A 43,472-nucleotide genomic window follows, 5' to 3' on the forward strand; every position below is an offset into this window, starting at 1 on the left:
CCAGACGCGGAACAGTGCTCCGACGGGGCGGGGCCGCAGCCGCCACGAGGCGTTCGACCGCCGCCATAGCTGTTGGCGCGCGCAGAGCCATAATGCGGGTGATCTCGGGCAACGCGGCGAGACTAGCATCATCGGGCAGGGCGTCCCAAAGGGCGGCCAGATCAAGGTCCCCGGGATAGGTCAGATGCAGCTGAACCAGCGTGAGGTGGCGATCCAGTGCGACCAATTCCAGCGGTGCGGGCAGGTTGGCTGTGAGCGTATCGGGCAGCCGCGTGCCGACTGGCATATACACCAAGACGGCGTCGTCTGAAGACGCTAGCGCATCGGACAGCTTGGCCAGCGGGTCGCCCTTTTTATCGTTCTCCAAAGTCAGGATCGTCAATACCGGTTGCTCTGATCGACGGTGTCCCGGTTTTTCGAGCCGAATGCTGCCGTCGGGCAGAAAGCCCCGGCTCAGGATGCGTGTCAGATCGGGTGTTTCGTCCAGCATGCAGCCGCGCAGCACCGTCAGCGCGCGGGGTTTGGTCACATCTGCGACACGGTCCAGCGTTCCAAAAGTTGCCGCCAGCCGCAGTGTCAGCGCAAGATCCCGCGCACCAAGGAATTTTGCTGGCATGTTACTGTCGGCGAGCCCATCGAGCGGGGGCGTTGACGTCTCTTCTTTGATGCTTTCCGTGTCAGATGCGTCTCCCTGCGCCGTTGTTTCAGGCGGCTCGGCTTCAAGATCGAAGGGGGTGTCATCGATAAGCATGTCGAAGTCGTCATACGCATCTGTTTGCGCGGCTTTGGCGGGCTGCTTGGCCTCTTTCTCGGCTTGCATGCGACGGATGGCAAGGAGCGCGAGCGGACCCCAGCTAGGGGAGAAATCGAGTTGGGTCATAGCGGGCCTCATAAGGCATGGGGGGAGAGGCAGCCCCGGAAAGCGGGGCCGCGTGTTTGATCGCAAAGGCAGGGGTTTGCGCCTTTAGCGCCGGGATTTGCGGATCCGGACCTGCCGGGCGCGCCGCTTCATCTGGCTGCGTCCAGCGGGGCCGGTTTCCTTGCGCTCGAGCCGTTCGAGCTCGCGCAAGATCACCGTTTCAAGGGTGGGGCGATAAATTTCGGATTTCACCTTGAGCAGGTTGATGAACTCGTGACGCGGAACAAGCTCTGCGGGATAGCGCCGCTCAAGCCGCTTGTGCAGGCGTTTTTCCATGAGTTGAGCGTAACGGCCCGAGCGCATCGGAATCTTGCGCAACAGCACGCGCGGAAGGTCGCGCGAGCGCGCCAGTTGATGCTGGAGGCGGCTTTCGGGGTTGCGCGAATAACCGAGTTTGATGACAAACTTGCCGGGCTTCAACTCAAAGCGCATTGCATAAAGATAGCTCGGCTCGGTCGACCAGCTTTCGCCGCAGCCGGGGCAGGTGAAGCGGCCGGTCTGCATGTTCACGCGCGCGACGCGGGTCGTGGCACCGCAGCCATCTGCGTGGCGATAGAGGCGATAGTTGTCATTGCCCTTGGGATCGGCACTGATGAGAGTCCAACCTTGGGCCTTGGCTTCTGCCTGCTCGCGGGCTTTCTGACAGATCTCGCACCGATGCGCGACCTCACCACGCGCCACGCGTTCGACGAACGTAAACTGGCGGCGCAGCTCATGGCCACAGGGCGCGCGATAAAACGCATAATGGCGATGCTTAGGATCGCGGCGCAGCATTTTAAGCCCAGCGGCATTGGATTGCGCGCGCCGGCGGGCCTTGATGCAGTGCGGGCATTCAGGGTTGGCATTCAGCACAACGGAGTGCCGACTGATGTGAACGCCGCCACAGGTCGCACATTCGAGTGCGAGGTGGTCCTTGTTCTTGACGCGTGCCACGATGCGGTAGCCTTTGGCTGTCGCGGCATCCGCCCAGTGGGCGTGGATGGTTCCGTTATAGATGGGATACTCGACATCGCCGATGATGAGCGATTTGGGAGCGGGGGCGTGCGGATTATGCTGGGTCATAGCCAGATCTCCTGATGACTAGGGGGATACGGCGCGCCACAGGGCGCGACCGAAGGGTCGGCGGCGAGAGCCGCAGGACATGCCACCGCTGACGCGTCCGGTGAGGACGCGATACGAAGTGGCTGTCTCGTCTCTCAGGAGATCAGGGGCAGGGCGCCCATGCGTCGAGATCATCGCCCGGCGCATAGCCAACGAGATCAAGCGCGACAAAGCTCTCAAACAGCGTCAACGCGGTCCGGATCATCGCGTTCACGCGGCGGTGGGTTGCGCTGTCATCGGTCATCAGAAAGTGGCCCGCCTTGCGCCGCGCGATCTCCGCAAACCGCGCAACCTCGCTCGGGCACTCGGAGCACATGGTGAGATGCACCAGATAGGCTGCCAGCTTGAGAGGTTTGTCGGACGGGCGGGTCGGAGCCTCTTTGATGAGGGCGCTCAACGCACCGGTCACGCGCTCTTGCGCCAGTTCCGCATCCCGCAGCCAGCCGGAAAACGCGGGGTCCCAGACGTTCACATCTGCGATGTCGCGCTCCTTCTCGATCCAGTCGGCAAACTGCCCAAGGAACTTCGAGAATTGCGTCGAGATCGGCGTCGGGGTGTAGCGGGAAGTGTCTTCATTCGCGTCAAAACGCGTGATAGTCGTGTCGTTAGCCATGGTTGGTCTCCTTACTCGAGATCGGCTGCGGTTAGAGCGAGGGTGAGAGTGTGGAGCTCTTGCCTTCGCTCGCTTAATGTGCCATCGTTGCGTTATGATGTCAACATTAAAATGCGAAAAATCACATGGCTCCTCCTAAAAAAGATACCCAAGCGCTAACCTTGCGGCTTGAAACGCAAGTCATCGAAAAAATCGATGAGCTACGGCGGGCAGAGACAGACATACCCACACGCCCTGAAATGATACGCCGGATGCTGGAACGGTATATGTCACAGATTGGCTGATGCGGATTTGCGCCCCGTTCAGAGATGATCCGGCGGGCTATGGCGCAATGGCTTAAAGGGACAGATCGCTAGGCGGTGGCGGCGCGAAAGCACCTGCGCTGAGACTGCTTTCAATTGTAATCTCAAGCGCAGATGATGCTTTCGAAATGCGAGACGGCGCTTTTCGGAAGACTGGGGTTTCAGATCGGCGATAGGCCCGATTGCACCCAAGCAGCAAGGCCTGTCTCGTTGGCCCGCGGGCGTGGTCTTTCATCATAGTGATGCCTTTCACAGGACCGAGACGGAAGGCATAACCGTTGAGCCGCAAAAAGGTGAGGGCGGTCACAAGCGCCAGGCGCTTGTAGCCAGCCACAAAGGCGAGTGCCTTGGCGATGCCAAATGCATAGGTGCTTGCGATCCGGGTCGGCCCTGCATTGCTACAGGCGAAAGCTTCATCGCCCGCGCGCAACCCATCTCAAGCAGCGCTCTGTTGCGCAAGCTCGCCGCGCCACCATGTCTTGAAATCTGTTGGTCGTGGATGATGATGACGGCGGCGAAGGGAGCTCAGACGGGTTCGCTCATGCAAGGCCGCCAGCAGATAGCGGTCTTCAGCCATCACGATTTCCGCCGCCTCCAACGCTGCTGCAACCGATGGATCATTGGCCATGATCTTGAGGCTGCCATCGTCGCCACGCACCACAACAAGCGAGCCGACCGCCACGGCTGAGAGCCATCGAATTTGCGAAATTTTTATCATTCTGCGCGGTCAAGGAAACCCGTAGAGAGTTAGCCTCCTCGACGAGCAGCGTGCCGCAAAAATCGCGCGCGACCAGCTCATCGATGCGTAGTCAAGAACCCGATGAACGGTAAGGGGCGTGGCGCAAACTTTTTGGATTTTATATGATTGGTCTTTACACTTCGAGACCGGGACGATTCTGGTATCGCAGATAAGGTCGTATTTGGATCGGTCTGAACAATCCTCCCCTTCGCCAAAAGATCAACATGCACTTCAAATCCCGCTCCCGATCTGGGGCGGGTGGGCAAAATTAGGTGGCTTCCGATTTGCTGGGTAATGGCGGTGACAATGGTGAGGCCTAGCCCACGGCCATTTGTATGCTCTACCGATGTTGGCCGCTTTTGAAGCTTGAGCGTGGCGCGCAAACTAAGTCTAGCTAACACAAAAGATATCCGGCGGCTTTTTCGTGTCGGCACTTCATAATTGTGACAGCAAGTCTACCCGGCCCCCCGGGGACGCGTCTCAAATCAGGAGCTGCCCATGCCGCAAGTCGAACACCCCGAACGTCGCCGCCGCCGTGAAATCCAAGCCACCGACGCAGAGTGGCAACAGATCAGTGATAACGCCAAAGACGCCGAGATGTCACTCTCTGAGTTCATCCGTCACTGCGCGATCTCGCGCAAGATGCCGGCGTCAAAAAAGCCCTCAGGTAAGCATGGCGCAAATATCGAGGTTGCGCTGGCGCGATGCGCATTGGAGCTAGAGAGACTAGCAGAGCATGCAATGTCTGGCTCGGTTCTCGACATGCCCGTGCTGTTGATGTTGTCGGGAATCGAAGAGCTGTTGACGCAAGTTCACCGTGCGTTGCTTCGGGAAAGGGACGCAAAATGATTCTTGTCTGGACAACATTTACTGGAGCCACGATGCGCGATTATCGTGCAATGATTAATTATTTCATCGATCCCGAAGTGCCAAAGCGCTTGAATGGCAGGGTGATCCAACTTCACAGAGATCCGGCCCCTGAGGCGTTGCGCGGGAAGCCTGAGTTCACGATCGGGGCGCTCGATGCGCTTTCGCAGAAACATCGCCTCTCTGCGCTAACCATGACCTTCACGGAGGAAGATATCTGTGTTGCGGAGTTCAACGCTGGCGATGCTGAGTTGCGGGAAACCGTTCAGCGGATCTGCGATCTGTGCATCGCGGTAGCCTATCCCGGCGTGCCGGCAAAATCATTGCCGCCAGTGTTCATTACGACCCACACGCATACCGGAAGGCTCGAGCTGAACTTTGCGCTGCCGCGCTTCGTCTTGACGCCAGAGGGAGCCGTGCGTGCGCATAATCCGCGGCCTCCCGTGGCAGGGATTCAGGACTACTGGCGAAGTTTCGTGGATGTGGTGAATAGGCGTTTCGGGTTTAGTGATCCCGGCGCGCACTCGCGAGTTCAGTTTGTTAGGTTGCCTGATCGCGTGGTGAAAGAAGCGGCAGAAGCTGCGCGCACGGGGCGTGAGACGCGCTATCAGCCGTTGTTGGATTTCGTGGTGTTGGTTCAGGATCGGGCATTCGAACCGATAGCCCAAAAGGGCGGCCTCAATCGACAGAGCCTTCTGGCTCGGTTGCTACCCGACCTGCCTAAATTCGATCTTCAGCTTGCAAAGACGACACCCGGTGGAACAACCTTTTTATTCGGAGAGGGCAAAACAGTCCAATCCATCGTAATACGCGGACCGTTAATGTCTGACGCGTTCATCGATATTGGTGGGCGTCTCTTAACTCGGGAAGCGGATCGGGCAGTTGTTTTGCAAGCTGCGCCTGACATGCTTGCAAGGCATTGGCGTAGGAAGGTTGACTATGCGCACGCGCGATACGATTTTCCCAAACCCGAGAGTTTCGGAGCGCTTGATAGGATCTTGGCGCCAGTCCCGCGCCCGCGACGCAAACGCATTTTGCCTCGCGGGCGCGGATTGCAGGCTATGGCGGACGCTGTCAGGACTCTCTTAGAAGATGTCATTTTACCCGCGCTGTCCGCGCATTTTGCGGCTGCTCGAATTTCTACTCTGCCGATTTCTCTGTTTTCCGAAACCCGTAAAAAACTGGAAGCCTTGAATGCCCGATATGCCAAGCCAAGCCCAAGACCCCAGCGCGAGCGAAATCAGCGAGCTGATCGAGGCCAATCGTCAATTGATAGCCCTGATCGAGCCGCTACGCGCGTTGCTGGCAATCGAGAAAGAGAAGGGGGTGAGCGATCAGCTCGACCAGATGATTGTCGAGTTCAAGTCGATCGCAACGCAAATGAGCCAAGCAGCGGAACTTCTGTCGAGCTCAATAACCGAACTCAAGTCAGGGAGCGCGCAGGCGCAAGCCCAGCATCATCAGATCGCGAGCCTGATGGGGCAAGTCTACGAACGTTTGAAACGCTTAGCCTGAGCAAGCTCGACGCCATGATCGAAGCAGGCTTAGCCCGGTTTGGCGTGGCGTGCATGTCGGCATCGCCAGAGGTGGTAGATGACGAAGAACCTGAGCCAGACGCGCCGTATCCGGATTGAACTTAGGGGGCGGCCTCTCCATACGCATTTCAATTTTACCGAAATCGTTTGCGCTTGCCTCGAAGTGAACTGTTTCGAGCCTGATCTGGAAGAAAGTGCGCAATATTGGCCGGCTTTGCGGCCGCCAAACCAAAAAACCTATGGATTACGAACAGCTTAAACATGAAAATTTCTGCTTCGTGACGTATTTTACCCCCATCAGGCCGTGCGATCTTCGCAGATCCATCGACATTATCATCCGGCGCCGAGAGACCCTCGTGCGTCAACAGGAGTGCTATTTCTTGGGCCAACGAAAGGCTCAGCAAGCGGAGACATGCAGGCGCATCGCGTTTGACGCGTGGCGTGTCGCTGCGCATTTGGCTCGGCTTGAATTGACCCGCGACAAGGTCGCGCGATTGGTGATAGAGAACGCTTGAAGACCCTTCATATGAACGCCGCCCTTGCCCATGCCCCCGAAGCCGCCGAACGGGCTCGCATCGCGCAGGAAGTTGCATCGCTTGACGCTAAGCTTGCCAGCGTTGCGGTAATCCCCCATTTCTAACGGGCTTCAGCAATAGAATTCACGCGGCAGGTCGAAGGAACGCGACGCACGGATCAAGGCGCTGCTGGATCGGCTTGGTGGGCACCGGGAAGAAACCGAGGCCGCAGGCTACAGTGCCCCGGAGCCCGAGCAAGATTCTTGGGGCGATCACGACGACGCCTACTCCTTGGATGGCCCTTGATCAAAAGGATTTGCTATAGGATCAGTAGACAATCGGCAGGCGCTCAATCGCGTATTTCAGGTCTTCTATCGGCGATCCCTTTTCATAGACCGTCTCATGAACATCCTTCCCTTCATGTGCAACAATTTCGCGAACGATGACGTCGGGAACCGTTGTGTCGCGGCTGAGCACGTTTTGAACATAGTGCTTCATCGAGTGCAGCGAGAGTTTCGCGCCCTCGGCTCCGAAGACCTCATCATTGATTTGCCGCATCTTTCTGGTGATGTCGCGACCAAAGGCATCGAGCGTTGCGTCGTAGAGGTCGGGAAACAGAAGCTTGCTGCCCGCTTGGCGTTGTGCCTTCACATGATCCATGAAGCCAAGCTCGATAAGCCGGGAATGAATCGGCAATCGACGTTTGGACGCTTTCGTCTTCAGACGCCGTTCTTCGGAGACGTCGATATCGAAATACGCAATGCCGTTCTCCACCTTGATGGCGGTCGTAGGGAGGCCGCAAATTTCGGCGCGGCGTGCTCCTGTATATGCACAAATGATGGGCACCCAGAACATCCCGTTTCGATAGATCTCGCTGCCGGCTGCAAGCTGATAGTATTGCGAGTGCGATCCCGTCCAGACAGGGTGCGTGAACAGCCGCCGCAATTGCTCGGTTGTGTATTGGTCCCGTTTCTCATTCGCGCGCTCTGGCTCCCGGCGACGGAGTTTGTTGGGGCGCAGCTTCTCATGAATTGCGATTCCTTCATTGTCGGCCCATGCCACGACCTGCTGAAGGTGATCCAGATGCCGGTTAAGCGTGCCGATGGAAAGGCCGACTTTCTCGGGTGGCAGCTTGGCTGCCCGGGCCTGCATGTCCTCGAGAGTCGCCGTCGCATCCCGGGAACTCTTGCCCCAGCTTTTGGGTAATTTATAGAGTATTTCCCGAAACTTCGCAGCATCTGACTGGCGCAGTTTTGTCACGTCGCGTTTGCCGGTGATGGTCACGAAAAGCCGCGCGAAGCTGAAATATTGCTTCAGCGTTCTCTCCTCGATGCCCTCCTCGCGTTTGATCGCATTCATGCGTTCGATGACGGCAAAGATGTCAGGATCGTAATCGTTGCCGTCTTCGTCGCAGTAGTTTTCTAGTTCCGTGCGCGCGATTTGCCCTTTTGAGGCTACGTCTCCCGAACTTTTCGCAGTGCCCTGAATTTCGCAGCTATTTGAGCCCTCAGGGGTGGTGACGTCCGCCGAGAACTGCATTGAGCCGAGTTCACGAGCAATCTCTTCGGCCATGTCTTGCGCGGGCCGGGGAGGAGAGGCCTCAAACCGCTCCCAGGCGGCGGCCTTGGCTGCACTGGTCAATTGGCGAAGTTGGAGCATCTCATACGCGCTCACGGAGACCCGGCCTGTGAGTTCGAGAAATTCTCGGCGTTGGCGATTGGTGACGGCCTCGCTCAGCATATGGCGCGAAAGAAGCTTGAGTGTGTATTCGAGGGAATCGACATCGGCCGCGCTCGCGCCTTCCGTTTTCAGATGATCGAGTGTTTCTTGATCGAGACTCGCCTCGATGCCACGATCCGAGAGCAGGCGCCAAGCCTTGCGGTTGGCCCAATCGAGCCGCCGATCTTGCTCGTCATAACCGCCATCCATTTTCTGGATCAGGTGCAGCTTTTCAAGCTTCGCCATCTCGGCCTGCGCAACTTGCGTCATCCAAGCGCGCGCCTCACTCTTCGTCAGGTAGTTTCTATCGATTGCCTCAAACACTTTATCGCTCTCCGCGGTTAATACCCGAGAGATTATAAGCGCTTTTGAGCGGTTTTGGGTGCGTAAAGATATCTGAAGATCGAAGATTTCTGTGGATTGTGAACGAAACTTACGCCGCCATTGATAAATCTGGCCGCGTTTTGAAAGGTGTGGCTGAGCATGAATCATGCGCGTTTCCCCGTTAGGGGCGGATCACGCGGAACCTGAAAGGTTGGTGTGACACCTTGGTGTGACACCAACGATGCCAACTTCTGCTACACCCAATAAAATCAATGGGTTAGGGTGAAGTTGGCTCCGGCGGTAGGGATCGAACCTACGACCAATTGATTAACAGTCAACTGCTCTACCGCTGAGCTACGCCGGAACACGTGGGCTGTATATGAACCTCAAAACGGGTTGTCCAGAGGGTTTTTTGCAAAAAGGGGTCTAATTTTCAGCATCGCGAAAATTCTGCATCCGGATGCAGGGGGGTGGTTGTGCGAACCTTTTTTTGTTGTTCAAGTTCAATGAGATGGGCGAAGACATTGCGTTGGGCGGCGCCGTGCAGCGCGTGAGGGAGGTCGCGATAAATCTGGGCGGTCAGATGGGCGGGGGTGGACGAATCCGAGCTCAGCGCCTGCAGGATTTGCGCGCTGCGGGTTTCGCGGTGGGCGCGGTGCTCGGCGATCAGGGGCAGGGGGGCGCGCACGGGCGCGCCATGGCCGGGATACAGAATGCGCGGGCGCAGGGCTTCGATCTGGGCCAGCGAGCGATAGTAATCGCTCAGATCGCCATCGGGGGGGGAAATCAGGGTCGAGGACCAGCCCATGATCAGATCGCCGCTCAGCACCGCATCGCCGATTGCGAAACACAGATGATTGCAAAAATGTCCCGGCGTATGCAGCGCCGTGACTGCCCAATCGCCATGCGCGAGCGTCTCGCCATTGCCCAGCAACTGATCGGGGGCAAAGCCGTGATCGACGCCCTCGCCACCACCCGCCACACCGCGCGCCGCCAGATCACGCATCACGTCAGAGCGCCCGGCCTCGGGCGGGCCAAAGGCATAGATCGGCGCGCCCGTAGCCTCCGACAGCGCACGCGCCCCGGGGGAATGGTCAAGATGGGCATGCGTGACGAGGATATGCGTGATCCGCTCTCCGGGGGCGAGCCCGTCTAGGATCGCGCGCAAATGGCCTTGATGGATCGGACCGGGGTCAACTACCGCGACATCGCCCGTGCCAATCACATAGGTGCAAGTGCCTTGATAGGTCATCGGTGAGGGGTTGGGCGCCACGAGACACCGTAGCCCTGACTGCAACTGTTCCATCTTTCGCTCCGATCGCGCTTTGGCTAGGGTTGTGGCATGAATTTTAGCTGGCTCAAACAGATGATGCCGCGCGGGCTGTATGGGCGGGCCGCGTTGATTTTGGTTTTGCCGGTGGTGACGATCCAACTGGTGGTCTCGGTGGTGTTTATTCAACGCCATTTCGAACGTGTCACGCGGCAGATGACGCAATCCATGGTGCATGAGATCGATCTGCTGGATCGCGCGGCGCGCACGGCCCCTGATTTCGCGACGGCTCGGGCGCGGCTGGCAGATCTCGATTCGATTCTGGGCTTTACGGTGCGCTATCCGGCCCCTGAGAGCCTTGCCAATGCGCGCGGCGATCAGCGCAGTTTCAGCGATCTGACCGGGATCGTCGTGATCTCGACCCTGCGCACGGCACTTAAGAATGTGCGCTATATTGATCTCAATGATGCCGATGATCAGGTGACAGTGGTTCTGGAGACCGCGCGCGGTGCTCTTGCGCTGAGCTTTCCGCGCGATCGCGTCTCGGCGTCTAATCCGCATCAACTGTTGGTGCTGATGTTGTTCGTCTCGATTCTGATGACACTGGTGGCCTATCTGTTCTTGCGCAATCAACTGCGCCCGATCCGTCGTTTGGCGGCTGCGGCCGAGGCCTTTGGCAAGGGGCGCAATGTCTCCTACCGGGTGAGCGGGGCCAATGAAGTGCGCTCGGCCGGGTCGGCCTTTTTGGATATGCGCAACCGGATCGAGCGCCAGATCGAGCAGCGCACGCTGATGTTGTCCGGCGTCAGCCATGACCTGCGCACGCCTCTGACGCGCTTGCGTTTGGGGCTGTCGATGCTGCCAGAAGGCCCCGAAATCACCGCGATGGAGCGCGATGTCGATGAGATGAACCGGCTGGTTGATGCCTTTCTTGATTTCGCGCGCGAGGGAGCCACGCAGGGCGACCCCGAATTGTGCGAGATTTGCCCCTTTGTGCGGGCCGTGGTCGAGGATGGCGCGCGCGCGGGGCAGAATGTGACAATGCGGCCCTGCGAGGGGCAGGGTGAGGCGACCTTCCGCCCCGATGCGCTGCGCCGTGCGCTGGAGAATCTGATCGGCAACGCTGTGCGCTACGGCGAGCATTGCGTGGTGTCGGTTGTGATTTCGCAGAAAGGCTGGCGGATCGTGGTCGAGGATGACGGGCCCGGTATTGCGCCCGAACGGCGCGACGAAGCGCTGCGCCCCTTCACCCGGCTGGACCCGGCGCGCAATCAAGATCGCGGGCAGGGGGTGGGCTTGGGTCTGTCGATTGCCATCGATATCCTGCGCAGCCATGGCGGCACCCTGAAATTGGGTGAAAGCGCGGACATGGGGGGGCTGCGCATTGAAATGATCTTGCCGCGCTAATCAATCGTAAAGGTTCGAGGGGCCAGTGTAACCAAAGCGGTGCGACCCTCTTGCCCAAAATCGCACACGCGCGCATTGTGTCGATTGAGTGACATGGACTAGTTGAACCGATCCACCGACCCACCTAGATATTGGGTTGAACAGGGAAGGGACGCGGCCGCCGATGAACGGGGCTGGGCCCTTTTGCCACAGAGGAAAACTTATGACCGAAATAACCCCCGTCACCCATCCGGTTCTGCCGCTGCGGGACATCGTGGTGTTTCCGCATATGATCGTGCCGCTTTTCGTGGGGCGCGAAAAATCGGTACGCGCGCTTGAAGAAGTGATGGCCGAGGATCGCCAAATCCTGCTGGCCAGCCAGATCGACCCATCCGAAGATGACCCCGATACTGATGGAATCTATCGCATCGGTGTGCTTGCTAACGTGTTGCAATTGCTAAAACTTCCCGATGGGACCGTCAAGGTTCTTGTTGAGGGCAAGAGCCGCGTGAAGATCACCGATTTCATCGTCAACGAGTCCTATTTTGAGGCAGAGGCCGAGCCGCTGTTTGAGCTGCCCGGCGATCAGCCGTCTGTGCGCGCTCTGCTCAACACAGTGGGCGATGAATTCGCACGCTACGCCAAGATCAAGAAGAATATCCCCGAAGAGGCGCTGGTCGCCGTCGGCGATGCGGGCGATGCAGATAAGCTGGCCGATCTCGTGTCGGGCCATCTCGGTCTGGAGGTCGCGCAAAAGCAAGATTTGCTGGAAACGCTTGATGTCGCGGAGCGGCTGGAAAAAGTTTACGGGTTGATGCAGGGCGAGGTTTCCGTCCTTCAGGTCGAGAAAAAGATCAAATCGCGCGTAAAAACCCAGATGGAGAAAACCCAGCGCGAATATTACCTGAATGAGCAAATGAAGGCCATTCAGAAGGAGCTGGGCGACGGTGAGGAAGGCCAAAACGAGATCGCCGAACTTGAAGAGCGTATCGCCAAGACCAAGTTCTCCAAAGAGGCCAAAGACAAGGCCGAGGCCGAGCTGAAAAAGCTCAAATCCATGTCGCCAATGTCGGCTGAGGCCACGGTGGTGCGCAACTATCTGGACTGGATGCTCGCGATTCCGTGGGGAACCAAAAGCCGTGTGAAGAAAGACCTGATCGCGGCGGAAAAAGTGCTCGATGCCGATCACTACGGTCTGGAAAAGGTCAAGGAACGCATCGTCGAATATCTCGCCGTGCAGGCACGTTCGACCAAGCTGAAGGGGCCGATCATGTGCCTCGTCGGCCCTCCGGGCGTGGGGAAAACCTCGCTTGGGCGTTCTGTCGCGCGTGCGACAGGGCGTGAGTTCATCCGCATCAGCCTCGGTGGCGTGCGCGACGAATCCGAGATTCGTGGCCACCGCCGGACCTATATCGGTTCGATGCCCGGCAAGATCATTCAGGCGCTGAAAAAGGCCAAGACGACGAACCCGCTCATCCTGCTCGACGAGATCGACAAGATGGGGCAGGATTTCCGTGGCGACCCGGCATCTGCTATGCTCGAAGTGCTTGATCCGGAACAGAATTCGACCTTTGTCGATCACTATCTTGAGGTCGAATATGACCTGAGCAACGTGATGTTCCTGACCACGGCGAACAGCTACAACATGCCCGGCCCGCTGCTGGACCGGATGGAGATCATCCCGCTGGCTGGCTACACCGAGGACGAAAAAGCCGAGATCGCGCGCCAGCACCTGATCCCCAAGCAGATTAAGGCGCATGGGCTGAAAAAGGGTGAGGTTTCCATCACCGATGGCGCGCTGTCCGATGTGATCCGCTATTACACCCGCGAGGCCGGGGTGCGCAGCCTTGAGCGCGAGATTGCGAAACTCGCGCGCAAGGCGGTGACCGAATTGATCAAGTCGAAAGGTGCGATCAAATCGATCGAGATCGATTCCGACAAGGTCGCGCAATATCTGGGCGTGAAGCGCCATCGCTACGGTCTGGCCGAAAAGGAAGATCAGGTCGGTGTTGTGACCGGGCTTGCCTGGACCTCGGTGGGGGGCGATCTGCTCCAGATCGAGGCGCTGCGCCTGCCCGGCAAGGGTCGGATGAAGACCACCGGCAAGCTGGGCGATGTGATGAAGGAATCAATCGACGCGGCGTCCAGCTATGTGCGCTCGATCGCCCCGAAAATGGGCATCAAGCCGCCGAAATTCGAAAAATGGGACATCCACGTGCACGTCCCCGATGGTGCCACGCCTAAAGATGGTCCCTCGGCTGGCTTGGCAATGGTGACCTCGATTGTCTCGGTTCTGACGGGCATTCCGGTGCGCTCAGATATCGCGATGACCGGTGAGGTCAGCCTGCGCGGCAATGCGATGCCCATCGGTGGTCTTAAAGAAAAGCTGCTGGCGGCCCTGCGCGGCGGGATCAAGACGGTCTTTATTCCCGAAGAGAATGAAAAAGACCTCGCCGAGATCCCCGACAACGTGAAAGAGGGGCTTGAGATTGTGCCCGTCACCCATGTGACCCAAGTGCTGGAGCGCGCGTTGGTGCGCATGCCAGAGCCCGTCGAATGGGATGAAGAGGCCGAAGAAGCCGCCGCTGCCGCCGCCGCTGCAAAAGGCGGCACAGACAGCGCTGCTTCCGCCACCACGGCGCACTGAACTGATCGCCCGTCGCATCCCTTGCGGCGGGCGCTTTGCTATCCCCCGCTAAGCTCTCCCGATATCAGGGAAAAAGGAGCCATCATGGCCAAAGCCGCAAAACCGAAACGGCCCGCAAGCCCTGCGCGCAAATCCCCCAGCAAGCCGCGCGCCCCCAAAGCCGCCCCTGCTTCGGCGGCGACGTTGTCAGTGGCCTCTGCGCCCGTCGAGGCCGCAGACACCAAGGTCGTTCTGAGCAAGAAGACCTTTGTCGATCGGGTGATGATTGCGGCGGGCGTCAACAAGGGGCAAGCGCGCCAGATGTCGGAAGCGGTGCTCAACGTGCTGGGCGAGGCTCTGTCTGTGGGCGAAGAACTCAACGTGCCGCCGCTGGGCAAACTCAAGATCAACCGCCAGTTCGAAAAGAATGGCGATGAAATTCTGGTGGTGAAACTGCGCCGCCCCTCGGGCATGCTGGCCGATACGGGTGGAGATGAAAAAACAGCCCCGTCCCCTCTTGCAGAGGATGAGGACTGAGGCTAGAAAGCGCGCCACGGGGGCGATTAGCTCAGTGGTAGAGCGCATCGTTCACATCGATGATGTCGGGGGTTCAAATCCCTCATCGCCCACCATTTCCCCTAAGGCGCGCCCCTGACCCGGGCGCGCCTTGGTCGTTTTAGGGCCTGAACGCAGGACAGTGAAAACCGCCCTTGATTGCTGCGCGCGACCCGATTAAAGAGCGGGCAGGGGGCGGTTAGCTCAGTTGGTAGAGCGCTTCGTTTACACCGAAGATGTCGGGGGTTCGAGTCCCTCACCGCCCACCATCCCCCGTTCAAATTGCCCAATTGTGAGCCTGCGCAGAGGGTCTGCGCGCGTTTGGGTCTATCAAGATTTTCAACTGCGCTTAAGTTTGTCTCAACGAGAGGAGACTGACATGAGCTGGAACCCCGCCCTTGATCCCGAAATTCCCATCGGCGATGCCGTGGATGCGATTGAAACCGTCATTGCGCCGCGTGCGCGCGATCTGGGGGGCTTTGAAGTGCGTCGGGCGCTGCCCTCTGCCGCGCGGCAAATGATTGGCCCGTTTATCTTTTTCGACCAGATCGGCCCGGTTGAGTTTCTCTCGGGTCAGCGGGGAATCGACATTCGCCCCCACCCCCATATCGGCTTGGCGACCGTCACCTACTTGCTGCAAGGACGCCTGCATCACCGCGATAGCCTTGGCACGGATCAATGGATCACGCCGGGGGCCGTGAACTGGATGAGCGCGGGTTATGGCATCACCCATTCCGAACGCACCGACGGCGTGGTTCGCGATAGTGGGCAGCTGCTATCGGGCATTCAGACTTGGGTGGCGCTGCCCGAGGCGCAAGAAGACGGCGCAGCAGGTTTTGAGCATGTCGCCGCAGCGGCGCTGCCCACGCTTGAGGGTGAGGGCAAGACCGTGTGCCTCGTGTTGGGCGATGCCTGGGGCGCACGTGCGCCGATGGCGCTGCCTTCCGAGATGTTTTATGCCGATGCGCAACTCGAAGCCGGCGCGCAGCTACCTTTGCCGGATAATCACGAAGATCGCGGCGTTTACGTGCTGAAAGGCGCGGTGCATGTTGCGGGCGAGACCTACGCGGCGGGGCAGATGTTGGTGTTTCGCCCCGGCGATCAGATATCGCTGCGCGCGGGCGATGAGGGCGCGCGACTGATCGTGCTGGGGGGCGCGACAATGGCGGGCCCGCGCTATATATGGTGGAATTTCGTAGCCTCCTCGCGCGACAAGATCGACGCCGCCAAAGAGGCATGGCGCGCGGGCGATTGGGCGCATGGCCGCTTTCGCCTGCCGCCCGAAGACAACGCCGACTTCATACCCGCCCCCGATCACTAAGTGCAGCCCCATCCCGCCACGCCCCCCTTATGTGAGGCGTGGCTGTGCCTTTCATCTAGCGCGAAATACTCCCGCCGGAGGCCCCCGCCTCATCAAGAGTCACCCCTTTGGAAAATAGTCGCAACTTTTTCGCAACCGCCCGCTTGACGGGGGGCGGGGGGGCGCGTAATACGCCCCAACGCTCGGGCGGCGATCCGGGCAGATGGTGTGAGCGGTTGTAGCTCAGTTGGTTAGAGTACCGGCCTGTCACGCCGGGGGTCGCGGGTTCGAGCCCCGTCAACCGCGCCATCATCCGGATCGCCCGAGCGCTATGCGCGGTTGTAGCTCAGTTGGTTAGAGTACCGGCCTGTCACGCCGGGGGTCGCGGGTTCGAGCCCCGTCAACCGCGCCACTTTTCCCTCGAAAAAGTTGGCTTCCATGGATCAGATCCGCGCATTTTTCGACGAGGTTCCGTTGGGGCTGGCGGTAATTGCCTCGCTGACTTTGGGTCTCGCGCCGTTCGTGCCCGAACCCCATATCTGGGAAAAGCTCAAGATGGCGCGCGCGGGAACGTTGCGCAAGCCGATCGACATTTTTGATCTCGCTCTGCATGCTGCGCCCTTTATTCTGCTGATCGGCAAGCTGCTGTTTCTGGCCTTTCCAGCCTAAGCCTGCACCCAAAGATACGTTGAGCTTTCGCGCGCCAGTCTTTATATCGCAGGGCGGAACGCGCGGAGGCACCCAATGACCCTGATCAAACGCATTTTCGACCATATCACGCTGTTGCAGGCGGTGATTTTGGCTGGGTTTCTGGGCCTCGCCCCGTTTACGCCAGAGCCGCATATCTGGGAAAAGCTCAAGATGCTGGCCTCAGGCACGCTAGTGCGCCCGGTGGATTGGTTCGATCTGTGCCTGCACGGGCTGCCGTGGATCATTTTGGCCGTCAAACTGGTACAATGGGTGAAAACGGGTAAGGCCGGGCGGGCTGCGGAGGATACGAAATGAAAGACGATCTGGATGCCAAAGCGCTGATCGATACGATGGGGCAGGCGGCGCGCGCTGCCGCCGCCGAACTGGCCTATGCCAGTGCCGACAGCAAGCGCACCGCTTTGATCGCGGCGGGCGATGCGATCTGGGCGCGCCGCGCCGAGATACTGACCGCCAATGGCGAAGATATGGCCTACGGCGCCAATAAGGGGCTCAGCCCGGCGATGATGGACCGGTTGATGCTTGATGAGGCACGCATTCGCGCGATCATGCAGGGATTGCACGCGGTGGCCGAGCAGCGCGATCCGGTGGGCGATGTGATGGCGCAATGGGACATGCCTTCGGGGCTGCATATCGAGCGCGTGCGCACGCCCCTTGGCGTGATCGGGGTGATCTATGAATCGCGCCCCAACGTAACGGCGGATGCGGGCGCGCTGTGCCTGAAATCGGGCAATGCGGTGATTTTGCGTGGCGGCTCGGAAAGCTATCATTCGAGCCGTGTGATCCATGCCTGTCTGCTGGATGGGCTGCGCGCTGCTGGTCTGCCCGAGGCCGCGATTCAGCTGGTACCCACGCGCGACCGTGCCGCCGTGACGCAGATGCTGCGCGCCACCGAATTCATTGACGTGATCGTGCCGCGCGGTGGCAAAGGGCTTGTCGGGTTGGTGCAGGCCGAGGCCCGCGTGCCCGTGTTCGCTCATCTCGAAGGCATTTGCCATGTTTATGCCGATGGCGCGGCCGATCTGGAAATGGCGCGCGCGATTGTGCTGAACGCCAAGACAAGGCGCACCGGGATTTGCGGCGCGATGGAGTGCTTGCTGATCGATCAGGCGTTTTACGACGCCCATGGTGGCGTGCTGATCGACGATCTGATCGCCGCCGGGGTCGAGGTGCGTGCAGAGGGCGCGCTGGCCGAGATCAAGGGCACGGTTGCGGCCACACCTGATGATTTCGGGCACGAATTCCTCGATATGATCTGCGCGGTGAAACTGGTCGATGGGGTTGAGGGCGCGATTGCGCATATTCGCCGCTATGGCAGCCAGCACACCGAATCGATCCTGACCGAGGATGACGCCACCGCAGCGCTGTTTTTCCAGCGTCTCGATAGCGCCATTCTGATGCGCAATGCCTCGACCCAATTTGCCGATGGCGGCGAGTTCGGGATGGGGGCCGAGATTGGCATTGCCACGGGCAAGCTGCACGCGCGCGGACCCGTCGGGGCCGAGCAGCTGACCTCGTTCAAATATCAGGTCACGGGCAAGGGGGCAGTGCGCCCCTAAGCTTTGCTTATAGGCGGATCAGGCCACCATCTTCGTAAATTTCCCATTTGGCCCGCCTGCCGAGGCGGGCCATTTCACGCGGCAAGAGGGCGAATTGCACCTGAGCCGGGGTGATCGACCCCGCGGCATCGCCCGCCTCATCCAGCGCGGCCCAAAGTGCTAGATCTGCACGACTTTTGGGGGAATGCGCGGTGATCTCCCAGCCCTCCGGGGTATCTTGGGCGACGATCTCTCCGCCAAAGGGGAGCAAGGTTTCCAGACATAGCACCGCGAGAAACGCCAGTTTTACGTCGACACGGGCTTGATCGCCCGCGATTTGCCAGTGATGGCTGATCCGCCCCAAACCCGACAGATCGCCCAGCAATTTGGCAATCTCAGACCGCCCCAGTCGCTGTTCGCTGCTGGCTTGTCCAAAGGCGACGCGGAAAAACTTGATCCGCGCATTCGCCGCAGTGACACTTTGCGCAATCAGATCAAGCTCGGGGCCGCGCTGCTGGCCCGACATCGCCAACAATTCCACCCCATTGCCAATTGCGCCCAAAGGGCTGATCAAATCATGGCAGAGGCGCGAGCCCAAAAGTGCGGATAAATCCATCTCATTCAGGCTTGTTTCGGCGGTCTCAAAAGGCATCTATATCTCCGAAAGAGAGGGCGACATGTATGAAATTCTTGAACCCGGGATGCTGGTGCGAAATCCGAAAATGCCCGATTGGGGGATCGGTCAGGTGCAATCGCGAATCGCGCAGATGGTGACGGTCAATTTCGAACATGCGGGCAAGAAGGTAATTGATGGGCGCAACGTGTCCCTTGAACTTGTTGTGCGCGATCAGAGTTGACAAAAGGTTAACAACAAAGCGTCTGGTCAACATGAATGCAATCATAGGTTGTGGTGATCCCGCGCTTTGCACAAGGCGATATTGCCAAGAGCGGCCAAGGTTTTTAAACCGAAGCACATGATCAAAGGACGAATCTGCGCGTGAACGACACGGCGTCATTCGAAATTCGGCTCGCGCAAAGCGAGGCCGATCTGCTTGCCTCGCAGAGGCTGCGCTACAGTGTCTTCGTTGAAGAACTGGGCGGGGGCGGTGCAACGGTCGATCATGGCGCGCGCATCGAACAGGACGCGCTGGATGCGCTTTATGATCATCTGCTGTTGATTGATCGCAATCGCCCTGAGGGCACGCATGTCGTGGGGGCGTATCGCTTGCTGCGCTCAGATCAGGCCTGCGCGGCGGGACGGTTTTACTGCGATGGCGAGTATGATCTGGGGCCGCTGAGGCAATCAGGGCGTAAGCTATTGGAGTTGGGGCGTTCTTGCGTGCATCCCGCGTATCGCGGCGGGGCGGCGATGCTGCTGCTGTGGAACGCTTTGGCCGATTACGTCTTGGCCCATGAGGTGGAGATTCTGTTCGGCGTGGCCTCGTTTCACGGGACGGATGCGGGCGCACTTGCCCAGCCTTTGTCATGGCTGCATCACCACCATCTCGCCTCCGAGGCTCTGCGCCCGCGCGCGCTGCCAGAGGCGTTTCAGCCGATGGATTTGGTGCCTTTGGACGCTTTGGATCGCCGCGCCGCGATGGCGGCAATGCCCAATCTGATTAAGGCCTATCTGCGTCTTGGCGGCTTTGTCGGAGAGGGGGCCTATATCGACGCGCCGTTCAACACGACCGATGTGCTTTTATTGATGGATACCAAGGCGATGAGCGACAAACATCGCGCGTTTTATACCCGACGTTTCGAGAGCCGCGCATGACTTGGATGGCGCAGGAACCATCGCCAAAGCGCCTTACGGCGGCAGGTTGGCTGCGCGCGCTGCTGCGCGGGGCGGTTTTGGTGGCGCTGCTGTATGGCGGGCTGGTGCTTATGCTCGTGCTGCGCTTGATTGAGCGTCCCTTGCACGGGCTGAATCGCCCTTGGACGCCCTATATCACGCAGGTGGTGTGCCGTTTGACCTTTCCGGTTCTGGGCCTCGGCTATCGCGTGCGCGGGCGCCCGATGGAGCATATCGGCGCGGTGGTGGCCAATCATGGCTCGTGGCTTGATATTTTCGCGCTCAACGCCTGCCAAACCCTGTATTTCGTCTCCAAGGCCGAGGTCGCGCGCTGGCCGATGATCGGTTGGTTGGCGCGCGCGACGGGGACAGTCTTCATCCGGCGTGACCCGCGCGAGGCAAAGCTTCATCAACAGCTCTTTGAAGATCGTCTGCGCGCCGGGCACCATTTGCTGTTTTTTCCCGAAGGAACCTCGACCGACACGCGCCGGGTTTTGTCTTTTAAACCAACGCTTTTTGCGGCGTTCTTCAGCCACGGACTGGAGCGAATTCTGCAGATCCAACCCGTCACCTTGATCTATCATCCGCCACCGGGCGAAGACGTACGTTTTTATGGCTGGTGGGGAGAGATGGGCTTTGGGCCGCATCTGCTGAAAGTGCTAGCGCAGCGCCGCCAAGGTTCGGTTGAAATTGTGTTTCACGACCCGCTTGATGCGGCGCAGTTTACCTCGCGCAAAGCTCTGGCCCTGCGCTCAGAGGAAGCGGTGCGTGCAGGCTTGCCCTATGCGGATGAAACCGAGCGGTAATGGGCAAGGACGAACAATCGGATCGCCGTGGCAAGGCCTGTATCGACCCCGCGATCAACATCAATTTTAGCCGCTAATTCATTGATACTTTTCGATTTTGTTTCTGCAATTTCGCGAAATGCCTGCCAGAATTCATCCTCTAGGGTCACCGAGGTGCGATGCCCGCCCAAGGTAAGAGAGCGCTTTCTGGGGCGGCTCATTCATCGCCCTCGCGCGCATGCCCGTCCAAATCCCGCGCAGCCTTGCCCATTTCGCGCTCTTCGAGCGTTTTCTGCCCCTTGCTTCGGCCATGTTTCACCGCGTTCTCAGTGCCTTGCGCGCGTTTCTTTGCGCGCAATTGCTGTTTTCTGAACTGGTTGAGATTGGTGATATTGCTCATGTGCAAGAGCTTGCCACAGCTTGACGGTCTGGAAAAGGAGCGATCTTGCTGCTTGGCACATGCACGCGTGGTCTCGCGCCCCATTTAATCCGACACGGGCGGGAACCTGAGCACGTCCTAAGTGTTCCTTGGGCAATGGGAAATCAAAGTCTTGCGCCATTCTGCGCATCCCTGCACCCTAAATGGAGCCAGCAAATTGACCGTCTTCTTGCACAGTGTCGCGACCGCTCTTCCTCCGCATGAATTGCCCCAAGATCTTGTTCAGCGCCGCGCCCAGCGCATCCTCGGGCCAAAATATCCGCAATTCGAACGCTTGTTGTCGAGCTTCGTCAATTCCGGCGTCGAAAAGCGCCATTCCGTTGTGCCCATTGAGTGGTTCGAAGCCGAGCACGGCTGGCATGAGCGCAACAGCATCTTTCTTGAGGGCGCAACGCAACTGTTTGAAGAGGCCGCGTGCGCAGCCCTTACGCAGGCGGGTTGGCAAGCACACGAGGTCGATTGCATCGTCACCGTCTCCTCCACCGGCATCGCCACACCCACGCTTGAAGCGCGCGCGAAGGCTCGGATGGGATTTCGCGATGACGTGCGGCGTGTTCCGGTCTTTGGGCTCGGATGTGCTGGCGGCGTGGGCGGCTTGTCCTTGGCGCAATCACTTTGCGCCGCTCAGCCCGAGCAGAAGATCCTGCTTGTGGTGGTTGAGGCCTGCACCCTGTCCTTCCGTTCGGACCGGCTGCAAAAGGCCGACATCATCGCCACGGTTCTATTTGGCGACGGGGCGGCGGCGGTCTGCCTTTCGGGGCAGCGCCCGGCTGCGGGGCGCTGTGTCACGCTGGCGCCGGGCACGCAGATGACTTGGCCTGATACGCTGGGCATCATGGGTTGGGATGTCGATGACACCGGGCTTGGCGTTGTGTTTGACCGCTCGATCCCTGATTTCGTGCATAAAAATCTTGCAGCAGCGGTGACGGATGCGCTGGGGCGCTCGGGCCTGACGCAGGCGCAAATTGCGCGATTTGTCTGCCATCCGGGCGGGGCAAAGGTTGTCAGCGCGATCGAGAGCGCGTTGGCGCTAGCCCCCGACAGCTTGCAGGCCGAGCGCGAGGTGCTGCGGGTTGCTGGCAATATGTCCGCACCCACGGTGCTGTTTGTTCTCAAGCAGGTGCTGGAGGACGGGGCGTGCGGGCAGATGATGGCGACGGCGCTGGGGCCAGGATTTTCCGCCGCCTTTCAGCCCATCCATGTCGAGGCAGAAGCAGCATGATGTCGTTTGGTGCGGGTCTTTTTTTGGCGTTTCTGGTTGTGCAGCGTCTGTCAGAACTGGTGATTGCACGGCGCAACACGGCGCGTTTGATGACTGCGGGCGCGCAAGAGGTCGCGCCCGGTCACTACCCGCTGATCGTGGCGCTGCATACGGCGTGGATCGTATCGCTGATCGTCTTTGGGTATGGGGCAGCGATTCACCCGGTTTGGCTGGGACTGTTCGCGCTGCTTCAGGTTTTGCGCGTCTGGATTTTGGCAACGCTTGGGGCGCGCTGGACGACGCGCATCATCGTCACACAGACCCCGCTGGTTGTGGCGGGCCCCTATCGCTGGGTGCGCCATCCCAACTATCTGCTGGTGATTGCAGAGATTTTTGTCGCGCCGATGGTTTTGGGGCTTTGGCAGGTGGCGCTGATTTTCAGCGTGCTCAACGCGCTCGTGCTGAGCATTCGTATTCGCGCCGAAAACGCAGCCCTGCGCCCATTGGGGGGCGCTGCCCCCAACTGACAAACCCGGGGCTGTGTCAGTCTCCCCCGGATATTTGGGCAAATGCGAAGGGGGCAGAGTTGCGCAAGGTCGGTCGCGTCGGACCGCCCTTGCGCGTTTCGCGATCAGTCTTTCGGGCCGATCATCTGTTCGGGGCGCACGACGGCGTCAAAGGTCGCTTCATCGACAAAGCCCAAAGCGATCGCTTCATGCTTGAGCGTGGTGCCGTTCTTATGCGCGGTTTTCGCGACCTTGGTGGCGTTGTCATAGCCAATGGTCGGGGCGAGCGCGGTGACCAGCATCAGCGATTCATGCAGCAGTTTTTCGATACGGGGTTCGTTGGCCTGCATGCCCTCGACCATGTTGTCGGTGAACGCACTCGCCGAGTCGCCCAAAAGCTGCATGGATTGCAACACGTTATAGCTCATCATCGGATTATAGACGTTGAGTTCGAACGCGCCTTGCGAGCCGGCAAAGCCGACTGCCGCGTCATTGCCCATAACATGGGCGCACACCATCGTCAGCGCCTCGGCTTGGGTCGGATTGACCTTGCCCGGCATGATCGAGCTGCCCGGCTCGTTTTCAGGCAAGATCAGCTCGCCCAGACCGCAACGTGGGCCCGAGCCGAGATAGCGGATGTCATTGGCGATTTTGAACAGCGAGGCCGCGACCGTTTTCAGCGCGCCCGAGAACATCACCATCGCATCATGCGCGGCCAAAGCCTCGAACTTGTTGGGAGCGGTGACGAAGGGCAGATCGGTGATCTCGGCCATATTCGCCGCGACCGTTTTCGCCCAACCTTTGGTGGTGTTCAGCCCGGTGCCCACGGCCGTGCCGCCTTGGGCGAGTTCATAGATGTCGCCTAGGCAGGATTCGACCCTCTCGATGCCCTTTTTGACTTGATGGGCATAGCCGGAAAACTCCTGCCCCAGCGTGAGCGGCGTGGCGTCTTGGGTGTGGGTGCGCCCGATCTTGATGATGTCTTTGAAGGCCTCGGATTTCGCCTCGAGGGCGGCGTGCAGCTTGCGCAGACCCGGCAGCAACACATCACGGGCCTGCATCGCAATGGCGACATGCATGGCGGTGGGGAAGGTGTCGTTGCTTGATTGCCCCATATTGCAGTGATCATTGGGGTGGACGGGCTTTTTGCTGCCCATCTCGCCGCCCAGCATTTCGATTGCGCGGTTCGAGATCACCTCGTTGGCGTTCATGTTCGACTGCGTGCCCGAACCGGTTTGCCACACGACCAGCGGGAAGTTGTCATCAAACTTGCCCTCAATCACCTCAGAGGCGGCGGCGATGATCGCATCTGCGATTTTCGCATCCATCGCGCCTTGTGCCTTATTGGCCTGTGCGCAGGCCTTTTTGATCACGCCCAGCGCGCGGATGATCGGGACCGGCTGGCGCTCCCATCCGATCGGGAAGTTGATGATCGAGCGCTGCGTTTGTGCGCCCCAATATTTGTCAGCGGGGACTTCAAGCGGGCCGAAGCTGTCGGTTTCGGTGCGGGTCGCGGTCATCTGGGCCTCCATGAACTGCGCAAAAATCACATGCGGGTTCTAGGCCGGGTGCGGAAAATTTGCAATTGGTATGCGGGTGTATACCGGCCTATTTGCGGAATTGATCCAGGCGGACCACTTCGGCATCGCCGCGCGGGGCGGGTGCTGCGTCTGCGTCATCCTCCTCGTCGTCCAGATCGTCCTCGTCATGGGCTTGCGTTTCAAAGCGCAGGCCGAATTCGACCGACGGGTCCACAAAGGTCGAGATCGCATCGAAAGGCACATAAAGCGGTTCGGGCGCATTACCGAAATTGAGCGTGATCGAGAAGCCGTCATCGGTAACCTTAAGCCCGTCATACCAATGCTGGATCACCACCGTCATCTCTTCGGGATAGCGTTCGCGCAGCCAGTCGGCCAGTTCGGCATCCGGGTGGCGGGTGTCGAAGGTGATGAAGAAATGATGCTCGCCTGGCAAGCCGTTCGCTGCAATATCCTCAAGCACGGTCTGAATCAGCCCGCGCATCGCATCATGCATCAGATTACCGTAATCGATCGAACGCGTCATGCCCGGTCCCTTCTTGAACTGTCCCCAGCATAGGGGATTCGTTGCCAGAGGGAAGGGGGTGTGCAGTGACATCGAGGTGAGAGAAACGCAATGTGCAGGCAGGCCTGCGCACGCGCGTCTCAGCTGGCCACTTCAGCCAAATTTTTCGCCGGACAAGCACAAGGCAACGGTTTCGGGGGGCAACATGCCGAGCTGTTCAAAAATCGAAATGGCGTCAAAGCTGTTATAGGCCTCGGCCACTTTGTCACCTTCAAAGCGCATCGCAAGCTGGCCAGTGGCGGCAACGGGCGTGCCCAAAGCCGTCGCAACCCCTTCGACCTTGAGCAGGGTCCAGACCCAATCCCCGGCCTCAAAGCTGCGCAGGATCGATATTTTCATATCGCGCAGATGGGTGCGAAAGGCGGGCACAAATTCAAGAAACTCATCGGGGCCAAGATTGAGCCCATCCATGATTCCCATCGCTTCCGCCCGCTCGACGAATAACGGCTTGATCAGATCAAGGCGTCCTTCGCCCCAAACTGCGTTCAACCACAGATGTATGTCATCCAAGCGTGTCATTGGCCGTTCCCCAAAAGGTCATGTTCCCCGTCAAGATGGGCAGAAAACCTTTTCAAGAGGGTTAACGCTATCTGGGCCGGGCGCTGGATGGGAAAAAAAGGGGGGGAAGGTGCAGGATTCTGTTGCAAGGCTCCTGCGGGCCCCGCCTTACGCTGCTAGGCGCAAGGAGTTAGGTTTCGATCTCTCGAACTGCTTACGCAGCAAGAGCGACCGGAGCACGGTTGTCATTGGCAACTGTACAAATCGCACCGATAACGGTGGTAGCTCACCGAGACAAAGCATAACCCCTTTAGACGTTCGTCGATCCTATTTCGGCCCCATTCTCCCCCAATGAGGGTGGTTTGGTGGAGCCGCCGGGTACCGCCCCCGGGTCCGATCCGCTTATTACGAGCGCGTTTATGTCCATAGCCCCCCCGAAAGGGAACACGTCACATATAGGCCGGGCAGGGCGCGTGATCAAGGGGCGCGCGCGTGACAAACTTAGCTGCCCTCGGCTGGAATTCCCAACACCGTCATTGCCAGGCCAAGCAGTGCAAGCGCCCAGAAGGCTTTGCTTTTCAACCCCTTGCTTTGCAGCGCTGCCAGCACCGCCTGTAAGGTGTAATAGCCCGCAAAGGCGCGAGAGGCGTAAGAGATGATGGCAAAGATATCCGCGCTCCAAGTCAGCGCGATCCCGGCACCGATCAGCACGGGATAGGCGTGTTTTGGGTCCAGCCGACCGCGCGTGAACTCGGCCAGCAACCCGCCCGCGCCCCCGGTATCGGCGACAGCGGCGGAAAACTGCGCCGCCAGGGCCGCTGCCACCAACATCGCAGGCAAGATCGGGGCGACCACGCGCATCATCTCGATGATCGAGGTTTCGGTCAGAGTATTGGCGTCAGGGACGAACAGATAGGCAAGTAAAACGATATAAACCATGTAGATCGCGGTCGAGAGCATCTGCGCCCAACGCATCGCGTCAATGCGCGTCGGGGCATCATAGCTTTTGCCCAAATAGCGCGCTGTTTCAAATCCTTGCACCGTGACGATCAGGCCAAAGATCAAACGCAGCGAATCCCACGGCCCCAACTGACCGGGATCAAAAATCAGATCGCCCTGCGCCGCCGTCTTGCCAAAATACACAGCCAAACCCAGCAACAGCCCCCCGATGATCGCCAGCTTCAGCGCAACCGTGGCGTATTCCATCCGCTCTAGCGCGTGAAATCCGCCGCCAAAGCCCGCCACCGCGACCACGCCCAATGCGACTGTCGTTACGACATTTGCCGTGAAATGGCTGTGCCACGGCGTCAGCGACACGGCAAAAGCGCCAAACAGATTGAGATAATAGGCGACCGAAATCACATAGGCGAAGGACAGCGCAAACTGGGCGATCTGCTCGATGCGCGAGATCAAGGCCGTATCAGGGCGCTCCTCGGCGGCGATATTGTTGCGCACCGCCGCGCCAAACAGCCAGCCCACAAGGCACAGCACAGCCATCGCCAAGGGGGCCCATGCCCCAAAGCGCACCTCAAGGATCGGACCCAGAACCAAGAACCCCGACCCGATGATCGAGGCCAACGGTGTCACCATCGCCCGCCAACGTGGCCGCGCACGCAAAGCCGGCACAAACATTCCGCCCAGAATAACCAAAGCGAGCAGCAGGATCGAAATATTGAGAATCATAGGACCTCTGGCCTTGCGGCGACGATGGGGCGACAGGCACGCCGCAGATAAACGAAAGGATGCACCGCGCGTTTGGTTCCCGATATAACGGTCGAGCGCAAGCTGTGCCGCGCGTATCGGGGCCAAAAGTGGCGCAAAATGAACCTTTTGCGCTGCTCTGCGTATCGAATGAGCGGCAATAAATGTGAGGGATTGATGAGCGCGGATGTGACACTGCTTTGGTTGCGGCGGGATTTCCGCTTTTACGATCATCCCGCGATGGTTGCGGCTTGCGCGAACGGGGCGGAGGTGATTCCGGTCTTCATTTACGATGATCAAATCGACACGCTGGGGGCGGCGCCAAAATGGCGGCTTGGTGAGGCCGTGGGCCATTTTGCCAAAGCGCTCGCGGAGAAAGGGTCGCGCTTGATCTTGCGCAAGGGCGACCCGCTTGTCGTGCTGCGCGATCTGGTGCGTGAGAGTGGCGCGCGCGCGGTCCATTGGTCGCGCGCCTATGATCCGGCCTCGATCACGCGCGATGCGGGCGTGAAAGCGGGGCTGAAAAGCGACGGGATTGACGCGATTAGCCACCCGGGACATCTGCTGTTTGAACCGTGGAGCGTGCAGACAGGCAAGGGTGACCCCTATAAGGTGTATTCGCCCTATTGGCGCGCGGTGAAGGGGCGCGATATTGGCGATCCGCTTAGAGCCGTGTCTGAACTTCGCGCTCCAACCCATTGGCCCAATAGCGAAAACCTGTCTGATTGGCGTCTGGGATCTGCGATGAATCGCGGTGCGCAGGTCGTCGCCAAATACGCCCATATCGGCGAGGCGCGAGCGCAGGATCGGCTTGCTTCCTTCCTGCGCGATCACGTCGGGCATTATAAAGAGCAACGCGATTTTCCCGCCTCTGGCGCGACCTCGGGCCTGTCGGAAAACCTCACCTATGGTGAAATTTCCCCGCGCGCGATCTGGCATGCGGGCTGGCGTCATCTGCAAGAAGGCGCGGCTGGGGCGGAGCATTTCCTCAAGGAGTTGGTTTGGCGCGAATTTGCGTGGCATCTGCTCTATCATTTCCCCGATCTTGCCGAGGCGAACTGGCGCAAGGAGTGGAACGGCTTTTCGTGGCGTCCCGATAACGCGGATGCCGAATCTTGGCGGCGGGGCATGACCGGCGAGCCGTTTGTCGATGCCGCGATGCGCGAGATGTATGTTACGGGAACAATGCACAATCGTGCGCGCATGATCGTAGCGTCGTATCTGAGCAAACACCTGATGACGGATTGGCGCGTCGGGCGGCGCTGGTTCGAAGAGTGCCTGATAGACTGGGACCCGGCCAGCAATGCGATGGGCTGGCAATGGGTGGCCGGATCCGGCCCCGATGCCGCACCGTATTTTCGTGTATTCAACCCCGAGACGCAGCTAGGAAAGTTTGATAAATCAAATTCCTATCGTGCAAAGTTCATCTTTGAGGGGCAATCCAGCCCATCACAATCCGCGCGCGATTTCTTTGCCGCTATCCCGCGCAGTTGGGGGCTCGCGCCCGAGCAACCCTATCCTGCGCCGATGATTGGTCTCAAGGCCGGGCGCGAGCGCGCGCTGGCCGCCTATCACAAACATCGCGACACCGACTAAAGGCGCTTTGCGATGAATACCGCCAAGCGCCGTATTCCGTTACCTAAGCTTTCGCAATTTTGCCGCAATTCTTTGCTAGATATTGAAGTTCTTGGAGAACCTGGATCAGTTTGTGTCGGGTAAGGAGTTGATTATGCAACGCTTGATCGTTCGAAATTCACAGATGCAGATCCCGACGATGGCAAAGCTTTTTGCCGCGCTTTCGCTTGCTGGGACAGGTTTTTTTACCACAAATGAGATTATTCCCTACTTGCCTCCGGGCGTTGAAGGGGCGGGGGTTTTGCCCCTTGTCGCAGCCTCTTTCGGGCTTTTGATGGGCTGGCGTGTTGTCGGTCTGCATCCGGGACGGCCTTGGATGGTCGCGCTTGGCGATGGGCTGCGCGGTGCACTTTACATGATGTTGTGGAGCTACGCTTTCCTTGGCGCGGCACAGATGCTGAAGCTGGCGATGCGGATGCGATATGATGACGTGGTCGAGGCGATGGTCGATATTATTGGTCAGGGCGCTGCGATCGCGCAAGCCACGTCCGGGCTTAATGTTCTGATGGTTTTGGTAGTGGGTGCGGCTTTCGCGGGGCTTGCTTCGGAATGGGCCTTTCGCAAGTACGGCCGCTGAGGACTTGACATCACAGCCCGAGGGCGCAGGTTGCCTTGCGAAACCTCTTTTTTGGGCAGTCCCTTGAGCATACACCATTTTTTCTATGGAACGCTGTGTCATCCGCCGCTTTTGCATGCGGTCATCGGGCGTGTGCCAGACATGCAGCCTGCGTCGTTGTGCGGCTATCGCGTGCGTGAGGCTTGCCGTGACGACGTGCCTTTGGGTTTTCCCGTTCTTGAGGCGCTGTCAGGTGCCACTGCACAAGGTTTTGTCTGCACGTTAAGCCCGCGTGAGGCAGAGCGGATCGCTTGGTATGAGGCGGGCTACAACGCGCAAGATCTCGATGTCGTGCAAGAGGGCGCGTCACTGCGGGCGCGCGTTTGGCTGCCGGGCGCGGGCCATTGGCAGTTGGGGGCGGAGTGGTCCTTGGCGGAGTGGCGCCCACATTGGGGTGCGCTCAAGACCGAGGCCGCCGCGCAATTCATCCGTGAAGCCGAACAGATTGGGCCAGAGGCGGCCAATGCGCGCTATCACTCGATCCTTGTGCGGGCTTGGTCCAAACTTGCGGCGCAGGCCCAACCGATGCCTCAGGACTTGCGCCGTTCTGTGCAAGATAATGACATTGATGTCGACTCTCAAAACATTGGATATAAAGGGTTTTTTCTTGTTGAAGATTACAGGTTGCGCCATCGTCTTTTTGCCGGTGGGTTCTCGGATACGTTGAACCGTGCCGCGTTTGTTTCCGGTGATGCGGCGGTTGTTTTGCCCTATGATGCGCGCCGCGACCGGGTCTTGCTGATCGAGCAGTTTCGCACCGGGCCCTTCGCGCGCGGTGAGCCCAACCCTTGGATGATCGAAGCCATTGCCGGGCGGATCGACCCCGGCGAAAGCCCCAAGCAAACGGCCCATCGCGAGGCGATGGAAGAGGCCGGGATCACGCTGGACTCGCTGATCGAAGCACCACGCTTTTACCCGACGCCGGGGGCAAAAACGGAATTTATTCATTGCTTTATTGGCCTCACCGATCTGCCTGATGATGCCGGGCGTCCCGGCGGTGTCGAGGATGAGGGCGAAGATATCCGCCCTCATCTGGTGTCGTTCGATCAATTGATGGAGATGGTGCAAAGCGGCGAGGCGGGCAATGCGCCGCTGGTTGTGCTGGCGCTTTGGCTTGAGCGGATGCGCGATGGTTTACGCGCCAAGGCTTGAGGTGGCGCGCGCGGCAGCCTAAGTCTGGTGCGTTGCCCGAGGACGGGCGCGCGACACTGGAGGGTTTCATGCGAATTTGCGGCGATCTGGCAGCAGCGGTGGGCCACACCCCGCTTATCAAGTTGAGAAAAGCGTCCGAGATGACGGGCTGCACGATTCTGGGCAAGGCAGAGTTTCTCAACCCCGGCCAATCGGTGAAAGATCGCGCCGCGCTGTTCATGATCCGCGATGCGATCCAACGTGGTGCGCTGCAACCGGGCGGCACGATTGTCGAGGGCACGGCGGGCAATACGGGTATTGGTCTGGCGCTGGTGGGGGCCTCGATGGGGTTTCGCACGGTGATCGTGATCCCCGAAACGCAAAGTCAGGAAAAGAAAGACATGCTGCGTCTCGCGGGGGCGCAACTGGTCGAAGTGCCAGCGGCACCCTACAAGAACCCCAATAATTTCGTGCGTTACTCGGAACGGCTGGCGGCGGAGCTTGCGCAAACCGATCCCAATGGTGCGGTCTGGGCCAATCAGTTTGACAACGTGGCCAATCGTCAGGCCCATATCGAAACCACCGGCCCCGAGATTTGGGAGCAGACTGGCGGGCATGTGCATGGCTTTGTTTGCTCTGTGGGCTCGGGGGGCACGCTGGCGGGCATTGGCATGGCATTGCAGCCCAAGGGGGTGAAGGTCGCGCTGGCCGATCCCGATGGCGCGGCGCTGCACAGTTTTTACACCACGGGCGTGTTGAAATCCGAAGGCTCTTCGATTGCTGAGGGGATCGGGCAGGGCCGCATTACCGCCAATCTTGAGGGGTTCACCCCGGATATGAGCTATAACATCCCCGATTCCGAGGCGCTGCCGATTGTCTTCGATTTGCTGAACGAAGAGGGGCTGTGCCTTGGCGGCTCGTCGGGCATCAACGTGGCCGGTGCAATCCGCATGGCGCGTGAGATGGGGCCGGGCCACACGATCGTGACCATCCTGTGCGATTACGGCACGCGCTATCAATCCAAGCTGTTCAACCCCGTATTCCTGCGTGAAAAGGGGCTGCCGGTGCCTGCATGGCTCGATGGCCCCGGCCGCAAAATCCCCGAGGTTTACGCGCAATGATCTGGCGGCTGCTGCGGGTCTGGTTTGTGATGCTTGCGTTGGCCCTGCCGGGGCTGGCGCTGGCACAAAATAACGCGGCCCCCAGCCCGCCTGATTACGCAGCCTGGGACAAGGTCGCGGTCAACGCCGAAAATACCGTGCAAGAGGGCACTGCCGACAATCCGGCGCTGGATGCTTTGCGCTCCAAGATCGACGGGTGGCGAAAGACGCTGACGGCGGCCGAAGACATTAATTCCAGCCAAATCACGACCGTCAAAGCCCAGATCGAGGCGCTTGGGCCGCCACCTACGGGGGACGCGACCGAGGATCAGGCAATTGCGAGCCGTCGCAAGACGCTGCAAGATCAGCTCTCGACACTGCAAGCGCCCGGTCTGCGCGCGACCGAAGCTGCCAGCCGCGCCGATGTCATTATCGCCAATATCGACAAGCTGTTGCGCGCGCGACAGACCGATAAGTTGCTACGCCTCACGCCGACGCCGTTGAACCCGGTCAACTGGCCCAACGCATTGACGATCACGACCGCGCTGACGGGGGCGTTGGTCGATGAGATGCGCAAGGAGCTGAACACCTCGAGCCCCTTTGCCACTACGCGCGACAATGCTCCGGTGATCGTGGGGCTGGTGTTTATCGCGCTGTTGTTGCTTTGGCGCGGGCGACGCTGGATCGAGAGTCTGGCCAATCTGGTCGAGCAAAAACTGGCATTGCGCGCGCGCCGCGTGATTGATGCGCTTGTCTCCTTGGGGCAGTTGTTCTTACCGCTGGTGGGGGTTGTCATTCTTATCCTCGCGCTGCGCCAGACAGCGTTGCTTGGTCCGCTATGGCTTGAATTTCTGGGCACGCTTGGGGCGTCAGCGACCGTGATTATTACGGCCGTCTGGCTCGCGGGTCGGGTCTTTCCAAAAAGCGATCAGCAAGAGGCGCCCTTTAATCTGTTGCCAGAGCGGCGCCGCGAAGGGCGTGTTCTGACGGTGATGCTGGGCATGCTGGTCGGGCTGCAAGGGCCTTTGGGCGACTGGATTGTCAGCCGGGGCGAGCAGGTGCTCAATGCTGCGGCCAAAACGAGCGAGCAGACCGATGCGCTGGCGCGAACGCTGGATGCGGGCTTTGGCGTGCTGGCCTTTCCGCTTCAGGTTCTGGCGGGGATTTTTCTGTTCCGGCTTGGGCAAATGCTGCGCAGCCATCTGCGCGATGACAGCTATGACAGCGAAGAAAAAGCGTTTCGCGACCGCATCGTCGGGGCGATTGGCAGTCTGGTGATCGCGATTGCGGTGCTCGGCCCGGTGCTGGGCGCGATTGGCTATGTGAACGCGGCCAATGCGATGATCTGGCCGTTGATCCTGACATTGGGTTTGATTGCGCTGGTGCTGGTGCTGCAGCAGTTCTTTGCCGATCTCTATGTCTTTGTGACGCGACGCGATGATGATGCGCGCGAATCCCTGATCCCGGTGCTGATCGGCTTTTCGCTTGGGGTTCTGGCGCTGCCCGTGGCGGCGTTGATTTGGGGCGCGCGGATTGACGACCTGATCGGGCTTTGGTCGACCTTCCAAGCAGGGGCGACGATGGGTGGCGTGCGCGTTTCGCCCGGCGTCTTCCTGACCTTCTTGATCATTTTCCTGATCGGCCTGTCGGTCACGCGGCTGGTGCAGGGGGCACTGCGCACCTCGCTTTTGCCGAAAACCAAGATTGATAAGGGCGGGCAGAGTGCGATCATTTCGGGCATCGGTTATCTGGGGATTTTTCTGGCCTCGGTGATCGCGATTTCCTCGGCGGGGATCGATCTGAGTTCGCTGGCAATCGTTGCAGGTGCGCTCTCGGTCGGGGTCGGTTTTGGTCTGCAAACCATCGTTCAGAACTTTGTCTCGGGCATCATCTTGCTGATCGAACGCCCGATTTCGGAAGGGGACTGGATCGAGGTTGGCACCCAGCAAGGCGTCGTCAAGGCGATCACCGTGCGCTCGACCCGGATCGAGACCTTTGACCGCTCGGAAGTGATCGTGCCCAATGCCGATCTGATCTCGGGGCAGGTGACAAACTGGACGCGCGCCAATGTCACGGGGCGGCTGATCGTGCCGGTCGGGGTGGCCTATGGCTCCGATACGCGCAAGGTCGAGAAGATCCTTCTGGAAGTGGCTGAAAATCAGCCGCTCGTTATGATGAACCCAGAACCCTATGTGCTGTTTGTCGCATTTGGCGCCTCGAGTCTGGACTTTGAAGTGCGCGCAATCCTGTCGGATGTGAATTTCAAACTGCGCGTGATGAGCGAAATGAACCACGAGATCAACGCCCGCTTTGCTGAGGCCGGTATCGAAGTGCCCTTTACTCAACACGATCTATGGCTGCGCAATCCCGAGGTTTTGCGCGATGCCGGGCGTGGCCAGCTTGACACGGCCCAGACTGCGCCCGCACCGCAGACGGACACCGGCGAAACGGACACGACCGAAAAGCGAGTGAGCCGCACTGATCTCGGCCAGCCGCTGCCCGGCGAGGGGATCGAGGATATCAACAACGACGGTGATGGCGATGGCGATGGCGATGGAGGAGCCCGGTAATGCCCCAGCAGCAAAGTTACCGCATTCACCCCTATTTGCGCGATCTGGAAACGCAGGTCATCGGGCACACCTCCGAGGGCGGGATTTACTGCGCGGATTCGATCTTTTACCCCAGCGGTGGCGGTCAGCCCGGCGATAGCGGGCGGCTGGTCTGGCCGGGCGGCGCGCTTGAGATTGCCACCACCGTCAAGCCCGAACCCGATGCGCCCGGCGCGGTGATCCTGGTCCCGTCCGAGCCCGCTCCTTTGCCCCCGATTGGCACGCGGGTGCGTCAGGACCTCGACTGGGAGCGGCGCCATCGCCACATGCGCGTGCACACCGCGCTGCACCTGTTATCGGTCGCCATTCCCTTTCCGGTGACGGGCGGGCAGATCGGGGTCGAGCGCGGACGGCTTGATTTCGACATGGCCGAAAAACCCGAAGATATCGACGCGCTTGATGCGCTGATGAATGGCTGGATCGCTCAGGATTTGCCCGTGACCGAAAGCTGGATCACCGATGCGCAACTCGCCGCGCAGCCCGAACTGGTCAAGACGATGTCTGTCGCGCCGCCCGTAGGGCAAGGCTGGGTGCGGCTGATCGCGATCGGGCGTGAAGATGCACAGATTGACCTGCAGCCCTGTGGCGGCACGCATGTGGCCTCGCTGTCAGAAATCGGTGGCGTTAAAATTGGCAAGATCGAGAAGAAGGGTCGCCAGAACCGCCGGGTCTATCTGCATTTGACCTAAGCCATGCGCCGGAAAACCGGGTAGGGGGCCTGCGCCCCCCATCCGTTATTTTTCTGGCAAAAGCCCGCGTGGACTAAAGCGCAGTACGATCAGCAAGATGCCCCCCATGACCAGCATCCGCATATGGGCGGCGGAATCGATCATATGCTGTTTGAAGGCTCCATCGGGAACGGGGCTGGCCAGAAGCGCCATGATATTGGGCCCCCAGTCGCCTGCCTTCACCCAGACATACCAGATCAGTAAACCGCCCAAGATCGAGCCCCAATTGCTGCCCGAACCGCCCACGATCACCATCACGAGGACAAGGAAGGTGTAGCGCAGCGGGTTATAGCTGGACGGGGTCATCTGGCCATCAAGCGAGATCATCATCGCGCCCGCCAGACCAATCACCGCCGAGCCGAGAACAAAGATCTGCAAATGGCGGCGGGTCACGTTTTTGCCCATTGCGGCGGCCGAGACTTCGTTGTCGCGGATCGCGCGCATCATCCGCCCCCAAGGCGAGCGTCGCGCCATTTCGCTGAACCACAGCAGCACGCCGATCACCACGACAAAGAGCAAAAGGAAGGCCAGTTTGACCGTTAGCGTCGAGCCCTGCGTCGGGTCAATCCCCCAAGCCTGCATCTTGGACACGAAGGCGGGGCTGTTTTGCAGCGTGATCTCATAGGGCACCGGCCAGGGGCGCGGGATGCCGTTGACGTTGAGAACGCCACGATCCAACCATTGCTCGTTCTTGAGCACGGCGACAACGATTTCGGCGATGCCCAGCGTTGCGATTGCAAGATAGTCCGAGCGCAGCCCCAAGGCGATCTTGCCCACCAGCCAGGCTGCCCCAGCCGCAAGCAGTGCACCCACCGGCCAAGAGACCAGTGTCGGCAGGCCGAGGCCGCCAAGGTTACCCGCAGCCGAAGGGTTGATGGCCTCAATCGCCGCGACCGCCGGATCAAACACCCAGCGGAAGACGAAAAAGCCGATGATCAGCACCAGCGCGACCGCAAGCCCACGCGCGCGCCCTTTCAGGGTCCGATACAGCCAAACTGCGCCAACTACCGCAATGGCGGCCAACGCAAGCGCGACGAGAATGCCCACGCCGCCCGCTTTGAATGCACCCTGCGTGGGCGGCATCGAAATCAACACCGGGGCCAGCCCGCCCAGCGCCACGAACCCCATCGCGCCCGCGTTAAACAGCCCCGCATAGCCCCATTGCATGTTCACGCCGAGCGCCATGATCGCGCTTAGCAGGCCCATGTTGAGAATGCCCAGCGCCGAGTTCCAGCTTGAGGTAAGTCCCTCGAGGACAATCAACGCGGCCATGAGGGCAAAGAACAGGGGCGCGCGCAGACGGCCACCGGCCGCAGTTTCTGCCTGACGTGAGGTGCTCATACGATTTTCCCCTTAAAGAGGCCGGTCGGCTTGAAGATCAGAACGAGGATCAGAATGGTGAAGCTGACAGCGTATTTGTAATCGGTCGACAAAAGCTGAACCAGCCCGTCGGGTTCCCAGTTCGGGATCAGATAGGTGACGACCTTTTTCCACGCATAGGTCAGGCCCACTTCCGAGAAGGAAATCACGAAGCCGCCCGCGATTGCGCCCACCGGGTTGCCGATACCGCCCACGATGGCCGAGGCAAATATCGGCAACAGCAGTTGGAAATAGGTGAAGGCTTTGAACGACTTGTCCAAACCATAGAGCGTGCCCGCGATGGTGGCGAGCGCGCCGGTGATGATCCAGGTCACGGCGACCACGCGGTCTGGGTCGATGCCAGACAACAGCGCCAGATCTTCGTTGTCGGAAAAGGCGCGCATCGATTTTCCGGTGCGTGTTTTGCCCAGAAACCAGAACAGCGCCCAGACCACCAAAATCGCGGTGACGACGGTGATGACTTGGGTGGAGCGTAACGTTAGCGGCTCGGCCAGCCCTGTCATCTCGCGCCATTCCCGCGCATTGATGACGAACCGCGCGCCATCGGCGAAGTTGATCTGATCGACGCCGATCAGAAAGCGTGTCAGCGCGTTCATGATAAACATCACCCCGACCGAGACCATGACCATCACCACCGGCGCGGCTTTAACCTTGCGGTAATACTGGTACACCACCTTGTCGGTGCCCAGCATCAGCGCCGAGGTGATGATGATGCCAAAGGGCAGGGCCAGCAGGGCCGTGGGCAACGGGCCAAAGCTGATGCCCATCGCCTGAAATCCCCAGGTGATCAGAATGACCACCCCAGTTCCGAATGCCATCGTGTCGCCATGGGCGAAGTTGGAAAACCGCAGGATCGAATAGATCAGTGTCACCCCAAGCGCGCCAAGCGCAAGCTGTGCGCCATAGGCGGTGGCGGGGATGATGACGTAATTGGTGATCGCGACCAGCGCGTTAAGGAAATCCATCGCTCAGCCCCCCAAGAAAGTGCGCCGAACTTCCGGGTCGGCCAGTAGCGCCTTGCCCGTGTCGGTATATTTGTTTTCGCCTTGCACGAGGACATATCCTTTATCTGCAATCTCAAGGGCTTGCCGGGCGTTCTGTTCCACCATCAGGATCGAGATCCCGGTGCGCGCAACTTCGATGATGCGATCAAACAGCTCATCCATCACGATCGGAGAGACGCCGGCGGTGGGCTCATCCAGCATTAACAGCTTGGGCTGCGTCATCAGCGCGCGCCCGACAGCGACCTGCTGGCGCTGCCCACCTGACAGCTCGCCCGCGTTTTGGCGGCGCTTGTCCTTGAGGATCGGGAACAGGGTAAACACCTGCTCCATCGTGACCTTGAAATTATCGTCGCGAATAAACGCGCCCATTTCGAGGTTTTCTTCCACCGTCATCGTCGGGAAGACGTTATTGACCTGAGGCACAAACCCCATGCCCTTTTTTACCCGATCTTGCGGGCTCAACCCGGTGATATCGACGCCGTCCAGTGTGACGCGGCCCTCGCGCAGGTTCAGCATGCCGAAAACGGCCTTCATCGCGGTGGATTTGCCTGCGCCGTTCGGGCCCACGATCACCGCGATCTCGCCCTTTTCGACGCATAATGTGCAGCTGTGCAAAATGTCGGCTTTACCATAGCCGCCGGTCATGTCGCGCGCTTCAAGATAGCTCATGCCTCGCCCCCTTTGCCCGCTTCATCGCCAAGGCCGGGTTGGGCGCCGTGATCTTCATGCAGGTTTTTTTCTTTGGTTTCCTCGGCCTTGACCTTGTTCTTTAGGCCCGTGCCCAGATAGGCCTCGATCACCGCCTCGTTTTCCATGATGTGATCGGCCGAGCCCTGCGCCAGAACGTGCCCCTCGGCCATCACGATCACCGGATCACACAAACGGCCGATGAAATCCATATCGTGTTCGATCACGCAAAACGTATAGCCGCGCTCTTTGTTGAGGCGCACAATCGCATCGCCAATCGTGTTGAGCAGGGTGCGGTTCACGCCCGCGCCGACCTCATCGAGAAACACGATCTTGGCTTCGACCATCATCGTGCGGCCCAGCTCTAGCAGCTTTTTCTGACCGCCCGAGAGGTTGCCCGCCTTTTCATCGCGAAGATGAGAAATCGTCAGGAATTCAAGAACTTCATCGGCCTTCTTCAGAAGCTCCGCTTCGTTCTTGCGAATTGTTTTGCGCCCAAACCATGTATTCCACAGCGTCTCGCCGGGCTGGTCTGCAGGCACCATCATTAAGTTCTCGCGCACTGTGAGCGAGGGAAATTCATGCGCGATCTGGAAAGTGCGCAGCAGCCCTTTGTGAAACAGCTCATGCGGTTTCAGTCCGGTGATATCCTCGCCATCCATCGTGACACGGCCTTCGGTAGGTTCATGAACCCCCGCTATCACATTGAAAAGGGTGGATTTTCCGGCACCGTTCGGGCCGATAAGGCCGGTGATGGAACCGGTTTCGATGGTAAGGCTTGCACCGTCGACAGCCCGAAAGCCGCCAAAGGATTTGACGAGATTTTCAACCCGGATCATGGGGTCCCCTGGGATCCTGCGGTCACTTTAAGTGCGTGCCGCAATGTATTGTTTTAATTGAAAACAGCCCGGATCACTCCGGGCTGTTCTAGATCGCTTATCCGATCAACGGTATTTCACCGTTTCGATCTTGCCATCCTTGATTTCGATTTCGCGGAAGGTGCCCGCAGCCTCGCCATTGCCGATCAGGTTGACGGCGGTTGCGCCTTCATAATCGATCGGCTTGCCTTCCTTGAGCAGCTCAAGACCCTTGGCCAGCTCACCGGGATAGATCTTTTCGCCCGGACCGTTGGCGATCTCCATGATCTTGTCTTTGTAGACTTTAGGATCGGTGGAATTGGCCGCCTGCATTGCCAGAAGCATCAGCGCAGCCCCATCGTAGGACCCGCCCGAATAGGCCGAGGAGCCATCAAACCCGGCTGCTTTCGCCATGCCAAGATAGGTCTTCATGCCCTGACCCGCGGAATCGGGGAGCTGGCCGAAGGAGCCGTTGATCTCGGGGCCGAAATTGTCCTGCAGCGCTTGGCTGACCATGCCGTCGGGGAAGACGAAGGTCGAGAAAGCACCGGTATCAAGTGCGCCGCGCAGGATGCCCGAGCCGCCCTGATCGACATAGCCTGCGATCACCAGCGCATCGCCACCCGCCGAGGCCAGCGAGCCGACTTCGGCCGAATAATCGCCCTTGCCGTCTTCATGCGCTGCCGAGATCGTGACCTTGCCACCCTTGGCGGTGTAGGCTTTCTCGAAGCTGTCGGCGAGACCCTTGCCGTAGTCGTTATTGGTATAGGTCACAGCGACCGATTTGATGCCTTTTTCAAGGATTTCATCGGCCATCACATCGCCTTGGCGCGCATCAGAGGGCGCGGTGCGGAAGAACAGGCCGTCGTCGGGCAGGGTCGACAGCGCCGGCGAGGTTGCCGAGGGCGAGACCATTACCATGCCATTGGGCATCGCGACGTTTTGCAGCACAGCCGTGGTTGCGCCCGAACACATCGCACCCAAAATGCCATGCACTTTATCCGAGGTGACCAGCTTTTCGCCCGCTGCCGTTGCAGCCGCAGCGTCGATACAGGTCGAGTCGCCCTCAACCGGGGTCACGGTGTCTCCACCCAGCAGCTTGCCGGAATCCGAGACTTCCTTCATCGCCATTTCGGCGCCTTTTGCCATGCCCGGCGCGAGCGATTCCAGCGGGCCAGTGAAGCCCAGCAGAACACCCATTTTTACTTCATCGGCAAAAGCGCCGGTCGCGCCAAAAGCGATCGCGGCAGAGGCCAGAAGAATTTTTTTCATTTATTCACTCCCATGTTGAACTCGCGTTCTAGCGCGAGATTAGTGCGCGGCTTTGTAAAAGGAAACACCGCGGATGGGGCGAAGTCATGGAAATTCGGACCAAAAGGTCAAGCGCCAATCGTGCTTTCGTAACGCCAACTTGGGGTATTGTGCGTTTTTGTGAGGGTTAAACGCGGACTTAGCGCCGCGCTGTGCATCAATGATCGGCCTCTGGCGCGCCGACCGCTTCGCTTCCGCCCGAGGTGCCGCGTTCACGGTAGGGCGTGGTTTGGTAATGCGCGCGGTAGCATTTGGAGAAATGCGAGGGCGAGGCAAAGCCGCACGCCATCGCGACATTGATCACGCTCATCTCGGTTTGCATCAGCAGATTGCGCGCCTTTTGCAGCCGCAATTCCATGTAATAGCGCTTGGGCGAGCGGTTCAGGTAACGACGGAACAGCCGTTCCAACTGGCGCGCAGACATGCCCACTTCGGTGGCCAGCGCGGCCGGGCTGATCGGCTCTTCGATATTGCCCTCCATCTGGCCGATCACCTGTGCCAGTTTCGGGTGACGCACGCCGATGCGGGTGGGAATCGACAGCCGCTGAGAATCGCGATCGGTGCGGATTGAGGAATGGATCATCTGATCGGCCACGGTATTGGCCAGTTGCTCGCCGTGATCTATCGCGATCAAACGCAGCATCAGATCAATCGAGGCGGTGCCGCCCGCAGTGCTCAGCCGGTTGCCGTCAATGACAAACACACTGCGCGTCAATTCGACATCGGGGAAATCCTCGTTGAAGGCATCGGTGTTTTCCCAATGGATCGTGGCGCGCCGCCCATCAAGCAGCCCGGCCTCTGCCAGCGCCCAAGCGCCCGTGCACAAGCCCCCCATCGCCGCCCCGCGTCGCGCCTCACGGCGCAGCCAATTCAGCACCGGCTTGCTGATCGCCTCGGCCACATCAATCCCGCCGCACACCAAAACCGTGGAATCGCGCGACAATTCTTCCAACCCCAGATCGGTGCGAAACACCGCGCCATTGGAACAGGAGACGTCGCGCTTGCCCTCGCTGACCAGCTGCCATTCATACAGATCGCGGCCCGAAACCTGATTGGCCAGCCGCAGCGGCTCGATCGCGCTGGCGAAGGCCATCATCGTAAAGCGATCCAGCAGCAAGAAGGCAAAGCTGTGTTTGCGCGGGTTTTCCCCCAGCCGGATCGTGCCCTGCGAAGGTGCGGGGCGGCGATGCAGACGGGGCGGGCTTTGGGGCATGGGTGTGGTCTCGATATTGGGATGCGCACCACAGCGTGCACCGGAATTCCGTCGCCCCGCAAGAGCAACTCGCGCAGCGCCCGGGCGATTGTAGCTGCGCATTTTCGGGTTTGTCCTTGTGCGACGGCACGGCTATAACCGCCCTCGAACAAGAAAACCACGTTTTGGAGGATCAGATGGGCAAGGGTTGGAGCAAATCGGACTGGCGCGCAAAACCGCGGGTTCAGATGCCTGACTATCCCGATGCCGCAGCGCTGAGCGCGGTTGAGGGCACCCTGTCGCGCATGCCCCCGTTGGTTTTTGCTGGCGAGGTACGCCGTCTCAAGGCGGATCTGGCGAAAGCCGCGCGAGGCGAGGCGTTCTTGCTGCAAGGGGGCGATTGCGCCGAAAGCTTTGGCGAGTTTTCTGCTGACAATATCCGCGACACCTTCAAGGTCATGCTGCAAATGGCCGTCGTGCTGACGTGGGGCGCGAAGGTGCCGGTGATCAAGGTCGGCCGGATGGCGGGGCAGTTTGCCAAGCCGCGCTCGGCCCCGACCGAGATGATTGGCGGCGTGGAATATCCCAGCTATCGCGGCGATATCATCAACGGGTTCGAGGCCACGATGGACTCGCGCCAGCCCGACCCGAACCGGATGCTGCAGGCCTATACGCAGGCTGCGGCGTCGCTCAACCTGTTGCGCGCGTTCTCGACGGGGGGCTTTGCCGATATCCACCGCGTGCAAAGCTGGATCGCGGGCTTCACCGACGCCGATGAGGCCGAGAAATACCGCAAAGTGGCCGATCAGATTTCTGAGGCGATGGAATTCATGCGCGCCGCTGGCGTGACCTCGGAAACCGCCCATGAATTGGGTGCGGTCGAGTTCTACACCAGCCACGAGGCGCTATTGCTGGAATATGAAGAGGCCCTGTGCCGCATCGATTCCACCACCGGTCTGCCGGTTGCGGGCACCGGCCACATGCTGTGGATCGGCGATCGCACGCGCCAGCCTGACGGCGCGCATGTCGAATTCTGCCGTGGCGTGCAAAACCCGATCGGTCTGAAATGCGGGCCTTCCACCACCGAGGAAGACCTCAAGGTGCTGATGGCCAAGCTGAACCCCGAAAACGAGGCGGGCCGCCTGACCCTGATCGCGCGCTTTGGCGCGGGCAAGGTGGGCGATCATTTGCCGCGCCTCATTCGCACGGTCGAATCTGAGGGCGCCAATGTCGTCTGGTCCTGCGATGCGATGCATGGCAACACGATCAAATCGGCGAGCGGTTTCAAAACGCGGCCCTTCGAATCCGTGCTGCGCGAAGTGCGCGAGTTCTTCGCCATTCACAAAGCCGAGGGCACAATCCCCGGCGGCGTGCATTTCGAAATGACCGGCAAGGACGTGACCGAATGCACCGGCGGCGTGCGCGCTGTGACCGATGAGGACCTGTCCTCGCGCTATCACACCGCTTGTGATCCGCGTCTCAACGCGTCGCAATCGCTTGAACTGGCGTTTTTGGTGGCCGAGGAATTGCAGGACCGCCGCAAGCTGGCGAAAGCTGCCTCGCAGTAAAACGCCGCGATCACCGTATCAAGAAGGCCCCGGCGTTTGTCCGGGGCCTTTTGTTTGAGCGCTGGGGGTGCACGGGATGGGGCGGACCGCGGATATCTCGAAACGGCCGGAAACCTTCAACAAAGGTTTGAGTTTTGAACGGGGTTTGCGCAATTTCCATAAACGAGGGTTTGTGAAAGAATTAAATAGTGTCAACGTGGTCGACCAAAAAACTTATTGATAAGAGAAATCAAGCCGTCCACATTAGGTCGAAAATTCATAGGGTGTGAACATGAAGCAAGACTATTCCCAGTCCATCTCGATGCAGTGATCGACTTGTGGTGGAGCCGACTTCGAGTTTGAAGACGAGAACAGCCCCGTCCTCTGTGTCGGCTGCGACCGCATTTACACGCGTGAGGAGCTGATCCGCGAGAATGGCGCTCGGATCGATTCCGAGGTTGAGCGAATGAAAACAGAAATTGTTAAAGACATTGTGAAAATTTACGTTGTGAAGGGACTCTGTTGCACAAATCAGCTGCCGGACATAGTTCCCCTTTCCCCAGACGGATTCACCCCACCTTTTTCGTGACGGGGATGCCAAGGGCGGTGTAGCCATTCAGGATCGCGATACGC

Annotated in this window: 40 protein-coding genes, 5 tRNA genes, 1 other RNA gene and 2 pseudogenes; 27 read left to right on the forward strand and 21 right to left on the reverse strand. The window is 59.6% G+C overall.

Annotated elements, in window-relative coordinates:
* From AB4874_RS17970 to AB4874_RS17980, 3 genes and pseudogenes are all read right to left on the reverse strand, one after another.
* Positions 1-880: pseudogene (locus AB4874_RS17970) on the reverse strand (hypothetical protein); the annotation flags it as partial.
* An 84-nt stretch (positions 881-964) separates the two neighbouring features.
* Positions 965-1,981 (reverse strand): GIY-YIG nuclease family protein, encoded by a 1,017-nt coding sequence (locus AB4874_RS17975; protein WP_368393018.1) that lies wholly within the window; start codon positions 1,979-1,981, stop codon positions 965-967.
* A 142-nt stretch (positions 1,982-2,123) separates the two neighbouring features.
* Positions 2,124-2,633 (reverse strand): hypothetical protein, encoded by a 510-nt coding sequence (locus tag AB4874_RS17980; protein ID WP_368393019.1) that lies wholly within the window; start codon positions 2,631-2,633, stop codon positions 2,124-2,126.
* A gap of 125 nt (positions 2,634-2,758) precedes the next feature.
* Here AB4874_RS17980 and AB4874_RS17985 point away from each other — a divergent pair, with 125 nt between their 5' ends.
* Positions 2,759-2,917 carry a ribbon-helix-helix protein, CopG family gene (locus AB4874_RS17985; RefSeq protein ID WP_368393020.1) on the forward strand — a complete coding sequence of 53 codons (159 nt, stop codon included), beginning with the start codon at positions 2,759-2,761 and terminating at the stop codon, positions 2,915-2,917.
* A 454-nt stretch (positions 2,918-3,371) separates the two neighbouring features.
* Here the strand turns inward: AB4874_RS17985 and AB4874_RS17990 are convergent, their stop codons facing one another.
* A complete protein-coding gene (locus tag AB4874_RS17990) occupies positions 3,372-3,653 on the reverse strand; it encodes a hypothetical protein (protein WP_368393021.1) in 282 nt (93 codons plus the stop codon).
* Positions 3,654-4,172: 519 nt separating this feature from the next.
* Here AB4874_RS17990 and AB4874_RS17995 point away from each other — a divergent pair.
* Together AB4874_RS17995 and AB4874_RS18000 are read left to right on the forward strand one after the other, a co-directional pair.
* On the forward strand, positions 4,173-4,523 hold the full coding sequence (locus tag AB4874_RS17995; protein WP_368393022.1) for a plasmid mobilization protein: 351 nt from the start codon (positions 4,173-4,175) through the stop codon (positions 4,521-4,523).
* A gap of 32 nt (positions 4,524-4,555) precedes the next feature.
* Positions 4,556-6,175, forward strand: a complete 1,620-nt coding sequence (locus tag AB4874_RS18000; protein WP_368393023.1) for a hypothetical protein — start codon at positions 4,556-4,558, stop codon at positions 6,173-6,175.
* A gap of 743 nt (positions 6,176-6,918) precedes the next feature.
* Here AB4874_RS18000 and AB4874_RS18005 read toward each other — a convergent pair.
* The 3 genes from AB4874_RS18005 to AB4874_RS18015 form a co-directional block, all read right to left on the reverse strand.
* Entirely contained in the window at positions 6,919-8,802 is a 1,884-nt protein-coding gene (locus AB4874_RS18005; protein ID WP_368393024.1) for an integrase, read from the reverse strand.
* A 121-nt stretch (positions 8,803-8,923) separates the two neighbouring features.
* A tRNA-Asn gene (locus AB4874_RS18010) sits at positions 8,924-8,998 on the reverse strand.
* A gap of 69 nt (positions 8,999-9,067) precedes the next feature.
* Positions 9,068-9,940, reverse strand: coding sequence for an MBL fold metallo-hydrolase (locus tag AB4874_RS18015; protein WP_368393025.1), 873 nt, complete (start codon positions 9,938-9,940; stop codon positions 9,068-9,070).
* Between the two features lie 36 nt (positions 9,941-9,976).
* On the opposite strand from AB4874_RS18015, the gene AB4874_RS18020 reads away from it, so the two are divergent.
* The 11 genes from AB4874_RS18020 (at position 9,977) to AB4874_RS18070 (ending at position 18,038) form a co-directional block, all read left to right on the forward strand.
* Positions 9,977-11,311, forward strand: coding sequence for an ATP-binding protein (locus tag AB4874_RS18020; protein ID WP_295536225.1), 1,335 nt, complete (start codon positions 9,977-9,979; stop codon positions 11,309-11,311).
* A 202-nt stretch (positions 11,312-11,513) separates the two neighbouring features.
* Positions 11,514-13,937, forward strand: a complete 2,424-nt coding sequence (lon, locus tag AB4874_RS18025) for an endopeptidase La (protein WP_368393026.1) — start codon at positions 11,514-11,516, stop codon at positions 13,935-13,937.
* Between the two features lie 84 nt (positions 13,938-14,021).
* Complete coding sequence (locus AB4874_RS18030; RefSeq protein WP_368393027.1) at positions 14,022-14,453, forward strand: HU family DNA-binding protein; 432 nt, start codon at positions 14,022-14,024, stop codon at positions 14,451-14,453.
* 20 nt (positions 14,454-14,473) lie between these two features.
* Positions 14,474-14,548 (forward strand) — tRNA-Val (locus AB4874_RS18035).
* A 116-nt stretch (positions 14,549-14,664) separates the two neighbouring features.
* A tRNA-Val gene (locus AB4874_RS18040) sits at positions 14,665-14,740 on the forward strand.
* A gap of 110 nt (positions 14,741-14,850) precedes the next feature.
* Positions 14,851-15,792 carry a pirin family protein gene (locus AB4874_RS18045; protein WP_368393028.1) on the forward strand — a complete coding sequence of 314 codons (942 nt, stop codon included), beginning with the start codon at positions 14,851-14,853 and terminating at the stop codon, positions 15,790-15,792.
* Positions 15,793-16,003: 211 nt separating this feature from the next.
* Positions 16,004-16,080, forward strand: a tRNA-Asp gene (locus AB4874_RS18050).
* Between the two features lie 26 nt (positions 16,081-16,106).
* Positions 16,107-16,183: transfer RNA gene (locus AB4874_RS18055), tRNA-Asp, on the forward strand.
* A gap of 26 nt (positions 16,184-16,209) precedes the next feature.
* Entirely contained in the window at positions 16,210-16,440 is a 231-nt protein-coding gene (locus tag AB4874_RS18060; RefSeq protein WP_295536234.1) for an RND transporter, read from the forward strand.
* A gap of 75 nt (positions 16,441-16,515) precedes the next feature.
* Positions 16,516-16,776: an RND transporter gene (locus AB4874_RS18065; RefSeq protein WP_368393029.1), complete on the forward strand. Its 261-nt coding sequence runs from the start codon at positions 16,516-16,518 to the stop codon at positions 16,774-16,776.
* Positions 16,773-18,038: a glutamate-5-semialdehyde dehydrogenase gene (locus tag AB4874_RS18070; RefSeq protein WP_368393030.1), complete on the forward strand. Its 1,266-nt coding sequence runs from the start codon at positions 16,773-16,775 to the stop codon at positions 18,036-18,038. Before AB4874_RS18065 ends, AB4874_RS18070 begins: the two co-directional genes overlap by 4 nt.
* 7 nt (positions 18,039-18,045) lie before the next feature.
* Here the strand turns inward: AB4874_RS18070 and AB4874_RS18075 are convergent, their stop codons facing one another.
* A complete protein-coding gene (locus tag AB4874_RS18075; RefSeq protein WP_295536242.1) occupies positions 18,046-18,669 on the reverse strand; it encodes a histidine phosphotransferase family protein in 624 nt (207 codons plus the stop codon).
* Between the two features lie 25 nt (positions 18,670-18,694).
* Between AB4874_RS18075 and AB4874_RS18080 the strand changes: the two genes are divergently transcribed.
* The 3 genes from AB4874_RS18080 to olsA all read left to right on the forward strand — a co-directional run bounded on the left by AB4874_RS18080 (position 18,695) and on the right by olsA (position 20,615).
* Positions 18,695-18,874: a DUF3553 domain-containing protein gene (locus AB4874_RS18080; protein WP_295536245.1), complete on the forward strand. Its 180-nt coding sequence runs from the start codon at positions 18,695-18,697 to the stop codon at positions 18,872-18,874.
* A 140-nt stretch (positions 18,875-19,014) separates the two neighbouring features.
* A complete protein-coding gene (gene olsB, locus AB4874_RS18085) occupies positions 19,015-19,791 on the forward strand; it encodes an L-ornithine N(alpha)-acyltransferase (RefSeq protein WP_368393031.1) in 777 nt (258 codons plus the stop codon).
* Positions 19,788-20,615: a lyso-ornithine lipid O-acyltransferase gene (gene olsA / locus AB4874_RS18090; RefSeq protein ID WP_368393032.1), complete on the forward strand. Its 828-nt coding sequence runs from the start codon at positions 19,788-19,790 to the stop codon at positions 20,613-20,615. The genes olsB and olsA overlap by 4 nt, the downstream gene beginning before the upstream one ends.
* Here olsA and AB4874_RS18095 read toward each other — a convergent pair.
* Together AB4874_RS18095 and AB4874_RS18100 are read right to left on the reverse strand one after the other, a co-directional pair.
* Positions 20,591-20,815, reverse strand: coding sequence for a ribbon-helix-helix domain-containing protein (locus tag AB4874_RS18095; protein ID WP_368393033.1), 225 nt, complete (start codon positions 20,813-20,815; stop codon positions 20,591-20,593). The two genes, olsA and AB4874_RS18095, sit on opposite strands and share 25 nt — an antisense overlap.
* Positions 20,812-20,994: a DUF4169 family protein gene (locus AB4874_RS18100; RefSeq protein ID WP_295536257.1), complete on the reverse strand. Its 183-nt coding sequence runs from the start codon at positions 20,992-20,994 to the stop codon at positions 20,812-20,814. Before AB4874_RS18100 ends, AB4874_RS18095 begins: the two co-directional genes overlap by 4 nt.
* Before the next feature lie 196 nt (positions 20,995-21,190).
* Here AB4874_RS18100 and AB4874_RS18105 point away from each other — a divergent pair, with 196 nt between their 5' ends.
* Positions 21,191-22,255, forward strand: a complete 1,065-nt coding sequence (locus tag AB4874_RS18105; RefSeq protein ID WP_368393034.1) for a type III polyketide synthase — start codon at positions 21,191-21,193, stop codon at positions 22,253-22,255.
* The gene (locus AB4874_RS18110) at positions 22,252-22,761 is read left to right on the forward strand and encodes an isoprenylcysteine carboxyl methyltransferase family protein (protein ID WP_368393035.1); all 510 of its coding nucleotides are present in this window, start codon (positions 22,252-22,254) and stop codon (positions 22,759-22,761) included. Before AB4874_RS18105 ends, AB4874_RS18110 begins: the two co-directional genes overlap by 4 nt.
* A gap of 104 nt (positions 22,762-22,865) precedes the next feature.
* Here the strand turns inward: AB4874_RS18110 and fumC are convergent, their stop codons facing one another.
* The 5 genes from fumC to AB4874_RS18135 all read right to left on the reverse strand — a co-directional run bounded on the left by fumC (position 22,866) and on the right by AB4874_RS18135 (position 27,024).
* On the reverse strand, positions 22,866-24,260 hold the full coding sequence (gene fumC, locus AB4874_RS18115) for a class II fumarate hydratase (RefSeq protein ID WP_368393036.1): 1,395 nt from the start codon (positions 24,258-24,260) through the stop codon (positions 22,866-22,868).
* An 88-nt stretch (positions 24,261-24,348) separates the two neighbouring features.
* Entirely contained in the window at positions 24,349-24,804 is a 456-nt protein-coding gene (locus AB4874_RS18120) for an SspB family protein (protein ID WP_295536264.1), read from the reverse strand.
* Between the two features lie 132 nt (positions 24,805-24,936).
* The gene (locus tag AB4874_RS18125) at positions 24,937-25,362 is read right to left on the reverse strand and encodes an ester cyclase (RefSeq protein ID WP_295536267.1); all 426 of its coding nucleotides are present in this window, start codon (positions 25,360-25,362) and stop codon (positions 24,937-24,939) included.
* A gap of 108 nt (positions 25,363-25,470) precedes the next feature.
* Positions 25,471-25,826, reverse strand: a transfer-messenger RNA (tmRNA) gene (gene ssrA, locus AB4874_RS18130).
* A gap of 16 nt (positions 25,827-25,842) precedes the next feature.
* The gene (locus AB4874_RS18135) at positions 25,843-27,024 is read right to left on the reverse strand and encodes an Aq_097 family APC-type transporter (protein ID WP_368393037.1); all 1,182 of its coding nucleotides are present in this window, start codon (positions 27,022-27,024) and stop codon (positions 25,843-25,845) included.
* Positions 27,025-27,219: 195 nt separating this feature from the next.
* Between AB4874_RS18135 and AB4874_RS18140 the strand changes: the two genes are divergently transcribed.
* From AB4874_RS18140 to AB4874_RS18165, 6 genes are all read left to right on the forward strand, one after another.
* Positions 27,220-28,638: a cryptochrome/photolyase family protein gene (locus AB4874_RS18140; RefSeq protein WP_368393038.1), complete on the forward strand. Its 1,419-nt coding sequence runs from the start codon at positions 27,220-27,222 to the stop codon at positions 28,636-28,638.
* A gap of 133 nt (positions 28,639-28,771) precedes the next feature.
* The gene (locus AB4874_RS18145) at positions 28,772-29,254 is read left to right on the forward strand and encodes a TrgA family protein (RefSeq protein ID WP_295536276.1); all 483 of its coding nucleotides are present in this window, start codon (positions 28,772-28,774) and stop codon (positions 29,252-29,254) included.
* A gap of 63 nt (positions 29,255-29,317) precedes the next feature.
* A complete protein-coding gene (locus AB4874_RS18150; protein WP_368393039.1) occupies positions 29,318-30,445 on the forward strand; it encodes an NUDIX domain-containing protein in 1,128 nt (375 codons plus the stop codon).
* Positions 30,446-30,513: 68 nt separating this feature from the next.
* Positions 30,514-31,545, forward strand: coding sequence for a cysteine synthase A (locus tag AB4874_RS18155; protein ID WP_368393040.1), 1,032 nt, complete (start codon positions 30,514-30,516; stop codon positions 31,543-31,545).
* Entirely contained in the window at positions 31,542-34,094 is a 2,553-nt protein-coding gene (locus AB4874_RS18160; protein ID WP_368393041.1) for a DUF3772 domain-containing protein, read from the forward strand. The genes AB4874_RS18155 and AB4874_RS18160 overlap by 4 nt, the downstream gene beginning before the upstream one ends.
* Positions 34,094-34,822 (forward strand): alanyl-tRNA editing protein, encoded by a 729-nt coding sequence (locus tag AB4874_RS18165; protein ID WP_368393042.1) that lies wholly within the window; start codon positions 34,094-34,096, stop codon positions 34,820-34,822. The genes AB4874_RS18160 and AB4874_RS18165 overlap by 1 nt, the downstream gene beginning before the upstream one ends.
* A gap of 45 nt (positions 34,823-34,867) precedes the next feature.
* Here the strand turns inward: AB4874_RS18165 and AB4874_RS18170 are convergent, their stop codons facing one another.
* The 6 genes from AB4874_RS18170 to AB4874_RS18195 all read right to left on the reverse strand — a co-directional run bounded on the left by AB4874_RS18170 (position 34,868) and on the right by AB4874_RS18195 (position 41,313).
* Positions 34,868-36,202 (reverse strand): branched-chain amino acid ABC transporter permease, encoded by a 1,335-nt coding sequence (locus AB4874_RS18170; protein ID WP_368393043.1) that lies wholly within the window; start codon positions 36,200-36,202, stop codon positions 34,868-34,870.
* Positions 36,199-37,206, reverse strand: coding sequence for a branched-chain amino acid ABC transporter permease (locus AB4874_RS18175; RefSeq protein ID WP_295536293.1), 1,008 nt, complete (start codon positions 37,204-37,206; stop codon positions 36,199-36,201). The genes AB4874_RS18170 and AB4874_RS18175 overlap by 4 nt, the downstream gene beginning before the upstream one ends.
* Positions 37,207-37,209: 3 nt before the next feature.
* On the reverse strand, positions 37,210-37,914 hold the full coding sequence (locus AB4874_RS18180; protein ID WP_295536295.1) for an ABC transporter ATP-binding protein: 705 nt from the start codon (positions 37,912-37,914) through the stop codon (positions 37,210-37,212).
* Positions 37,911-38,771, reverse strand: coding sequence for an ABC transporter ATP-binding protein (locus tag AB4874_RS18185; RefSeq protein WP_295536298.1), 861 nt, complete (start codon positions 38,769-38,771; stop codon positions 37,911-37,913). The genes AB4874_RS18180 and AB4874_RS18185 overlap by 4 nt, the downstream gene beginning before the upstream one ends.
* Positions 38,772-38,876: 105 nt before the next feature.
* Complete coding sequence (locus AB4874_RS18190) at positions 38,877-40,061, reverse strand: ABC transporter substrate-binding protein (RefSeq protein WP_368393044.1); 1,185 nt, start codon at positions 40,059-40,061, stop codon at positions 38,877-38,879.
* Positions 40,062-40,257: 196 nt separating this feature from the next.
* On the reverse strand, positions 40,258-41,313 hold the full coding sequence (locus AB4874_RS18195) for a GlxA family transcriptional regulator (protein WP_438273500.1): 1,056 nt from the start codon (positions 41,311-41,313) through the stop codon (positions 40,258-40,260).
* A 176-nt stretch (positions 41,314-41,489) separates the two neighbouring features.
* On the opposite strand from AB4874_RS18195, the gene AB4874_RS18200 reads away from it, so the two are divergent.
* Both AB4874_RS18200 and AB4874_RS20100 read left to right on the forward strand, forming a co-directional pair.
* The gene (locus AB4874_RS18200; RefSeq protein ID WP_368393046.1) at positions 41,490-42,860 is read left to right on the forward strand and encodes a class II 3-deoxy-7-phosphoheptulonate synthase; all 1,371 of its coding nucleotides are present in this window, start codon (positions 41,490-41,492) and stop codon (positions 42,858-42,860) included.
* A 325-nt stretch (positions 42,861-43,185) separates the two neighbouring features.
* Positions 43,186-43,428: pseudogene (locus AB4874_RS20100) on the forward strand (ECs_2282 family putative zinc-binding protein); the annotation flags it as partial.
* Positions 43,429-43,472 lie beyond the last annotated feature (44 nt).

Origin of the sequence: Thioclava arctica, assembly GCF_040892615.1 — a bacterium.
GTDB classification, from domain to species: Bacteria; Pseudomonadota; Alphaproteobacteria; order Rhodobacterales; family Rhodobacteraceae; genus Thioclava; species Thioclava arctica.

What these genes read in the sequence shown, in the direction of transcription:
- AB4874_RS17990 (WP_368393021.1), bottom strand. Translation starts at nt 3,653, where the DNA reads ATGATAAAAATTTCGCAAATTCGATGGCTCTCAGCCGTGGCGGTCGGC.
- AB4874_RS18100 (WP_295536257.1), bottom strand. Translation starts at nt 20,994, where the DNA reads ATGAGCAATATCACCAATCTCAACCAGTTCAGAAAACAGCAATTGCGC.
- lon (WP_368393026.1), top strand. Translation starts at nt 11,514, where the DNA reads ATGACCGAAATAACCCCCGTCACCCATCCGGTTCTGCCGCTGCGGGAC.
- AB4874_RS18170 (WP_368393043.1), bottom strand. Translation starts at nt 36,202, where the DNA reads ATGAGCACCTCACGTCAGGCAGAAACTGCGGCCGGTGGCCGTCTGCGC.
- AB4874_RS18080 (WP_295536245.1), top strand. Translation starts at nt 18,695, where the DNA reads ATGTATGAAATTCTTGAACCCGGGATGCTGGTGCGAAATCCGAAAATG.
- AB4874_RS18135 (WP_368393037.1), bottom strand. Translation starts at nt 27,024, where the DNA reads ATGATTCTCAATATTTCGATCCTGCTGCTCGCTTTGGTTATTCTGGGC.
- AB4874_RS18165 (WP_368393042.1), top strand. Translation starts at nt 34,094, where the DNA reads ATGCCCCAGCAGCAAAGTTACCGCATTCACCCCTATTTGCGCGATCTG.
- AB4874_RS17995 (WP_368393022.1), top strand. Translation starts at nt 4,173, where the DNA reads ATGCCGCAAGTCGAACACCCCGAACGTCGCCGCCGCCGTGAAATCCAA.
- AB4874_RS18120 (WP_295536264.1), bottom strand. Translation starts at nt 24,804, where the DNA reads ATGACGCGTTCGATCGATTACGGTAATCTGATGCATGATGCGATGCGC.
- AB4874_RS18125 (WP_295536267.1), bottom strand. Translation starts at nt 25,362, where the DNA reads ATGACACGCTTGGATGACATACATCTGTGGTTGAACGCAGTTTGGGGC.
- AB4874_RS18070 (WP_368393030.1), top strand. Translation starts at nt 16,773, where the DNA reads ATGAAAGACGATCTGGATGCCAAAGCGCTGATCGATACGATGGGGCAG.
- AB4874_RS18140 (WP_368393038.1), top strand. Translation starts at nt 27,220, where the DNA reads ATGAGCGCGGATGTGACACTGCTTTGGTTGCGGCGGGATTTCCGCTTT.
- AB4874_RS18005 (WP_368393024.1), bottom strand. Translation starts at nt 8,802, where the DNA reads ATGATTCATGCTCAGCCACACCTTTCAAAACGCGGCCAGATTTATCAA.
- AB4874_RS18195 (WP_438273500.1), bottom strand. Translation starts at nt 41,313, where the DNA reads ATGCCCCAAAGCCCGCCCCGTCTGCATCGCCGCCCCGCACCTTCGCAG.
- AB4874_RS18030 (WP_368393027.1), top strand. Translation starts at nt 14,022, where the DNA reads ATGGCCAAAGCCGCAAAACCGAAACGGCCCGCAAGCCCTGCGCGCAAA.
- AB4874_RS18155 (WP_368393040.1), top strand. Translation starts at nt 30,514, where the DNA reads ATGCGAATTTGCGGCGATCTGGCAGCAGCGGTGGGCCACACCCCGCTT.
- AB4874_RS17980 (WP_368393019.1), bottom strand. Translation starts at nt 2,633, where the DNA reads ATGGCTAACGACACGACTATCACGCGTTTTGACGCGAATGAAGACACT.
- AB4874_RS18175 (WP_295536293.1), bottom strand. Translation starts at nt 37,206, where the DNA reads ATGGATTTCCTTAACGCGCTGGTCGCGATCACCAATTACGTCATCATC.
- AB4874_RS18000 (WP_368393023.1), top strand. Translation starts at nt 4,556, where the DNA reads ATGCGCGATTATCGTGCAATGATTAATTATTTCATCGATCCCGAAGTG.
- AB4874_RS17975 (WP_368393018.1), bottom strand. Translation starts at nt 1,981, where the DNA reads ATGACCCAGCATAATCCGCACGCCCCCGCTCCCAAATCGCTCATCATC.
- AB4874_RS18060 (WP_295536234.1), top strand. Translation starts at nt 16,210, where the DNA reads ATGGATCAGATCCGCGCATTTTTCGACGAGGTTCCGTTGGGGCTGGCG.
- AB4874_RS18110 (WP_368393035.1), top strand. Translation starts at nt 22,252, where the DNA reads ATGATGTCGTTTGGTGCGGGTCTTTTTTTGGCGTTTCTGGTTGTGCAG.
- AB4874_RS18200 (WP_368393046.1), top strand. Translation starts at nt 41,490, where the DNA reads ATGGGCAAGGGTTGGAGCAAATCGGACTGGCGCGCAAAACCGCGGGTT.
- AB4874_RS17985 (WP_368393020.1), top strand. Translation starts at nt 2,759, where the DNA reads ATGGCTCCTCCTAAAAAAGATACCCAAGCGCTAACCTTGCGGCTTGAA.
- AB4874_RS18045 (WP_368393028.1), top strand. Translation starts at nt 14,851, where the DNA reads ATGAGCTGGAACCCCGCCCTTGATCCCGAAATTCCCATCGGCGATGCC.
- AB4874_RS18185 (WP_295536298.1), bottom strand. Translation starts at nt 38,771, where the DNA reads ATGATCCGGGTTGAAAATCTCGTCAAATCCTTTGGCGGCTTTCGGGCT.
- AB4874_RS18190 (WP_368393044.1), bottom strand. Translation starts at nt 40,061, where the DNA reads ATGAAAAAAATTCTTCTGGCCTCTGCCGCGATCGCTTTTGGCGCGACC.
- AB4874_RS18075 (WP_295536242.1), bottom strand. Translation starts at nt 18,669, where the DNA reads ATGCCTTTTGAGACCGCCGAAACAAGCCTGAATGAGATGGATTTATCC.
- AB4874_RS18145 (WP_295536276.1), top strand. Translation starts at nt 28,772, where the DNA reads ATGCAACGCTTGATCGTTCGAAATTCACAGATGCAGATCCCGACGATG.
- AB4874_RS18160 (WP_368393041.1), top strand. Translation starts at nt 31,542, where the DNA reads ATGATCTGGCGGCTGCTGCGGGTCTGGTTTGTGATGCTTGCGTTGGCC.
- AB4874_RS18015 (WP_368393025.1), bottom strand. Translation starts at nt 9,940, where the DNA reads ATGGAACAGTTGCAGTCAGGGCTACGGTGTCTCGTGGCGCCCAACCCC.
- AB4874_RS18095 (WP_368393033.1), bottom strand. Translation starts at nt 20,815, where the DNA reads ATGAGCCGCCCCAGAAAGCGCTCTCTTACCTTGGGCGGGCATCGCACC.
- AB4874_RS18020 (WP_295536225.1), top strand. Translation starts at nt 9,977, where the DNA reads ATGAATTTTAGCTGGCTCAAACAGATGATGCCGCGCGGGCTGTATGGG.
- AB4874_RS18065 (WP_368393029.1), top strand. Translation starts at nt 16,516, where the DNA reads ATGACCCTGATCAAACGCATTTTCGACCATATCACGCTGTTGCAGGCG.
- olsA (WP_368393032.1), top strand. Translation starts at nt 19,788, where the DNA reads ATGACTTGGATGGCGCAGGAACCATCGCCAAAGCGCCTTACGGCGGCA.
- AB4874_RS18180 (WP_295536295.1), bottom strand. Translation starts at nt 37,914, where the DNA reads ATGAGCTATCTTGAAGCGCGCGACATGACCGGCGGCTATGGTAAAGCC.
- fumC (WP_368393036.1), bottom strand. Translation starts at nt 24,260, where the DNA reads ATGACCGCGACCCGCACCGAAACCGACAGCTTCGGCCCGCTTGAAGTC.